The organism is Allolucifera butyrica (assembly GCF_900476375.1).
GTDB classification, from domain to species: Bacteria; Bacillota; Negativicutes; order Sporomusales; family UPPP01; genus Lucifera; species Lucifera butyrica.
In genome coordinates this window covers 1-57,671 of sequence record NZ_UPPP01000073.1, presented here as the reverse complement: position 1 = coordinate 57,671, position 57,671 = coordinate 1, and the positions used below count along the sequence as shown (strand labels likewise).

The following is a 57,671-nucleotide window of genomic DNA, read 5'->3' as shown; positions in this document are numbered from 1 at the left end:
TACCGGTCGATAAGTGCGATTTGGCGCAAACGGCGATTTTCCTTCGCCGTTAATATATCTTCCAAAATTACTTCCGTCACCCAACTATTCTCCTTTAATTTTATCCGCGAAGCTCAGGCAGCGGGTCCCGGAAACTTGCCTCACGTAAAGGCAAGGCATCAGAGCTCCCTTAAAACCCATGGCCTTGCAACCGTAAGGAAAAGACTTGTCCCAGGTTATATAATAGTATTTGCATTGCAAACACAAGACAGCCTGTTTAGCCATAGTCCTCCCCCCTATTTCAGTATAACGCATATTGAAGTATAAAAAAATGCCTGCAACGGCTTAATTTCGTCCGGTCTTTTACAGGAAAAATGTATATTTTCTTCCGGTCTTTGGCACATTATAACCGGGGCCGATATTGGAAATGAGGCGCCAGTTTCTACGCCTGGAATTAGCGAGGCATCGCCTTTTCGGACGTATTATCGGCCCGCGTATTAATGGACCGGTTCAATTCAGGATACAGAGGTGATTTTTTGGAGAAAACAACAGAGCAGCCTGAGTTAGCCGAAAAAGCCCCCGAACCTCATGCGAACATACTCCAAAATACGCAGAAAAATTGGGACGATGAGAAAATCCTGCAGTCCGCTATGATGTTTATGCGGGGCGAATAACCAAAAGCCTGCCTTCCTTTCCGGAAAGCAGGCTTTATCCATTTCCCGTCGGACAATGCAAGGCAGGATTTTGACGTTTCTACCCGAATAGATGTAGTATTTACAAAGATTACCGGATACCGGAAAATAACTTTTCCTGTAATACTTTTACCGTCTGCTCCATGTCTGTTTCCCTGATTAATACGGAGAATCCGGTGCAAGAACCAGCTATCTGCAAGACGTCGATATTCGACCCGGCCAATGCTTCCGCAATGCCGGACAAAACATAAGGCGTTTCATCACTCTGGCCGCCGGAAATCACTACTTGCGCACAATCCGGTATGGACTCAAAACGGTATCCCCACTTACGGATACGGGATTGCGTTTTGGCCGCCAGGGGATTATCGACGGTAAACACCACTTGTTGCGGATGCACGTTAACCAGGTCCATGCTAATCGATGAATCAGCCAGTTCTTTTAACAGACGACTAATTTCTCCGGCCCCCTGGCCGGGGTCAAAACTGATACTCATCCGGGTAATGCTGGGAATACAGCTTACATGAATTGGCAGCCGGTCTATCACATCATTATCATTTTCCGTTTCACTCCCTGGTCTTGCCATTATCATTAACGTCTCATCCTGCTTAGTCTTGCCGTTTTTTGACATCTTTTCCTGCCAAGCGGCCGGTGTTATAGGCCGCAGCCGTTCCTTTAATTTCTGTGCCTGGAATTGCACACCATTCCCTCCCAACTGTCCAGTTCGATGTCAACAAGACCTGAAGATCCCGAGTAATACCGCATGAAAGCCCCTTTGTAAAAAGGGGCCGCCATATAAGAAAGACCCAATGGGTCTTTAAATGGAAAGAAAGTATTTTACTTTTCGGGAATCCGAGAAGAATGTGTCATCTTAGAAATAACCAGAAAAGTTATACTTTCTGATCCCACAAGAACAACGTGAAACTTACTTTTATTATATTGATATTATCGCAACCGAAAAATGGTGTCATCCCCGCGAAATTTCTTTCACTAAATAAATCCAATCCAGGAGGTCCATCAATGAAACGGTTATTTCACATTTTGTCTCTTTTATTCCTTTTGTTATATTTGACAACATCCGGCCCGGCTGCTGCCTCCGCCGCGACCAATGATACCTATCCTGTAGTTCATATTAAAGGTGTAATCCGGTATATCACGTACCTGGGGACATACGGCATTTTAAGCGAAGATGGCAAGAAATACCAGCCTGTCCGTCTGTCCAGAGATTTTCGCAAAGACGGATTAGCTGTTGTTGCCGATGTCCGCCTGCGGGACGATCTGATGGGAACCCGAATGTGGGGAACGGCCGTGGAAATTCTTGCAATTGACGATGCCGGCCATTATATCGGTCCGGACGACAGGCAGGCTATAAAACTGCTGCTAGCCCGTATGAAAGCATTTAATTCCCGGGACCTTGCCCTGCTGCAAACGATTGACCCGGCAACGCTGTCCCTTTCCCAGGAACAACTGAATGCCTGGATTGGCGGCTATGGGCATTTTATACTGCGTTATGTGGAAATCCTGGATTCGAATGACACCACGCTTCGGGGATATGCTCTTTATAGCCGGGAATTATTAAACGGCATAGCTTTATCAGGCAATATTAACTATGCAGTCATCACCTTCACGCTGCGTAAAACCGGTGACACCTGGCAGTTTGCGGCGGTAAACAGCGCTCCGCCCGACCCGGCCCTTGCCTTTGACCAATATGTTCAGACTCTGGAGCAGCGTTCTAAAGAAAAGTATGGTACAACCAATCTTGCGGAATGGGAGCCATCGAAGAACCACTAGTATGTTTTTTCCGGGGCAAAAGGTGCTAAAAAAATTAAAGGGTTTTCAGGCTTGCCTGAAAACCCTTTTTTTGTTTACAACTGAAAATAGCTTACCGTATTTTGCAAATCGCCGGCCATTTGGGCCAGATTCTGACTGGCCGCGGCAATCTCCTGCATCGATGCGGATTGTTCTTCCGTTGCTGCCGAAACGCTTTCCGTATGACCGGCATTCTTCCGGCTAATTGACTCGATATTTTGCACTGTCTGGGTAATCTCCTGCATACCGACGGCCATTTGCTGTTCGGCTGCTGCGATCTCCCGGATTTGATTGGCCACGGCATTGACCTGTTTTTCAATTTGTTCAAAAACAATACCGGCCTGCTGGACCACATCCAGTCCCTTTTTCGTTTCTTCCGTTCCTGTTCTCATGGCCTCTACCGCTTGAACCGTATCCTCACAGATCTCATGGATTAGCCCGGCAATTTTGCCAGTTGCCATCTGCGACTGTTCAGCCAGTTTGCGGACTTCTTCCGCCACAACGGCAAATCCCCGCCCTTGCTCACCGGCCCGGGCCGCTTCAATGGCGGCGTTTAAGGCCAGCAAATTGGTTTGCCCGGCAATACCGGCAATCGTATCAACAATTTGTCCAATTTCCTGCGAACGTTCCCCCAGCTTGGTTATTACATGCGCCGACTGTGTCACCGTCTTTTCAATCACATCCATCTGCGAAGCAACCGTGCCAATTGATCGGCCGCCCTCTACCGCAGCCGCCGCTGTCGTCTCGGATGCCTGGACTGCTTTGCCGGCATTCGTCGCTGCCTTCTGCATCTCGGTCGCCGTTTCCTCTGCAATCAGGACCAGCGCACTCACATCGAGAAGCTGCTGTTGCGTCTCCTGAGCAAACTCCGTAATGGATGCGGCTACCTGCCCGGCGGCAACTGCCGACTGGTCGGCGTTAGCCGTCAATTCTTGAGCGGAAGCGGCCACTTGCTCCGCCGAGGACGAGACCTGGCCGATCAAGTCCCTCAGGCGCTGCGTCATGGAATTTAGCGCTCGGGCCAAATGGCCGATTTCATCCTGCGAGTCGACAGTAAGCTCCCGGCTCAGGTTGCCAGCCGCCACTTTTTCCGCATGACCTACCATGGTAACAATTGGCGCTGCTATCTTACGGCTCAGCCAAATGGCAATTCCTACTGCCAGCCCCAACACCAATAAGGTAATCAGCAGCGCCATCCCTATATCCTTCAGTAAACGTCCGTGCAATTCAGCTTCTTTCTTGGCTACCAGCTTATCAATATCATCCGTCCAGTTGCCTGTGCCAATCACCCAGTTGTATGGCTTAAACAGCAGCGAATAGCCGCGCTTTGGCTTTGGCTCTTTCTCGTTGGGTTTTGGGAACCAATAGTTGGTATAACCACCGCCATCTTGCATGCCGTTTTTGATAATTTTCTGGATGAACAAATCACCTTTGGCGTCTTTATCGTTAATGCGGCTCTTACCTTCCGTATTCCGCCCCAAAAGAACCACGTTAACCCCATCCACCGTATCGGCCCAAAAATAGCCGTCTTTATCATAACGAAGATTTCTTAAGATGGCCGCCGCCTGTTTCTTCGCCTGGTCTTCCGTCAATTGACCGTTCTTTTGCTGCTGGTAAATTTCATTAATCATACTGACAGCCGTTTCTACCTGCAGACGGATATTTCTGTCGAATTGATCCTGCAACAAGGTTCTATATCCCTGAATTGTCGCTCTCTCACTACTGTAAATGCTCCAAATATTATAGGCGGCAAGAACCCCAGCCAATAGGCACCCTACCGCAACGATAGCTACAATCAGTTTATGTTTAATCTTCGTCGTCAACGCCCCCCCTTTTTGCATTGTATCAGATTTTTCCGGCAATTCCGCTTTTACAGTTCGCTGCCAATGAACAATTGATTTTCGAATAAACTTTTAGACAGTTGCAACGAATGACCAACCACCCTGCGTATGATACGAGTAGAAAATCGTTGTTGAAAGAATCAGGGCGCAAAATGCGGGAACAATCTGTCTATTGCGTCAATTATAGCATATATACGACAAAAATAGTAAATTTTTTGTCTATTTTTGCATAAGAAACCCATTATTGCAACAGACAATACATATGCAAAAACAAGCCGATCGCTATGATAGCCAGCGCGGCAAGCCCATATATTATGTATTGAAGCATTGTCTTCCCCCTTTTTTTGTCGGTACATTCGGTACGATTCTATGGTATGCCCGCTAAAAACAGCCCATTCATACAAAAATAAAAATCCCGCCATTGCGGGATAGTAAGCGAAAAAATCTATATAAACGATCGGCTGTGTACCGGGTTATTTTTTCTTGTCAAAAAATATAAGTTCTTATAAAACCGGTACTATGCCGATCTGTTATGTTTTTATTATACGTGGCAAATGTGACAAAAATATGACAAGCATCTGCTTTTTTGTATCAAAAAATTTAATAGTGTATTACTTTCGGCAAAAAGTCCGTAAAAACCACTTTCTATTTTTGATACACATGTCGGAACAATTTTTGCTTCTATTTCGGTTAGTTTTTAAAATTAGTGTAAAATAATTCTAAGGAGGTGCCAAAATGGCTACATACAAAATGCTATGTTTAGACATGTAACAGATTCATTAGCGGAGGTAAACAGGTGAAAAGAATTGATAAAATCTACGAATATTTAGAAGAATATACACAGAAACTTTCCAAGGAAGACCTGCTGCAAAACAAGGGTTTTGACGCCAACGAATTAGCGGCGGACTTAAATATCTTGCGTAATAACGTTAGTAAAGAACTGAATGAATTGCTGCGAAGGAATCAGATAATAAAATTAAGAGGCAGACCGGTGAAGTTTCTGCACAAGGCCGCTATTGAAAAAACATTGAATATTCGGCTTACCGGCAAGTCTATAGAAGTGACTAGTATTCATGATTTTCTCCGCAGCCAGGAAGCGGAAGACCCATTCAGCCATTTAATCGGCGCGGAAAAAAGTTTAAAAAATCAGGTGGAACAAGCGAAAGCAGCCATTATTTACCCACCGGTCGGCTTACATACCCTAGTCGTTGGCCAAACGGGCGTAGGCAAAACGTTATTTGCCAGAATGATGTATAACTACGGAAAGCATATCCAGCGGTTTGTCAATACCGCTCCCTTTATTGTATTTAATTGTGCGGATTATTATAATAATCCGCAATTGTTACTGTCCCATATTTTCGGACATGCCAAAGGAGCCTTTACAGGGGCTGACAGTGAAAAAGGCGGCTTAGTGGAAAAAGCCAACGGCGGAATCCTTTTTTTGGATGAAATCCATCGCTTACCGCCGGAAGGCCAGGAAATGATATTTTATTTCATGGATACGGGTACCTATAATAAGCTGGGGGAAACCGAAAGAAAAAGGAAAGCCAGTGTGTTGATTCTGGGGGCGACAACCGAAGACCCGACTTCCTCCCTGTTAAAAACATTTATCCGGAGAATACCGATCATAATTAATATACCGTCACTCCAGGAAAGAACGGTTGAAGAAAAGATCGATATAATCAAATATTTATTTGCCAATGAAGCACACAGAATCAATAAACCGATAAAAATATCCTCCGAGGTTGTAAAAGCATTAATCGGCAGTGCTTCTTACGGTAATATCGGCCAGTTAAAATCCAATATTCAGCTCACGTGCGCCAAAGGATTTCTAACCAGCATCAAAAGTGAAAAAAATTATATAGAATTGGACTTCAAGGCACTCTCCGCCAATATTAAAGACGGATTTTTTGAACTCAGCAAAAACCGCCGGGAGTTTGAAAAATTGGGCGGCATTCTAAACGCCCCGTTATTAATAGAACCCGACGGCTATAAAGAGCTCCTTGAGGATTCCCATGAACTGCCCTTTAATTTATACCGGCTTATTGAAGACAAAGTAAGTTTATTAAAGGAAGAAGGTCTGGACGACAGCTATATTAACCGGTTTATTACCACCGATGTAAGCATCAATATAAAGAAGTTTTATAATAAGTTTAATAAAGACAGAAAGAACCGGGACCGGATTTTAAAAATAGTAGATAAGGAAATTCTGGAGTTCGCTGAAAAGATGAAAGACTTAGCGGAAACGGATTTGCTCAGAAAATACAGTGACCGGTTTGTATATGCCTTAAGCTTTCATTTAAGCGCTTTTTTTAAAAGATTGAAAGAAGAAAAATATAACGACCGGTTATATATCAGCCATTCAATCCAAAACGATGATGCTGAATTTAAGGTAGCTTTAAAAATAAAAGCAATGATAAGCCAAACCTTTCGGGTTGACGTCCCTGAGGTTGAAATTACTTATATTGCCATTTTATTAAAATCCGTGGAAGAGGAAAAACAGGGGCAGGTTGGCATCCTTGTTGCCGCTCATGGGAACAGTACGGCCAGCAGTATGGTCAGTGTCGCGCAAAAACTACTGGGTGATTCTTCCGCTTGTGCCGTCGATATGCCTTTGGACGTAAGTCCCCGGGAAATATTAGATATTATTATCAATAAAGTAAAAGCCATGGATAGCGGCAAGGGGGTCCTCTTACTTGTTGATATGGGATCTTTATTCAAATTTGAAGCAACCGTCATTGAACGGACAGGAACCCGGGTAAGAACCATCGATATGGTTTCCACGCCCTTAGTGCTGGAAGCCGTAAGAAAATCCAGCATTTTTAATATGGAACTGGATGATATCTACAGCTCGCTGAAAGAATTTAAAGGCTACAACAATGAGCCGAAAGAAAACACCTCTTTTAGTGATAATGTCATTATCACGGTGTGCACCTCCGGTAAAGGCACAGCGATTAAGCTAAAAGAAATTGTCGGCGAAATTGTTGCAGATTTGACGGCTGAGTCTTACACAATCATACCAGTCGGCGTAAAGGAACTTGACAAAAAAATTAATGATTTACAAAAAAATCATGCGGTCTTGGCTGTTGTTGGCGTGAAAAAGCCCAAAGCAAATATTCCCTTTATCCCTCTGGAAAAACTAATTGACGGCACCGGCGAAAAAGTATTAAAAGAAATTATTGCCGGTGGCCGTACTGTAGTCCGTTCCCAGGAACAGAGCATTGTTGTCAAAGATTTATGTGTGGATAATTTAAAACAATTTCTAACTTATTTAAATCCCCATAAAGTTATTGGACTCTTACTGGATTTCGTGAGCCGTCTGGAACGGGAGTTAGCTATTGAGTTTGATCATTCCTTAAAAATCCGGATTGTAATTCATGCGGGCTATGCCCTGGAGCGAATGATTACGAACGACGGTTTAACCTTGGCGGCTGAAAAAAGTCATTTCAGCGACGAGCTGATCCAGGCCGTAAACAACGCCTGTGAGATTTTCCAAAAATCCTTAAATATATCGCTGAGTGATGCGGAAAAATATTATATTTGTGAAATGTTAATTTAAATGTATCAAAAGAAAAAGTCTTTCTTTTGGCAGTGTATTAAAAAACGCACATCCGTATCAACAGCACAAAAACCGCATCTTATCAAAAACTCCGTACACCTAGACAAAGATTGCCACGTCACTTTACTCCTCGCAACGACAGAAAAATAAGCTGTCGTTGCGAACGAAACGGAGTGTAGCGTGGCGATCTTAGATTTTCTCGACAACCTGAATTCCGTACCTCTAAAGTAGTACGGAGTTTTTTTATGGGATCAGAAAGTATAACTTTTCGGGTTATTTCTAAATAATACATTCTTCTTAAGAAAGCCGAAAAGTAAAATACTTTCCTTCCACTTAAAGACCCTTTTGGTCTTTCTTGTTAAAAAATTCGGATACACAACTTGGCATAAAATTTGCTTTTAAAAATAGCGGTACCGCTACAAGGAGGTGAATTCATATGGTAGGGTTGATTATTTGCACCCATGGAAGATTTTCGGAAGAATTGGTACGAGCCTCGGAGATGATGTTCGGCAAACAAGAGAATATGCAATATTTAACGTTCGAAGCCGGTGAAAGTATTGACATTCTTATTGAAAAATATAAGACTGCAATAAAAAGTCTTCCCCCTAGGGAGAGCATCCTTTTTATGGTGGATTTATTCGGGGGCAGCCCCTATAACGCTGCCTGTAGAATCGCGGCTAATAACGAAAGAATGGATATTGTTACCGGCGTAAATTTACCAATGTTGCTGGAAGTTTATACGGCGAAAAATTCCGTGTCAATTTCCGAATTGGTGACGCTCGCGGCCAATGCCGGCAGTCAGGGGATAAAATCATTCCGGGCACTGTTCAATAATAACATGGGAGATGACTTGTAAATGAAAATTTGTTTGGCCAGAATTGACGACCGCTTAATTCATGGGCAGGTAGCGACCGTTTGGGTAAAAGCCGTCGGTTGTGACAAAATAATCGCCTGCAGTGACGAAGTCGCCGCCGATAAATTGAGAAAAACCTTATTGCTGCAAGTAACGCCGCCGGGAATAAAAGCCTATGTTCTACCGGTCGATAAGGCAATCGAGGCTTATAAAAATCCCAAGTACAGTGATTTTAAAACTTTATTTTTATTTACTAATCCGACCGATGTTCTAAGAATGGTCGAAGGGGGGGTGAATATCCAATCCGTAAACGTTGGCGGAATGTGCTTTAAAGAGGGAAAAACACTAATTACGGGTGCGGTCTCTGTAGGCAAAGAAGACATAGAAGCCTTTCGAAAATTACACGAAAGGGGGATTGAGCTGGAGTTAAGAAAGGTTGCCAGTGATAATAAGGAAGATCTTATGAGTAAGTTAAACAACTTGAAAGAAATGTAACGGGGAGGGAACTTATATGACTGAAATTCAAATGATTTTAGTTATCCTTGTCGCCGCCATCGCCGGTATGGAAAGTGTGCTTGACGAAGGGCAGGGACACAGACCGCTGATCGCCTGTACACTAATCGGACTGGTTTTAGGAGATTTAAAAACAGGCATTATTTTAGGGGGAACGCTGGAAATGATGGCCCTGGGCTGGATGAATATCGGCGCTTCTATGGCCCCGGATGCGGCTCTGGCCAGTGTAATCGCCGCCATATTGGTAATCGTCGGCAAACAATCGATCGGCGCCGGCATAGCCATTGCAATACCGCTCGCAGCAGCCGGCCAGGTTCTTACTATCTTTGTCAGAACAATCACCGTATTCTTCCAGCATCTTGCGGATAAGTATGCTGAGAAAGCTAATTTTCGCGGTATAGAAGTATGTCATTTCCTGGCTTTAGGATTGCAGGCAATTCGGGTCGCTGTTCCGGTGGCATTGGTAGCCGCCGTGGCCGGCACGGACGCGGTAAATGCCATGCTGGCGTCCATACCGGAGGTTGTAACCCGAGGGTTGCAGATTGCCGGCGGGTTCATCGTGGTAGTCGGTTATGCAATGGTAATAAACATGATGGAAGCCAAATATTTAATGCCCTTTTTCTTCCTTGGTTTTGTATTTGCCGCTTTTACCAATCTAAATCTGGTCGGCTTTGGTATTTTGGGGACCGTATTGGCCATCGTATATATTCAGCTAAACCCTAAATATAACAAAGTTGCTACAACGGCTGACGAATTAGACGACTTGGATGAGTTATAAGGAGGAAATAAAAATGAGTGAAGTGAAACTGACCAAAGGCGATCAAATCAATATGTTTATCCGCTCAAACTTCCTGCTGGGGTCTTTTAACTTTGAAAGAATGCAGTCAATTGGGTTTTGTGTTTCCCTGATTCCGGCGATTAAAAGATTGTACCGGGGAGACCGGCAAAAACAGAAAGAAGCCTTGAAACGGCATCTGGAGTTTTTTAACACCCAGCCCTTTATAGCGAATCCGATCATGGGCATCACGGCAGCGATGGAAGAACAAAAAGCAAATGGAGCTCCCATTGACGATTCCACAATCAGTGGCGTAAAGGTAGGTTTAATGGGGCCCCTCGCCGGTGTAGGCGACCCGATATTCTGGGGAACCTGGCGGCCGGTGACTGCCGCCCTGGGAGCATCTATCGCAATGAGCGGCAGCGTCCTGGGACCCATTCTCTTCTTTATCCTGTTTAATGCCCTAAGACTGGCCACCAAATGGTATGGCATAAAATATGGCTATGAAAAAGGAACCAGCGTAGTAGCCGATATGTCCGGCAACAGGTTGCAAAAATTGACGGAGGGTGCGTCGATTTTAGGCTTATTCGTCATGGGAGCTCTTGTTTCAAAATGGACCAGTATCAACGTACCGCTGGTGGTATCCACGGTTACCGGCGCGGACGGCAAGACGGTGGTTACAACGGTCCAAACCATTTTAGACCAGTTGCTGCCGGGACTGTTGCCCTTATTATTAACTTTCGCCTGCATGTATCTGTTGAAAAAGAAGGTAAATGCCGTACTGATTATCTTCGGCCTATTTGCAATCGGCATCGGGGGCTATGCGCTGGGCATACTGAAATAATAATCTGAAAGACCGCTTATGGCGGTCTTTCGGCCCGTAGCGCAAGGCTCAGGGCACAATAAAAAGGCTATTGGCTAAATGCCAATAGCCTTTTCCGGTTCGTTAAGCTCCTTTAAATATCAGGCGGCAGACGCCAGGCCGGCGGCTAAAATTTTTAGCCTGCCATCGCTGTGGAACTGGATCACCCTTGCCGCCTTAATCGCGTCAACCAGCGCATCCCGCACCGGCAGGAACGTATCGGCCAGATTTTTTCCCTCTTTAAACATGATATAACCGTCCCCGCCGGCGGCCATAAAATCATTGGTCGCCACCCTGTATACCTGATTCATGCCAAGGGGCGAGCCATCCGGCAGCGTGACCGACACTACCCTGTCGCCCGCAGGCCGGCCCGGATCATAAACAACGTTCACGCCGGAAAATTGCAGCATGCCAACCCTGGTATTCATGATACCGTATTCCAAAACCTGTTTGATTTGTTTTCCCGTCATATCCGCCGTATAAATCGTATTGTCGAAAGGCATCACTTCGTAAATCATGCCCATGGTAATTTCACCGGCCGGCAACCCCGTGCGCAGGCCGCCGCCGTTTTGAAAAGCAACATCGGCTTTGGCCCTCGTCCGCAGCACGTCTGTGGCCCACTGGCCCAGCGGTGATACCACCGGCTCTTCCCGGCTATGATCTAGCGGCGTCAGGGTCTTACCCAGAACCACATTTTTAACCGGTCCAATTTCAGCCTGTGCCTTTTGCACAATCCTGGCCACCGCCGGATCAGCCGCCAGTCCCGGGTAAGGCAAAGCAACCGTCTCCACGCTGGTATTGACGACTTTATGAGCCGCCTTGTCGTACAAAATTTCCACCTTGCCCACGGCCCGGCCGTTGTAATAAGCCTGCACCACCGGTACGCCATTCACTTTGCCGTATACGGTTTGATGCGAATGGCCGGAGATAACGGCTGTCAACCCTCTGGTCTCCCGGGCCAGCACAGCCGCGTCCCCGCTGATTTCACCGGTCTGGCGGTCCATATAACTGGCCAAATGGGATACTACTAAAATAATCTCCGCACCTTGCCGTTGCAATTCCGGCAGCAATTGGTTCACGGTCTGGACCGGGTCGGCAAAGGTATAGGCAGCTACGTATTTCGGACTGGCTTTATACGCCGTCTCCGGCGTTGCCAAACCGATCACGGCAATTTTCACTCCCTGCCGGCTGAGCAGGATATACGGCTTCACAAAGTCCGCCGGCTTCCCCGTCTTTTTATCGATAATATTGGCGGCGACATAGGGAAAAGCCGACTGGTTGATGCGTTTCTTAAGAATATCCACGCCCCAGTCAAATTCATGATTCCCTACCGTCATGGCGTCAAACCCGATCTGATTCATCACGTCCACTACGGTCTTGCCATATAAAAGATTGGAATCCGGCGTCCCCTGGAACATGTCGCCGGCGCTTACAATAATCGTTCCCGCCGGATTGACGGCTTTGGTCTCTTTTAAATATTGGGCCAGTTTGGCGGCACCGGGATTCTTGCCATTTTCAGGCAAGGCGCCATGAAAATCATTCACCGTTAGCACCTCGAAACTGACGACGTCCGCACTGCCCGCCGCCCAAACCGGGGCGGTTGTCATTACCGCGAATAAGAGAACGGCCAGTGTACACCGGGCGAATCCTCGCCACAAACAATTCATCCAAACTCCTCCTTTACCTGCTCATTCTATTTAGCGAACTTGGGATTATATACTTAACCTGCTGTCCCGGTATCTCTTGATCAAATCGGCCGGCACATCCACAATTCTCGGGGAACAAGCTTATACAACTGATTCTCGATTTCCACCCCAATTTCCTGTCAATCATCTCGTTACTGCCACCCCGAAACTCACATATCGCCGGAGCCTTCAATACTTCCGGGAACACAATAATTTTTTGGGGTTGCTTAAATATTAACCTCTGGAATGCTGTTTATATGGTATGCTAAATAGATGAAACAAAAAATGACAGTTTCCCAACCGATTTAAACAAAAGGAGACCATTACCATGTTGGAAGAACTCAAAAAACAAGTGTTCCAAATCGCCTTGCAGGCGGACCGCAGCGGTCTCTGCAAACACAAGTCCGGCAATTTCAGCATAAAAGACAAAAGTACCGGTTATGTGGCCGTAACCCCATCCGGTTTAGACCGGGAGGAGTTAACGTATCATGACATTTGCATCGTGGACCTGGATGCGGTTGTAATCGAAGCCGAAACCAGTGTCAAACCAACCAGTGAACTGCTCATGCATTTGCAGGCCTATAAAAACAGACCGGATATATTGGCCGTGGTCCATACCCATTCCCGGTTCGCCACTACCTTCGCAGTATTGAAAAAAGAAATTCCCGCCGTTGTTTATGAGGGAGCAACATTGGGTGGCGAATGCGGCATCATTCCTGTCGCCCCCTATGGCCGTCCCGGCACCTATGCCCTTGCCGCCAGTATTATTGAACCGCTAAAAAAGGCAGACGCCATCCTGCTCGAAAGTCACGGCGTGCTGACAGTGGATAAGAATCCGAAAGAGGCTCTGCTAAAGGCCCACTACGTGGAGGAAATTGCCGAAATTTATTACCGGGCCTTGCTATTAAACGGCGGCAAAGAGCCGAATGTCATTCCACCGGAAGAATTGAAGCAATGGCAATATCCGCCGGAAATTAAGCTGAAAGGGTAGCAGTTCTTGCCATTATCCCAAATTTTTGTTTTTTTCCGGCAAAAGGAAACTCTCCCCCAATGGCGAAGAGTTTATGATTAAACTTTGTATGCAACCTATGTGGAGGTGTCTTATGGTCTCCGATGCAATAAAAAAACAATTATGCGCTATTGTCGGCGCGGAGAACGTCCTTGACGCCGACCTTGACCGTTTCGGCTATTCTTACGATTCTTCCTTTGTCCCCCTCATCCCGCCCAATAAACCGGACCTGGTCGTACGGCCCATGACAACGGCAGAAGTCGCCGCCGTCATGGCTCTGGCCCATGCCAATACGATTCCCGTTACGCCCCGGGGCGCCGCCAGCGGCCGCACCGGCGGCTGCATTCCTCTCGCCGGCGGCATTTCGCTGGCGCTTGACCGCATGACCCGCATTCTTGAAATTGACGAGCAGAATATGCTGGTCACAGCCGAACCCGGCGTTCGCACTATCGATCTTTATAATGCCTGCGCCGCCAAGGACCTGTTTTATCCGCCCGATCCGGCAAGCTGGAAATTTTCCACTATCGGCGGCAATGTTGCCGAAAACGCCGGCGGGATGCGAGCTGTTAAATACGGCGTAACCAACAACTATGTCATGGGCCTGGAAGTGGTATTGGCCGACGGTACGGTCATCAATACCGGCGGTAAAGCCCTTAAAAATGTTACCGGCTACAATCTTACGGGACTGTTCACCGGCTCCGAAGGCACGCTCGGTGTCATCACCAAGGTGCTGCTCCGCCTGATTCCTATGCCGAAAATGCGCAACACCCTGCAGCTTATGTTTCCGGCTCTCGACAACGCCTGCCTGACAATTCATAAGATGCTGCAGTCCGGCGTCACGCCGGCTGCCGCTGAACTCATGGACCAGACCAGCATTCAGGCTGTGGCCCGTCACCGCCATCTCGTGATTGACCCGGCGATTGAAGCCTGCGTAGTCATTGAGATCGACGGGGAAGATACAGAGTCTCTGGAAAAACAGGCCCATCAAATTGAAGCCATTGCTCATAGTTTCGGTGTGGCGGAAGTACGCATCGCCGCTTCTGTCCAGGAAGCGGAAGACATCTGGTCCATTCGCCGCGGTCTCAGTTCAGCCATCGGCGCCATGGCTCCCAACCGCTTCGGCGAGGATATTTCCGTTCCGCGGAATGAATTTCCGGCCGTTATGCGCCGCATACGTGAAGTTGCGGCCAAATATAATCTTTGCATCGCTGTCTACGGTCACGCCGGGGACGGCAACCTGCATCCTTCCGTGCTGTGCGATCTTTCCCGGCCAGAAGAAGCCGAACGGGTTCACCAGGCTATCGACGAAATCTTTGCGGCCGCCCTGGATGCCGGCGGAACATTATCCGGCGAACACGGCATCGGCATCACCAAAAAGGGTTATATTGCAAACGCTCTCGGCAATGCCGGCGTTAACACCCTAAAAACCATTAAGCAGTCTCTTGATCCCAAAGGGATTCTCAACCCCGGGAAAATATGGTAAACGATTGCAAGGAGTCAATTATGAGTAATGCCAATACCAAGGATTTTTTGCCGGATGTCCATAGCATTGTCAGCCAGTGTGACCGCTGCGGCACCTGCCTGCCCGTATGTCCGCTGTTTGGAGTAAAGGATATTGAAGCTTCCAGCGCCCGCGGCAAAAACAATATAGCCCGCGCTCTTACCCAGGGCGGCCTGGAAATGACCCCCGACGTGCTGGCCGCCGTCAACTTTTGTCTCTTATGCCGGGCCTGCGTGGAGACCTGCCCGAATAAAATCCAGACCGATACGGCCATGATGGCTGTCCGGCAGCATTTCGCCGACCGGCAGGGAGTCAGCCTCAAGTATAAGGCCATGGGGAATCTCCTGAAACGGCGCTCTCTCGTTAAACTGGCGGCAGGCACATTGCGGGTGCTGCGCAAAACCGGACTGCACCGTCTGATTCCCGGCGGTCTGGTTCCGGGAGAAACAACCCGGGACCAATTTCTGACCGCTTTTGCCGGTCCCGCTTCCCTCGGAGCCCCTGCGTCCCCTTCGCCGGTTTCCGTATCACCGGCAAGCAAAGTTGCCTATTTCCACGGCTGCGGCATGCGCATGATGTTCCCCGAAGCGGTGAAAGAAACGCTAACCATCCTCCGCTCCATCAGCGAGCCTATCCTCGTGGATAATCTGTGCTGCGGCCTGCCCCATCTGGCCCACGGCCTGCGGGCCGATTACCTTGCTATGGCCAAAGAAAACATCCGCCTCTTTGAGACAGCCGATATTATCGTGAGTGACTGCGCCAGCTGCAGCGGCACTTTGAAGCATATGGCCGGTTATTTTGCCGGCGATCCGGATTGGAAAGACCGCGCCGAGGCTTTCAGCCGCAAAGTGATGGACTTATCCGAATATCTAATAAAAGCAGGCTATCAGCCGCGGCAGCGTACGGGCGTTACCGTTACCTTTCACGAACCCTGCCATCTGGGCCGCGGGCAGGGCATAAAAAGCCAGCCGCGGGAACTCTTAAAAGCGGCGGCGGAATACGTGGAAATGCCTGGCGCAGATACCTGCTGCGGCGGCGCCGGTTCCTTTTATGTCGATTACCCCGCCGTCGCAGAAGCCGTTCTGGAAAAAAAGCGTCAAAATATCGAGAAGACAGGGGCTCAGGTCGTCGCGACCTCCTGTCCGATCTGTCTGGTGCAAATGAACCGGGCGGCGCAAAAAAGCGGTAAATTCCGGGCGCTGCATATCAGTCAAATATTATAAGAAAAACCGCTGCGCGGTCTTTCGGCTCATGGCGCAGGGCTCGATGCGCAGGGAAACCATCTAAAGATCATTTCGGGCGAACAATCCAGGCAGAAGGATCGTCTTGTCATAAGCGGAGGTTAAGTGGCAACGGCGCAGCGTTGATAAGGCAATTCTTCTGCCGTTAACGGCTATCTATATAGTCCTTAAAACTTATACTTTCTTAATACAAGCTAATTGACGTATGCTCACGGAAAAAAAACCACACAAGAACACCAAACACCACAATCCAAAACCAAGGGTTGAAAGAACCGCATCCATACCTGCAACTGCTGCTGCAAGTAGAACTGGTATCACAGCCAAAGTTAAAATACACCGTTGATTCCCCCTTCCGCATCCGGTAATATCCTATGCTTTTCCGGCTGTTTTGCCATTCCTTTATAAGAAAGACCGCTAAAAGCGGTCTTTGGGTCCATGGCGCAGGGCTCAGGGCACGGGGAAACAAAAAATGGTTGACTTTTCCAGGATCCAGGAGTATAGTTAAATTAAAAGATAATATTTATTGATTGATAATAAATATTATAAAGGAGATGACTGGCATGGTAACGGAAGAAACCAAAGCAAACGCTGCCCGGGAAGAAGATTTTGATGATTGCTGCTGTTGCTGCTGTTGTTGTGAGGAAGAAGACGAGTAGTAATCATAGCGAAAAATCGTTTTACAAATTTCAGGCACTCATTCCCCTAAGGAGTGAGTGCCTTTTTGTATTAAAAAATTGTTTTTTCCGTATCCTTATCAAATAAATAAATTTTTTCCTGTTCCAGAACAACCGGAATGGTATTGCCCGGTCCGGCCTTTGTCCCGGGACTGACCCGGGCGATAAAATTACTGCCCTCCACCTTCATAAACAGGTAGGTTTCCGCCCCCATGTGTTCGGCAACTTCAACATAGGCGTTTACTACACTGCCGGGATTATTTACAACGGCGGCTTCGTCAACAGCAATATTCTCCGGTCGGATTCCCAGAATTACTTCCCGTCCCTGATACCCGTTAAGCACGGCAGGATTCCTTTCTCCCGCCGGCAACCGCACCCTGCTTCGGCCAAATACAAGCTCTGGGTTATTGTCCCCCTTCTCAAGCACTGCCTTGACAAAGTTCATTTGCGGACTGCCAATAAAGCCGGCCACAAACAGGTTGCAGGGATTGCTATACAGCCGCTGCGGCGTATCCACCTGCTGGACCAGTCCGTCTTTCATTACCACAATGCAGGTTCCCATAGTCATAGCTTCCCGCTGATCATGGGTTACATATACAAAGGTGGCCGCTAAATTCCGGTGCAGCTTGCTAATTTCCGCCCGCATCTGGTCCCGCAGTTTAGCATCTAAATTGGACAACGGTTCATCCAGCAAGAATACTTTGGGTTCCCGGACCATTGCCCGGCCCAGGGCCACCCGCTGCCGCTGCCCGCCTGAAAGCGCCCGGGGCTTGCGCTCGAGCAGATGTTCAATATCCAGGATTTTAGCCGCTTCCATGGCCCGCCGTTTCATTTCCTCCTTCGGTGTTTTGCGCATTTTCAGACCAAAGACCATATTTTCGTATACCGACATATGCGGATACAAGGCATAGTTCTGAAACACCATGGCAATGTCCCTGTCTTTGGGCGGCACCGCGTTGACCAGTTTGCCGTCAATGTATAGTTCTCCCGCCGAGATCTCCTCCAGCCCGGCAATCATTCGGAGAGTGGTGGACTTGCCACATCCCGACGGTCCGACCAGCACCACAAACTCCCGGTCCGGTATATCCAGATTCAGGTTATTTACGGCGGTAACATTGCCTGGGTATTTTTTGCAAATATTTTTTAATTGTAAACTTGCCATTGCGATTCCCTCCCCAAATTCAGGCATTTCTTTGGCATTTTTCTTTGTATTCGAGTGGTGTAATGCCTACAACCATCTTGAAAACTTTAAAGAAATACGTGTAGTTGTTAAATCCTACCTGACTGACAATTTCTTTCAGTTTGGTATCGGTACGTTCCATCAGATACTGCGCCTGTTTAACCCGTATATTATTTAAATATTCGGCAAATCCCGTGCCGCAGTCTTCCTTGAAAATCCGGCTTAAATAAGAACTATTCACGCCAATATGCTCTGCCGCCTGATTGAGGGATATAGCCCGCGCATAATTTTGCCAGATATAGGCTACCGCCTTTCTGGTGGGTTCCGTATAATTGGGGTTAATATCCGCTCCCGGCAGCAGTTGAATCAACCGTTCGTAAACGCCGCAAATCCATTCTTTGACGTCAATAATCGTTTCATGTTTCTTCATTTCTTCATAAGGTATGTCTTTGTTGCTGTAAATCTCCTGGATATCCAGGGAGGATTCCCGCGCAATCCGGTTGGCGACGCCGATGAGTTCCACACAAATCATTTGTATTGATTTATAACTGACTCCCAGCTCGGCGATCCGGTCAAAAATAACAGTAAGTTCTTGCGACACCCGGGTCATATCCCGGGCTTTGACCGCCAGCATGATTTGTTTTTCATCTTTCAAATCAAGATTAAAAAAATCAACCGTACTTTTAAGATTAGCCGGTTCCCGGAAAATCCGGTCCCTGCCCGCAATCATCTTTTCATTCAATTTTTCATTGGCTTCTTTATAAAACCGGTCCATATCACTAATTTTGTAAAACGAACGGCCCAGGCTGAAACAGGCTGTGATATTCAGATATCTTTTGATACTCGCCCGGATGCGGTTTACCGTTGTTCCCACATGATTATAAATATATAACTCACTGCGGATATTGCCAAAACTAAACAGAATAATAAACTTCCCGTCATCAACGAAGGACATTACGGCATGGCCCATATCCTGCAATATTTCTTCCGTCAGGTCCGCTAGCGACGCGATTAAGCCGCGCACCTCCGTCTCCGTAAACCGTTCCTTAATGAGACGGAAATCGTCAATAGCGACTACCGCCAACGATAAACTTCCATCCTCAACCGGCAATTCCAGCTCTTTTATTTTCGCCTTGATCCCAGTTTTATCCCGAATATTTCCCAGAACAAGCTGCCTGATCAAATCGTGCTGCAAAATCTCCCGGCTTCTTACCAGCTGTTCCATCAACCGGTGTTTCCGGTTAATCTGCTCGCTGGCCGACTTTAGAACTTCCAGCAGGGATGTGCTATCCAGCCTATGTTTTAACAGGTAATCCACGGCGCCGTTTTTCAGACTGTTTTTTACATAATCAAAATCGTCGTAGCCGCTAAGAGCGACGGTCTTCATATCCGGGTACGTTGCTGCGATATATTCAATCAGTTCCACGCCGTCCAAAAGGGGCATACTCATATCGGTAATAACAATATCGGGCAATTCGTCCTGGATCAGTTGAATCGCGGTCTGGCCGTTTGTTGCCTCGCCACAGAGTACAAACCCGTTTTGTTCCCAGTCAATCATGGTTTTGACATTGGTCCGGGCGGTAAAATCGTCATCCACAAGCAAGACCTTAAACATTATGCTTCCCTTCCTTGCCTGACGGCCGGCAATGTGACTTCAACCGTCGTATATAGGTCCGGAACGCTTTCAATGGACAACCCGTACTGCCTGCCAAAGTACAGCTTTATTCGCTCATTCACATTGGCAATTCCCATACCGTTCAGGCCCGTAGACCTTTTCTGCAAAATCGTCTCCAGCTTTTGGGGCGGAATACCGGTGCCATTGTCGGTTATGACAAATTTGATATCATTTTCATAGACAAAACCCTTAATTACGATTAATCCCTGTCCCTCCATAGGCCCGATGCCGTGCAGCAACGCATTTTCCACGACCGGCTGTAAAATAAGCCGGGGTATTTTATACCCCAGGATTTCCGGTTCCAGGCCGTAATTAATTTTAAATTTGTTCAGATAGCGATATTCCTGAATGTTTATATAGTTTTTGATATATTCAATTTCTTCCCGGATCGGAATCAGGTCATCCCCTTTGCCCATGGTCATATGGAAAAGCTGAATCAATGACGTAATAATGCTTTCAATATTTTGCGCTTTTTGCGCTTTGGCCAGGAACCTTACCGTATTCAGCGTATTGGACAAAAAATGGGGATTAATCTGAGCCTGTAACGCTTTTAGCTCGGCCAGCCTCTTTTGGTGTTCCGTATTCTTTACGTTTTCCAGCAGGTTATTAATCTCCGTCAGCATGTTATTGAAATGCTGAGTGATTTCACCGATTTCATCATTGGAGCCGTCGCTGACACTTACGGACAGATTACCCTGTTCCGCCTGATTCATGACTTTGCGCAGTCTTTTGAGTGGTGCGAGAATACTGGCGGAAAATAGATAAGCCAAAAATACGGCGGCAATAAAACAGCTTATACCGATATATATGGCGTCGGCATACATCTGTTGCGCATCGGAATGAAGATAGGAATAAGGAATTTTACCCACTACAAACCAGCCAACGCTTTGTATGGGCGCATAGGATACCAGGTATCGCTGGCCGTTGAATTCATAATTGAATACATAACTGCCGTTTTTGAAGTTGTCCCGGATGTTTTGAATTAAATTCCCGTCGGGATAACGGCTGGTCACCGGCACACGGGAACTACGGCTGGAAACCACAACACCGTTACGGTCTAAAACAAAAATGTCGGCGTCCTGCCCAATATCAATGTCTTTATAAATATTGGACAAATACCGTTCGTTCGTCCGGATCATAAGGTAACCGATAATATCCCCTTCGCTCAGGGACTTTACCGCCCGCCCCATTACTACGCCGTTACTTTTACTGAGCTGTTCGGCACTTGTGGCATACTTGACCAAATGCTCTTCGCTGTCCGTATTTACCGGTATCCAGACCACACCGCCCCCTTGCCGGTAGAGGCGGTCAAGATAAGGTTTTAAATATTCTTTTTTCAGATTGAATGAAATTCCGTAGTCACCATATGCATTTATCTTTTTTCGCTGCCGGGTATAAATCAGAACATCGGATACATCATGCAAAAAAGAAAACTTTTTAGCCAGGTTTTGACGCATGGTATATTGAGCATTCTCAATTTCCCAGGGGCTCATTTGGTTATAATGCAAAAGCGTTTGCTGTACCACATCGGAAAATTCAATTTCCACACTGTCGTTTTGCAGCCGGTCCAGTTCCCGCTTGATATTTTGACTTACCTGGCTCATGACCTGCACCGAATAGGTGCTGATTTTACTTTGCAGCGCATCACCGGTATCCTTATAAACGATAACTACCGTAACAATTAAAGGGAGTAACGCAAGAATAATAAAGAGCAAAACCAGCCGGGTCCTTATTTTGAAATTCCGAAACATCCTGCCTACAGAAAAAACAAAATCCTTTTTCCCGGAAATGATTCTCAGCAAATTTCAACACCCTTATCAAGCCGTTTCTCCTTATTATACCATTTTTAACCAGATCAAAGGTTAGAATTCCTGTCGCGGCGGTATCCGTACAAACTTCATAATTTCTCCTTGCCGGCTGTAGAAAATGTTACCGGCCAAAGCGAAACATATTCCAGGAAAGCTTCGGCAATATCGTTGTCACCTTGTTCCGGCCGGCAACGATACTTCCATTGCGGGGGGCCACCGTGTCCTGCGCCGCAAACGTATTCTGGGCAAATAAGTCGGGTCCGTCCATAATCCGGTGTTCCCGCATTGTTACGCTGCCAAAAGAACGCAGGTCCAGAACAAGCTCCGTATCTTCCTTCATATCACAGTTTAAGGCGAAGACGGTTATGCTGCCGTCTTCCCCGTTATATGTCGCTGCCGTCTGCACGGATGGCACATCACCATATAATGTGGTCGTAAATTTTTCCGCTTCGGTCAGTGTCTTCAGCGCCGTTCCCCGTCCATACAGCGATACTTGCTGAAAAGGATAATACGTTGCCTGTTTTAAAACCCGGCCGCCCTTCTCGGTAAAGATGGGCGCAATCACATTAACCAGTTGGGCCAGACAGGCCATTCTTACCCGGTCGCAATGATTCAAAAGAGTACACAGCATGCCGCCGAATACTAATGCATCCAGTAAGGAATACCGGTCCTCCAGTATAGCGGGCGCCTCAGTCCAGGGGATACGGGTTTGTTTTTTTATATACCATACATTCCACTCGTCAAAAGAAATCTTCATGGTCTTGGGACTGCGAGCCTTGGCTTTCACATAATCGGCAGTTGCAGCCACAGTCTTAATAAATTCATTCATATCGGCGAAAGAAGCCAGGAAGTTTTCGATACTGCCCTCATTTTCATAGTACCGGTGCATCGAGATATAGTCCGCCTGCTCATAGGTATGTTCCAACACCACCCGGTCCCATTCGGGATAGGTGGCCATGTGCGGTCCGGAGCTGCCGCATACTACTAATTCTATTGAAGGATCGACCCACTTCATGATTTTGGCCGTCTCCCGCGCCTTTTTCCCGTAATCGGCGGCGCTGAGGGCGCAGGTCTGCCAGGGACCGTCCATCTCGTTGCCAAGGCACCAAACCTTGATATTATGCGGCTCAGAGTGCCCGTTTTTAATCCGTAAATCACTCCAATACGTGCCGGCGGGATGATTGCAATATTCCAGCATGTAGCCGGCATCCTGAGGAGTGCCGGTACCGAGATTGACGGCGGCCATGACCGCTGCACCGGCTTTACGGCACCAGTCGGCAAATTCATCGATCCCCACTTGATTCGGCTCAATCGACTGCCAGGCATAATCAAGCCGGCGGGAACGGCCGGCCACCGGCCCGATTCCGTCGGTCCAACTATATCCCGATACAAAATTACCGCCCGGATAACGGACAATCGGCACCGCCAGCTCCCGTACCAGTTGCAGGACATCCTGGCGAAACCCCTGCTCATCCGCCGTCGGATGGGAGGGTTCGTAAATCCCGGAATAAATTGCCCGGCCCAGGTGTTCGATAAAGGAACCATACAGCTTAGGATCCACCTCGGCGATAACATAATCTTTATCGATAATACACTTTGCTCTTTTCATAATGCTACCTCCCGGATTTAGGTCTGTTCCGTTCTTCCCGCAATTAACCTTTGACTCCCCCGACAGTCAGTCCCGAAATAAACGCCTTTTGATTCATGATAAACACAAGCAGAATCGGGATAACCGACATTACAGCGCCGGGAAACAATAAATCATAATTATTGCCATAGGGAGTAATCAGGGACTGCAGGCCGATCGGCAGAGTAAGCATTTCATTGGAACGCAGTACGATCAGCGGCCAGACAAAACCGTTCCAACTGAACATAGCCTGTAAAATTCCCATAGCCCCAAATGCCGGCAGCATCAGCGGCACCATAATCTGAAAAAAGATTCTAAATTCACTGCAGCCGTCAATGCGGCCGGCGTCGATTAATTCCCTGGGCAAGGTAGCTGCATATTGCCGGAAAAAGAAGATCGACGTGGGCGCTACTACAAACGGCAGGATGACACCCAGATAGGTGTCAATTAAGTGAATGCCTATGGCCAGCTTATACAGCGGCAATATCAGGATCTCTACCGGAATCATCATGACCACCAGAACGATGGTGAATATCAGTTTTTTGCCTTTAAAATCGTATACTGCCAACGCGTAACCCACCATAGAAGTAAAAAATAAGGACACCAGGGTGTGCAGCGCCGTTATCGCCAAGCTGTTGAAATACCAGATGGGATAGATACCGTCTTTGCCGTCGATTAAAAGCCGGTAATTTGCAAAATTCAAAGCCTTAAAATCAATATGCAGGGAAATCCCGTTGCGGATCATCTCCACACCGGGACGCAGTGACGACAGCAGCAGAAAGAAAAACGGGGCAAGGCAGAATACGGCAAAAACCGATAAAATTATAAATACGGCCAGGGATACGAGCTTACTTGCCGGTTTTGAATTCATCAGGCCGCCTCCTTTCTGAAAAAGCCGCTGACCCAGAGCTGAATCAGATTTACGGTCATGACAATGGCAAACAGGGCAATTCCGATGGCTGAGCCAAACCCTAAATCGTTATTATTGAATCCTTCCTGATAGATGTAATTTACCATGGTCATCCCGATTTCCCCGGGAGAACGCGGGCCGTTCCAGAGAGCAAAGGATTCGGCGAACATGGAATAACCGCCGTAAACGCTGATAGTCACTACATAAATCACAACCGGTTTTAAACAAGGCAGCGTAATGTGCCAAAATTGCCGGAAGGGACCGGCTCCGTCAATGGCTGCCGATTCATAAAGCTCCTCCGGTATGCTTTGCAGGCCGGACAAAAAATAAATAATGTTAACTCCCAGCCATCGCCAGGTGCAAAGTAAAACCATGACCAGTATACCGGTGCTGGGATTTTGCAACCATACAACGGGCTTGACACCAAATATCCCCAAAATCGCGTTGACCAGGGTCGTTTCCTGTTCGCCAAAGGCAAGACGGAAAAACAGCCCGGCTATAATTACGGAGGTAAGTGCCGGCATAAAAAAGGCGGACCGGAAAAACGTTCTTCCCCAGGTCGTTTTTTGGTTTAAGAACACGGCCAGGATTAGCGGCAAAGGGATTAATACCAGAATCGTCCAGAATGTATAACGGGTAGTCACCCATACGGCGTTGAAGAAATGCGGGTTCAACAAATTCCTGTAATTTCGCAGCCCGATAAACGTTACATCCCCCGGCCCGTTAATCCGTTGAAAGCTCATCACCACAGTCGATACGACGGGATAAAGAAAAAACAATAAGAGCGATATAATAAACGGCAGAACAAAAAGATACGGCGCTGTTTGGGGTGAGGACAGCAATTTTCGCAGTTTATGCTGTCCAATGACTTGCCTGTCTGCCGCAGCAACTACCGGTTCCGGCATGTTATCTCCTCCTTTGCATGGAAACACCGCTAACGCGGTCTTTCGGCTCGTGGCGCAGGGCTCCGGACTACCTTGCTTTTAAATCATCCGCTGCTTCTTTCAGCGCTTGTTCCGGCGTTTGGCTCCGCTCCTTAAGCACTTTGAAACAGACATTTTTTTGCACCAGCGAAACTGCGTCAGGGAATTTAGGACCTACATTAATTGAGCCAATATCACTAACGACGGACTTCAACGTATTAAATATGTCCGTGCCAAAATAATCGGTATACTTATTCGGCGCAGCCATAGCGGGATCACTCCAGGCATCACTTCTTATGGGATCAAATCCCAGAATCGTCCAGGTCTTAATACTGCCTTCTTTGGAAAGTTTGGCTTCCGCTAAAAACTGTTTAGCCAGCTCTATATTTTTACACTGGGTCGTAATGGCCGTTCCGGTACCGCCCATACCGGCCGACTTTTTGCCTCCCGGGAATACAGGCATCGGGCGAATCACAATTTTCCCCTTCAAATCGGGCATATATTGTACAAACCGGCCCATATACCACATCGGCATCCACACGGAAGCAGCATTTCCTTTATCCATCCAGGCCCAGTACTCCTCGGAATGATGGTAGCCGCCGGGCGCCGGCACGGCAATTTTTTCCTTATAGAGCATATCCTGCAACATTTGCAATGTCTTGCGATTCGTCTCATTATCCAGTATGACATTGCCGTCTTTATCCAAAAAGTCCGACCCTTGCATAACAATCAGGGGATAATAAGACCAATGTTCGGTTGTTTCAATAGTGGTCATGGGCTTTCCTGTCTTCTCCACAACCTTTTTACCGGCGGCAATATAATCGTCCCAGGTGACGATATCATTCACATTGACTCCCGCCTGGTCAAGAATTTCTTTATTATAGTACATGACTTCGGCGCCGACATGGTAATCAATCCCATAATACTGGCCATTTTTCGCGTAGTTCTCTATACGGCCCATAATCAGCTTGTCTTTGACCGGATCGACAATATCATTCAGCGGCACCAGCCCCGGTTTGCTGCCTTTTAAGAAATTGGCAAATTTGCCAATTTCAATATCGGCCAAATCCGGAGCACCGGTTCCCGACTGAAGGGCAATCAAAAGTTTGTTATGCTGTTCGTCGTAAGGATACACATCGGTTTTCAGTACAATCGGCTTATCAGGATGCTTTTTATTCCAGGTTGCTACCGCATCATCCATGAATTGTTTATGCAGTTCCTGAAAAGTCCAGAAAGTCAGGGTTGTGGCTTTCGGTTCGCCGGCTTTCGTAGCGGCGTTTTTTTGCCCTTTACCGCAGCCTGCTAACACGACCGTTGCCAGTAATGCAACCGTAAGCAGAAGGGCCAGACTTTTTCTCAATACACTCTCCTCCTCTTTTGGCTTCATTGCACTTTTCTCTTAACATTTATTATACCGGCGGAAAAGACGGCCCGGCATTTAAATCTTTTTACATTTTACTCAATTATTTTTATATTTAGAATTTTCTTTCTCCGCTTTGCTCCCCCCGTAACCGGAGCAGGCCTGCCGGTAATACCGACAGGCCTGCTCTTGCTATTTAGAATTCGACGGATTCTCGCCGTACAGCAGTTCTCCCACGGCAGCTTCCACAGCCCGCGTCAGGAAACCGTCCTTGATCAGTTGATAAATGCTCTGAATGTCCGGCGCCGGAACCCGGTCTTCGTCGAGATGCGGTACCGCTTGCCGGATAGTGCGGCAAGCCGCACCGGTACCTTTTCCCGGTGCCAGGGGCGCCAGAAAATCAATTCCCTGCGCTGCGGACAGACATTCAATCGCCAGAATATGACGTACATTCTCCAGAATCTCCCGGGCCTGACGGGCAGCGATGGTTCCCATGCTCACATGGTCTTCCTGATTGGCGGAAGTCGGTATGGAATCAGCACTGGCCGGATGCACCAGCACTTTATTTTCCGACACCAGGGCCGCCGCCGTATATTGGGTAATCATCAGGCCCGAATCAATTCCCGGATAGGCCGTCAAAAACGGCGGCAGGTCGCTAAGATGAGAATCCAGCAGCCGGTTGATGCGCCGTTCGGATATATTGCCGATCTCCGCCAGAGCCAATTTTAAATAATCCATAACCAGCGCCACCGGCTGACCGTGAAAATTCCCTCCCGAAAGCACATCGCCGTCGTCGGGCATAATCAGCGGGTTGTCGGTAGCGGCATTAATTTCCACGGCCAGCGTTTCCCCCACCCGCCGGAGAGCATCCTTGGAGGCGCCATGCACCTGGGGTATGCACCGCAAGGAATAAGCGTCCTGTACTTTGGAGCAATGGACATGGGAAGATATAATCCCGCTATTTTCCGTCAGCCGCAGCATGTTATCCGCAGTAGCCATTTGGCCAATATGGGGACGCACCCGGCTGATGCGGGGGTCAAACGCGGTCCGGGTGCCTTTCAAAGCCTCCAGGGATAATGCGGCGGCAATATCGGCCACCTGCATTAGCTTAGCCGCATCATGCCAGACCAGACAGCCTACTGCCGTCATAATCTGGGTACCGTTAATCAGAGCCAGTCCTTCCTTGCCCCCCAGCGCAACCGGTTTCAGACCGGCCGCCGCCAGCGCCTCGGCGCCGGTGACCAGTTCCCCGTTCAGAAAAGCCTGTCCTTCACCAAGCATAACCAGCACCATATGCGATAAAGGCGCCAAATCTCCGCTGGCTCCGACCGATCCTTTCGCCGGCACGGCCGGGTAGACCCGCCGGTTAAGCATAGCCAGCAGCATTTCAACAGTTGACAGCCGGATACCGGAATATCCCTTGCACAATGAATTTGCTCTGAGCAGCATGGCAGCCCGCACTGCGTCCTCCGGCAAATAGTCGCCGACTCCCGCTGCATGGCTGAGGATTAAATTCTTTTGTAATTTCTCCCGTTTTTCCTTGGAAATAAAGACCCGGCTAAAATCGCCGAAACCAGTGGAAATTCCATATACAGGATTTTCTTCTTCCAATACCTTGTCTACAATCGCCCGGCTGGCAAGAATCTGCCTTATACCGCAGTCCTGCAGGCCAACCGTTTCATATTCGCGGGCTGCCTTTACCACTTCAGCCAGCGTCAGAGAATATCCGTCCAAATAAATCATTTCTTTCCTCCTCCATTAATTCCGGCTTTCATTATTACCGGCCTTTATTTTCCACTTAACTCTCACTATTACCCGCCGGCCTCCGTCCTATGCAATCGGGTCCGGCACGAGCGCATAACTCCAGGCGCGGGAAAATCCGGCGAGTCCCACTTGCGTTTCCCACAAAAAAAGGAAGCAAAACCCGTAAAGAGTCTTGCCCCCTTATATCTCGTACCTCTGGGCCGTTTATTTCTATGAGACTGCTTAAAAAGCGCATTAATCCCACTTTTCGCAGTCCTCTAACATTCGGCAATAATTGCGAAATGTGGGACCTAACGTTGTCGCGGCTGCGCGTTCTCACTCAACGTACGCCTGAGTACGCCTCGTTCGAATGCTCGCCGCGCCTAGTATCTGCATCTTTTTAAGCAATCTCTATTTGTATGTTATACCGGATTGATCCCCAATCCCAGTACTTCATGCTCAAATCCTTTAATCGGCGCTCCCATGCTGCCATATAATGCAATAGCGATCCATTCGCCGTCCGCCGCATCATTGGGAAGCCGCGGCCCCCGCACAATACTGAACAACAGCCCGGCACTGCGCATCACATTCCCCAGCCCGTCCTGTCCCCGGCAAATGCCATGATAGGCTTCCAGTATGGAATGATAAAGCGCATGTTCCTCCCGGTACCGGTCGTTAATCAGTCCTTCCCGCTTGGCGGCAGTCGTAATGGCGGCAAAGATTTTGGCGGAATCCATAGAGCCAACCTTCCCTTTGTATACTTTATAGCCGCAGGCGACACTCCGGTCCTGCAGCGCCGTTTCCGCCCCGCCGGTATGCAGCACCAGCAGAACGGCGGCCTTGCCGAGGCTGACGCCATCTTTTTCGAGATTGCCCATTCTTCCGCCTTTCTCCCATTGCAAATGGTCATCCGTTCTTCTTTCCTCCGCCGCGCAAGGCTGCGGAAGTCTCCTGTCTATAGACGGATGCTACCAAGACTTTATCATTATGATAGTGCAACCGGGCCGGAATGTCAATCATCTTAGGCATCCCGTTTTCTGTATCCCGTCAAAAATGTCAGCATGGCGTACAATGCCGTACGAACCGTAGCCCGGCGATAATCCTGCAGTGGATCCACACATACAATATCCAGTCCCCGGACCTTAGAATCCGTCCCCAATTGGAACAAAGCATCCAGCAACTGCCAGGACGTCATTCCCGCCGCGGCCATGGCCGGCACTCCCGGTGCGTAGGCCTGGTCAAGCACATCCATATCGACAGTGACGTAAATCGCTTCTGTTCCGTCGCCGGCAATCTGCATTGCCCTTTCCGCCAGTCGGTCAATCCCCTCCCGGGCCACCTGCCGGGCCGTAAATTGGGTAATTCCCTGGGCTGCGGCGTATTCGCGATAGAATTTGGAATTGGCAAAACTATGAATCCCGATTTGAACAATATGACGGCCCTCAACAGTGCCCGATTCCAGCAAACTGCGGACCGGCGTTCCGTTCGAGGGACCGCCGTCAAGTAAGTTGCGCACATCCATATGGGAATCAAACTGGATCAGCCCCACTTTGCCGGCAAAACGCCTTTTAAACGCCTTCACTGCCGGATAAGTGATTGAATGGTCACCGCCCGCAATCACCGGAAAAAGATTGGGCAAGGCCTGAAATAGGTTCGTCAGCCCCTGCTCGATATTGGCATGGCAGCGCGGCAAATCGGTCACATGCATTTCGATATCGCCCAGGTCACGGGCTCGCAGCTCCTGCAAATCAATATCGGCATCCATATTGTACGTAGTTATTTTCGGAAACAATTCCCTGAAGGCATTGGGCGTCAAAGACGCACCGGAAACACTGATTGATGTTTTGGAAAGAGGCACACCGATAAAACCGATATCGACCGCCTCCTTCCCGTCCCAGGGTATCAGCCATTGGGATACCTTGGTTTCATAGCGGTCCCGCCAATTGGCACGAAAAATCACTTCCGGCGGATTCAACAATTTAATATGCTGCATTTTAAACTCCCTTTTACCTAGCTGAAGATCCTTTAAAAAAACAAAAAAGCAAAACTCAAACTGAGTTTTGCCCCCTAATCGCTCTTATCTCTAGGCATTTAGTTGATATATTTTAACTTTAATTATTATAGTGGTTTATCCGGCAAAAGTCAACCTACCAGGTTTTCATTCCTTCGCCTGGGCGGTATACTTCTCCAGCAATTGAAACGGATAATAGGACTCTTTCGCTTTGCGCAGACCGGACATACCCATATCCTCTTCCCGGTTGATATAAAGTTTGTCGGGCCACTGCCGCCGGCAAAACTGCTGATTAATCAGCGGATAGAGCCCGCGGATATCCGGATTGGCCTTTTCGGCGTGAATAACCGCCGTAGTATCATTAATCGCCTCGCCCAGCGTCATGGCCTCAATCCTTCCGTTGATTTCAATAACGGCGCCCTGGATATCCAAGGAATCCAATTCTTCCATGATATCCAGAATTGCCTCCTTTTCTTTTTCCAAATACCGGTTCGCGTTATGGCTGCTAAACCAACGGTCAAGAAAAGTCAGGCATTCGGCCAAATTCCCCCGGCCTACCGGGCGATAGCAATAATTCCCGTGCATAGCCAAAAATGCATTGATATGATTCCGTTTTTTACTGTAGCGGCGACCCGTTAGCTCGCTGAGGTCCGCCCCCAGGTAAACATAGTCCCAGCTGTCGCGGTCCCGGGAAAAAGAAAACCGTTCCGGCAGCCGGCTCTGAAACAGTTCCAAAAATGGTTTGGTAATCCCCCGCATATAAAACGGTTTATGAACTGACTGAAAATACTCCTCCATTTTCTTTATGACCCCTGCAAAATTAGCTTCCGTAGCACCATAGGGCGGAAAGAAAAAAGGCTTTCCCATAAAGTCAAGCAGAATACAGAGGCAGTCGTCCACAAGGGCCCAGCGGATATTGCCTGCTTTACGCCACATATAGTAATAAGTAAATGTACATTCCGAATTATGGTGCTGTCCGGACCTAAAAAAACGGTCAAAAAACGGCTTATCTTCCAATCGAACGGTTTGAAATTGAATCCTGACCACTCCCCGTCACTCACCCGGCAGTTGTTTCAGCCTCCGGTTTATTTACTAGTTAACCTTACGCCTTTTCCAAACAGTATATACGCAATAAAGCAAAGGATACCTGCCGATTAATAAGAAAATGCTTTTTCGGTCCATGGCGCAGGGAAACCATTCTAAGGCACACGAAAAGTGCTTATACGTTTAATCCAAAGCTCAGGGCACGCAAAAATGCAGCCAAAAACAAAAAGTCGTCCCGCTGGGACGATTAAAAACAAAACTATCTTTTCTGGACTTTACGACATCTGGAATTAAAAGGCGCATTCGTCTTTAGCATTCTCTCAATGCCAAAGAGAAGAGCTTGGGGAGCTCTTTCACGCATCTTGCCGCTTATGATATTGAAAAATCAGCTTGTCCAAATCCTGGCTAATTTTTAACACTTCAGGATGCAAACATCCATAAAGTAAGGCTAAATTATTCAGAAGTTGTCGAGCCTCCTCGATCTTTTCCTTTAACTGGTCGTGCATTTTAAAACTTGCTTGCCCTTTCATCCTAAATCTACAACAGTTCTCATTATATCTGGTAAAAATTGTATTGTAAAGGTGTTTTATAAAAATCTTGTCAAAAGAAAAACCGCTGATGCGTTCTTTCGGCTCAGGACTCATAGCTCATTCTATTGTCAATCCCCGGATGGGGCTAAACGGCCAGGCACATTCCGGTTCAACAATAAATAGTCAGGCCAAAGAACCAATATCGCACCGGCCAAACCGGTCAGACCGGTTACCCAAAATCCCCAGTTGAGCCCAAACCGGCTGCTTACCGTACCGGCCAATACAGGTCCCAAAAACATCCCTAATCCATATACGGCTTGGAAAATACCCATTGCGGTCGATCGTTTTTCATCCGGAAAATACCGGATACTCATTCCCATCAACAGCGGCATAATCAACCCCAGACAAAAGCCGATGATCGCCTGACTCAAGTAAAGCAGCGGCAGCCACTGAAAGAAGGGAATGGCCAAACAGGCGGCGGCAAGAAAGAAAAAACCGCCGCCCAGGATACTCCGCTCACTAAAATACCGAATGAAAAAGGTGCCACTCAGCGCTGCGGAAACAATCGACGGAACAATACACAAGATTGAGAGCAAGCCCAGTTCGAAATTGCCGGCGCCGAGAGTCTTGGCTATCACAGGCGAAAAACCGAAAACGGTAACAAAAATGACAATCTGCAGCAAGATTCCCAATACGGATATCCGCAGCAAGTTACGGTCCCGCAACACCTCGGCCAGTGGTCCGGTACTAACCCGCTTAGGGGCCGTATATTTCTCCTTAACCCCCAAGGCAAGCACCGCCCCGGCTCCACCACCTATGGCCCCCAAAAGAAAAGTTGAAGTCAGTCCCGCATACTGGGCAACATAGCCGCCGGCCAGCATACCCGCTACCTGGCCCAATGCATTGGCGGCATTAATATAACCAATCGCTCTTGTCATATCTCCGGCCGGAAAGTAACTGACATACAACACTGTATAGTCAACCCAGGCTGAAGCGGCGATCCCCGAAACAGCCCGGAAAATAAGCAGGGCCGTGACCGAGGCAAACAGCCACATACCGAGGGCGCTAAAAATAGCCAGGCAAATGCCGCCGAAAACAAACAATCGCCGGCGGCCCCAAGCGTCTGATATTACGCCAATGGGTATACGCAGCAATAACTGCGTTAAACCGTACGAGCCGATAATAACGCCAACCATCCCGTAGGATGCTCCTAAGTGCCGGGCGTAAGGAGCCAATATCGGTACATAAGTATATAGGGAAAACCAATATAACGCCGTTACGCCAAATAAAAGAATTTTTGCCAAGTCGTCCTTTTGCATAGAAAACAATTCCCCATTCTGCAAATAATGCATACGCTTGCATTCTCATTATAGAATACTTGATTTGCCTTGTAAAGATTTGTCCCCCGAGTATAAATCCTTATCACAAAGAACCGGCACTTCCCTGCCTGGAAAATGCCGGTCCCGCTCTACCTGTCATTATGACTGTGGCTTAATTACCAGCAAAACCCCGCTGCAAATCAACAAGGTACCCAGCCAAAACGAAATTCCGACTTGCTCGCCCAGTAATAGCCACCCCAGTAAGGTTCCCGTTAAAGGCTGAAAAAAGAAGTAAATTCCTCCCCGCGCCGCATCAACAGTCTGTAGCCCTTTATTCCAAAAATAAAAAGCTCCCGCTGTTGACACAACCCCAATATACAGGATCCCTCCCCAGACGGCCGGCTCCAAAAACACCGGCAGCGGAATCCGGCAAATCGAATCAGCCACAAATGGCGTCATCACAACCGTCGCCGCCAAAATTGCATAAGTTGTAACTACCAGTTGGGAATAATCCCGGGGAACCTGTTTGACCAAAACAGACATAAGAGCCCAGGATAAAGCAGCCAGCCCCAGAATAGCTCCCCCCAGCCGGACGGAATCGCCAATCGCTCCTACTCCGACAATGAGCAGAACTCCCATTGTTGCCAGGCATACGGATACGCCTTTACGCAGGGTGATCTTTTCTTTGAGCAGTATACGTCCGAATAATACCATAAAGGCGGGCGTCGCTGAAGTAATCATCGCTCCCATTTGAGCCGACGAAAGCTTTGTGCCGGTAAATTGCGCCCAAATGGAAAGAAAATAACCAATTATGCCGATCCCTAAAACGAGCGGCACATCCTTTTTTTGTATGCGCCAGGACTGACGGGTGACTATACCGGTCAGCGCAAGCGCCGCCAAAGCAATCACGTAGCGGAGCCACACCAGTTCCAAAGGTGGAATTACCGTGAGCACCACTTTACTAACCACATACAGGCCTCCCCAAATACTGGCGGCCAGCGCCAGATAAACCTGTCCCCTATAGTTTTTCTGCATTGTTTTCCCTCCGTCTAATGTAATCGGCGTCTGCTCCAGACGGAAGGCAATCCGTTTCCCGCATTCCCATTCCGCTAGGAGTGGAATACTGCCGGAACATCATTTTCAAATAAAGGTTGGAAATACATTCCTATCGCCTCCAAAACAACAAATGTTTTTTATTTATATCATAATACAGTTGCATCCCGCTGCCCAGCTTTTTTTACTTTTCATCCGGCTACCCGTCCCGAAAAACAAAAGCCCCTACCGTAGTAAGGGCAAATAAATATAAAGGCCTCTATATGGAAGCCTTAAGGGGCTTAAGAATTAATTTATATTATAATCATAAATTGTGGCAACTATATGGCAAAAATAATACATCTGCCAAAATGGTTTTCCTAATATTTACAGCTATCAAAACTCTTTTTCCGGATATACTACAATAACGGAGGTGATACACTTGAAAACCGAAAACTGCAAGCAGTGTACTCAGAAAAATCTTGAGTTTTCTTGCGAGTTGAATAACATCAAGAAAGAACTTAGGAAGAAGAACGACTGCGCTACCTGCAATAAGTAAGTGCCAAGTATATCAATCTCCTTGCTGGGCGGCCGATTCGGCCGCCCATTTCAGATAAAAACATTGAGCCCGTGCTGAAAAGTAAATTATACATTATTTTTATTGTTAGTCTGATTCTCCGTTTTAGCTCCGCCTTCTGTATGGTTGCATTTCTTACATACCCATTTAAAATGATCGGTAATACTTGCAAAGTCAGGTACTTTAACCATTATTCCATCACAATTCGATTGGGAACACGGTTTAGTCGACTTAATATTCACTAGCACCCCTCCTAATTGTTAGAATATTAAGCATAGTCTGAAATATTCCTGCTAAATTCAGTGCAAATTATAAAAAAACAATTTTTTATCCAAACTAGTTTCCAAGGGGGTGATTTCTTTGCCAGATTCCATTCATGACAGTAAAAAGTTCAAACGGGAAATCCACGTCATTTCCAATTTACCATCTTACAATGACAAACGGTCTTCACCGGCACTCGAAAAAGACGTCTATGCCAAACAAGAAGAAGCTTCCGAGCAGGTATAGGCCGTATGTAGCAATCCCGCCAAATTCAGAATACTATATATTAGATAATATCCATTATCTAATATATGGAGGGATCAGCATGACTTTTTTGACCTGCTACGGCTTCATTTTCCTAGCCGCCACAATAATCGGCATACCGGCAGTGCTGAACCGTTCTGCCGGTTCCACTACTTCCCCGCGCAAACAATAGACCAGATTGTAAGCCAGATGATTTCATTCATCTGGCCTTTCTGTTACTTTTTGCCTCACCCTTCTAATTCTATTTCCGGGAAATAATTAAAGCCACGGACCCATTAATAAACCTCCGTTGCCTGATTTTATCCGAATCTGACAACAGAGGTTTGCTATTAATTAATCCTATAAATTGCGCATGCTACTTTACTTTTTAACTTTTGAGGCTTTTTCATTAATGATAGGAATATCCTCCGACCGGTCTAGAATAGCAGCCGGTCCTTCTTCTCCTGTCCTAATTCTGATAGCGTTATCAATATTATAAACAAAGATCTTACCATCGCCGATATTACCGGTCCGGCAAACCTTTTTTGCCGCCTCGAGTACTGCTTCAACGGGAACTTCGCAAACAACAATTTCAACTTTGATTTTTGGAAGCAAGTTTACCGAAACTTCCATTCCCCGGTATACTTCCGTATGGCCTTTCGATAAACCACAGCCATATACCTGACTGACAGTCATACCCGTAACCCTTATGGCATTCATGGCTTCTTTTAGATCTTCGAGCTTTTCAGGGCGGGTAATTATTTCTATCTTCGTTATTTTGGGCTCCATAAATCATTCCTCCATTGAATATTTTGCGCTTAAGAATTCCGTTGAATCCCCTTTTCGCAGTCCTCTGTCATTCAGTGTGCGAAATGTGGGTTGAATAAATTTTTTAATCTTTAATATTACGGCAAGGCTCCGCCAATTCCTGCAACCTCTTAAATGATAATTTAAATAATTTAGTCCGATTTGTTTTATATTTTTAGTTTAATTAGTAGCATTCATTATTAATTCATGTTATGCTAATGAAATAGATGGCAACGACGCCAAAAAAACAAGTCATAATCGGCTTGTTTTTTTGGCGTCGTTATTTTTATATCCAGTAAGGAGGAATGGGAATGGTAACAATCAGTTCAGTAGCTATCGGCTTAAACACCGTATGGGTGCTTTTGTGCGCAGCGCTGGTATTTTTAATGGAAGCAGGCTTTGCCGCGCTGGAAGCAGGTTTCATTCACAGCCGGAATTCATTAAATATTATTATGAAAGTGCTGATGGACTGCACGGTAGGAATTATAGGTTATTTTATTTGCGGCTTTGCTATTATGTATGGTGCTGATGAGGCTGGACTCATTGGCATTTCAGGATTCTTAGTGCAGGGAGACTTTTCCCATCTGAACCTAAGTGTACCAGTTTACGCATTTTGGTTGTTCCAGGCTGCCTTTGCAATTGCTATGGCAACGATCGTATCGGGCGCGGTAGCGGAACGGATGAAGTTCGCCCCCTACATAATCTTTTCATTGCTGGCAACCGTACTCATTTATCCCTTGGCCGGCCACTGGGTATGGAGCAGTGGTGGCTGGCTAAACAAAATGGGAATGCTTGATTTCGCCGGTTCGGCAGTAGTACATGCGCTGGGCGGTTGGGCCGCCTTGGCTGCCGTCACTGTTCTCGGCCCACGCACCGGCCGCTTTGGCAAGGACGGAGCGATTACCGTCATGCCCGGCCACAACTTACCGCTGGCAGCTTTAGGCGCCTTTATTCTCTGGTTTGGCTGGTTTGGGTTTAATCCGGGCAGCACCCTGTCCGGGCTGGATTTAAATATCGCTAAGATTGCCGTCAATACCAATTTGTCAGCTGCCATGGGAGGTACCATCGCAGCATTACTTACCTTATTTCGCTATGGCAAAGCCGACCCCAGCATGGTAATCAATGGCGCCCTGGGCGGCTTGGTCGCGATAACCGCCGGCTGTGCTTATGTGGAACCGGTCAGCGCTTTAATCATTGGTGCCTTTGCGGGAATACTAATCGTGATTGCGGTGCCCCTATTAGATAAGCTGCATTTCGACGACCCGGTCGGAGCCGTTGCCGTTCACGGTGTTTGCGGTACGTTTGGTACCATAGCAGTAGGTCTGTTTGCCGAAAAGAGCGGTCTGTTTTACGGCGGCGGGGTGCATTTGTTATTCGTGCAAACAATCGGCGTAATTGCTGTTTCCGCTTTAGGCTACAGTTTGACTTATGCCCTGTTCCGGGCGTTAAAAGCAACGGTCGGTATCCGGGTTACGGAAGAGGACGAGATTGTGGGACTTGATTTGAGCGAGCACGGAATTGCGGCTTATAATGATTTGGAATATTCCCCGCTAAAATCTCTCCAGCACTTTTCAATTCAAGAGCCGGCGAAAGTCAAAAATGAAGATATTTCGCCCGCCTAAAATTAAGACTCCGCCGACGTACGTAGTCTTTCAGCGATTTAAAAAAGCCCGGCTTTTGACCGGGCCCAACCTAGGGGTATATTTTAAATTATTTCCGCAACCTTCTCTATTTCAGTAGCTGAAGCTGCCAGCCCTTGCATAGAAGCAGATACTTGTTCGGTCGCCGCTGCCTGCCGCTCCCCAAGAAGGGTCGCATCATTCAGCGCATTGATAATAGATGTGAGTTCTCTTTGTATGGTACCCAAAATTTGCTTTATATCTTTTACTGAGTCCGCGCTATTTACGGCCATTTTACGAATCTCGTCCGCTACAACGGCAAATCCGCGGCCATGTTCACCGGCCCGCGCAGCTTCGATCGCCGCATTCAGCCCAAGTAAATTTGAATTTGCGGCAACTTCACTAACAAACTTGAGAATGTCATCCGTTTTCTTTATTTCTCCCTGAACCAAATGTCCGCTGGATTTTATGCTGTCCAGGTCTTGCGCCAATTGCGTTGCTGTTGCAGCCAGTTCTTGCGTGGTAGCAGTAATTTCTTCCGACGTAGCTGCAACTGTCTGAGCTGCCTCATGTAAAGTCTGCTGCGTTTCCAGGCTGATTCCGACCGCCGAGGCGCCTACCAGCCGGTCTTCTTCATAAATTGGTATACTTATGGACCGAATGGGAACACCATAGAGGTCTTTTCCCAGTTTTTTGTCTACTACTTTTCCAGACTTCAAACATTGATCAACTGATCCCCCAGTTGCCGCTTTGTTTCCAACCGCGGTATGCATATCGAATGTTTTCGCGGGAGCAAAAGCCAAAACAGCCCCTTCCGAGTCGGTAATCATAACAAAACAATCAATTGGAACTAATTGCTGAATCACCGGTGCCGAGTCAACTAACGAATTCAGTTTGACCATAAGACCCCTCCTCATAATAGAATAGCAATTGACATTATTCTACATTATTCTATCTGCGTATCAAAAACCCTGCCATTGATGAGCGGCAAAAAAGATATAGGGGTGAATACTAAGTCACATTTATAATAACCGATTAATATGTTAATAATGGGGAACGATTTATTAAATGTGTCTGAGGGCGCAAAAGAACACCTCCTTTTTTAATATAAAAAATCGTTCCCTCTCCAAGACAGAGAACTGCAAAAAATGAAATTACACGCAAACAGGCAGTAAGAATATCTTTCTTATTGCCTGTTTGCTTTATTAGCATCAATCATTTAAAAGCATTCCTGCCCGTATCCCTTGTAAAATGTCTGTGCTGTTGTATTCCCTGACAATTTCTATAACTGATTTCATACTGTCAGTTATATATTTATTTTTATAGTAGGCGATGTTAAATGACCTGTCCCAGTCATTATCTTTACTCTTGATGACATACATCCGGCCACTTTTTATTTCTTCCGCCACCAGCCTGATTGATATCGCCGCCAGGCAATTATTTTCCAATACGATATCCTTTATTACACCCGGACAAGTTACTTCCCAGCCGATTTTAAGTTCCACTCCACTTTGGTGCATGTAATTTTCAAATAGTTCTCTTGTACCGCTTCCCTCTTCCCGCATGACAAACAATTCATTTCTCAGCTCTTGCAGGGAGACCCGCTTACGTCCCGCAAGCCTATGATTTTTAGCACATACAATAACCAGATAATCCTTTACGGCCGGAGTATTGACTAAGTCATGGCTTTTGACCTGCCCTTCGATAATTCCAATATCCAGCTCCGCTTTCAAAATTTTATCTTCAATCGACCTTGTGTTATTTACATAGCAAAAGGGTTCCACCTGGGGCATCCGTTCCCTAAAACGGCTCAGAATGGAAGACAACATACAAGACCCTACCGTTACGGTTGCCCCAATCCGTATCTTTTCCGCATGGCCTTCTGCCAACATGTATTTATCCAGTTCGTCAAATTGTTTTACGGCCACTCTTGCATAATTAAGCAAATTTTTTCCTGCATCCGTTATATATAACTTTTTCGCAATCCGTTCAAATAATAACACTCCATAATGGGTCTCCAATTCTTTGATTGCCTGGCTGACGGACGGTTGAGAAATGAAATATTTTACTGCCGCTGAACTCATCTTCCCGGTTTCCGCCACAGCAATGAAGATTTTCAGATGTCTAATCGTCATTTTTTCTCCTTTAAGCATTTTAATCTTAATAGGTTTTACCTATGATTATCATAAGATAATAACATTTTTAATAAAGAGAAACAAGTGATATATTGTTATTATGTTACTTGATATAAATATGCAAATGCTTAAGCAAAGGATGTGGCGAACTTGAAAATCCTAGTTATCGGTGGAGTTGCAGCCGGAACAAAAGCAGCAGCAAAAATAAAACGAGAAAACAGAGCGGATGAGGTAACGCTCCTTACAAAGAGCAGGGATATTTCTTATGCCGGTTGTGGTCTTCCTTATTTTGTGGGCCATGTAATTGCAAATCGTGAACAGCTAATTGTCAATACGCCGGCCAGTTTTTCTGCTCTGACAGGGGTTATGGTCATCACGGAAACAGAAGTGACTAAAATTAACCGCAGTGCCAAAATGGTAGAAGCCCTGAATTTAAACACAAATCAAACTTCTACCTTTACCTACGATAAGCTGATCATCGCTACCGGCGCAGAACCGGTTAAACCGCCTATTGCCGGCATTGATCTAAACGGTGTGTACTTTATGCGTACACCGGATGACGCCGTCGCCTTAAAAGCTGCCGTGGATACAGGAAAAGTGAACCGGGCCGTAGTGGTCGGCGGCGGATTTATCGGTCTGGAAGTTGCTGAAAACCTGGCACAACAAAATGTAAAAGTTTCTGTTATCGATATGGCGGAACATATATTGCCGGGATTTGACCCGGAAATTGCTGAATATGTAGAAAACCATCTTGCCAGTAACGGCATCATGACGTTTACCGCTACAAAACTCGAGGCGATTTTAGGTGTCGACAAGGTTGAAAAGGTGCAAACCGGAAAACGCGCTATGAAAGCGGATGCTGTCATTCTCTCACTGGGTATCCGGCCAAATACCTCTTTTCTAAGAGATGCCGGGATTGAATTCATGCCAAATCACACGATTAAGGTAAACAACTATCTACAGACAAACGATAACGATATTTATGCCATCGGGGACTGCGCCTGTGTTGCAAATCGGATTACCACAGCTCCCGCCTGGTCGCCCATGGGATCTTCCGCCAATATCGAAGGAAGAATCGCCGCCAAAAACATTAACGGTAAACAAATTGCGTACCCCGGGGTACTTGGTACAGGGATTGCAAAATTACCAGAGTTAAATGTCGGCAGAACGGGTTTAACTGAAGCAGATGCTATAAAGAACGGCTACGATGCGATAAGCGTTATCACCGTAGTCGATGACAAAGCTCACTATTATCCGGGAGCTTCTTCCTTTATCATAAAAATGGTCGCCGACAAGACAACTAAAAATTTTTTAGGAATCCAAGTGCTAGGCAAAGGCGCCGTCGATAAAGTGGTCGACATTGCCGTAACCGCACTCACCCTGGGAGCTACCTTAGAGGCTTTGGAAAATATGGATTTAGCCTATGCTCCTCCATTTTCCACGGCGATTCATCCATTTTCTCATAGTGTAAACATATTATTAAATAAAATTAGCGGCGAATTCGAAACCATTACACCGACAGGTTACCGAAACGGGGCAGCCGCTGATTATAAAATGATTGATGCTTCCCTGCAGCCGTCGATTGCCGGAGCCACTTTTATTGATTTGACAGCAGTAAACGGCGAACTCCCCGAATTTCCGAAAGACGATAAATTGCTGTTAGTCTGCACGAAGGGAAAACGGGCCTATTTACTGCAAAATCGTCTAAAATACTTTGGTTATACTAACACGCTCGTCCTGGAAGGCGGAACAACATTTAATGAAATTGACAACTAACATTGGGAGGATCTAATTATGGCTACATTAACAATTAGCGCAGAAGATGAAAAGAAAGTAAAGGCACTGGGATTCTTAAGCAATAAAGGCACCGACAATTTTTCCGGACGGGTGATTACCGTAAATGGTGTGACTACTGCCGCCCAAATTAAATGTATCGCAGAAGCCGCCGAATTATTCGGCAATGGCATCATTGCCCTTACAACAAGGCTTACCGTGGAATGCCAGGGGATTCCCTACGAAAAGATTGCAGACTTCCGCTCTTACATTGCCAAAGAAGGGCTCGTAACCGGCGGTACCGGTTCGAAGGTGCGTCCTGTCGTCGCCTGCAAAGGTACAACCTGTCAGTATGGCCTTATAGATACCTTCGCTTTATCCGAAGAAATTCACGAACGGTTTTATAATGGCTATGCTGCCGTGAAATTGCCCCATAAACTGAAAATTGCCGTCGGTGGCTGTCCAAATAACTGTGTAAAGCCGGACTTAAACGATATCGGCATTATCGGCCAGCGAATTCCTAATTTTGATGAAGATAGCTGTAACGGCTGTAAAAAATGCTCGGTTGTGGATGCTTGTCCTATAAACGCCGCTGCTGTCACCGGCGGTATTTTGGAAATTAACCCGGACCAATGCAACAATTGTGGACAATGTATTGGAAAATGCCATTTTGATGCCATTCCAGATGGAAAACAAGGTTATAAGATCTACCTCGGCGGCCGATGGGGCAAACAGGTAGCCCAGGGTAAAACATTAAACAAAGTCTTTACCGATAAACAAGAAGCCTTGGCAGTAATTGAAAAAGCGATTCTCCTTTACCGGGAAAAAGGCAAAACCGGCGAGCGCTTTGCGCAGACCATCGAAAGACTTGGTTTTGAAAACGTGGAAGCGCAAGTGCTATCCGATGAAATCCTAACCAGAAAACAGGAAATTCTGGATGCCAAACTGCACTTAACCGGCGGGGCCACCTGCTAATTCTTAAAATTAAAGGCTCAGCTTGCAATAACTGCAAACTGAGCCTTTTTTGAACCTTTACACACCTGACATTTTTTTCAGGTCCCCTGGCACTGTTTAGAATCATATTTCACATCCTAAACTTATGGCCACAATAGGACTGCGAAAGGCGGGATTAAATGCTCTTTTCGGCTAATAATTTATATCTCGCCAGCCTTTCCCGCGCATCCTGTTCGGTCTTTTCAAACAGAGCATCCGCCATATCCGGAAATTGCTTTTTCAAAGCCGAATACCGCACTTCCCCCATAAGGAATTCCGTAAAGTCAGCGGTTGGTTCTTTCGAATCCATGATGAACGGATTTTGACCGGCTTTTTTTCTTTCCGGGTGATACCGGTACAGCCCCCAATAACCGCTTTCCACAGCCCGTTTGGCTTCCAGCTGGCTGCAGCCCATACCGGCCTTGAGGCCGTGATTAATGCAGGGAGCATAGGCAATAATCAAGGACGGTCCCGGATAAGCCTCCGCCTCCTGAAGGGCTTTCAAAGTCTGATTTTTGTCGGCGCCCATAGCAATTTGCGCTACATATACATAGCCATAGCTCATGGCGATCATTCCCAGATCTTTTTTCTTAGTCCGTTTCCCGCTTGAGGCAAATTTGGCGACAGCCGCCGTCGGCGTCGCTTTGGAAGACTGTCCGCCTGTATTCGAGTAGACTTCCGTATCAAAGACTAAAACATTCAGGTCCTCACCGGAAGCGAGCACATGGTCCAACCCGCCGAAGCCGATGTCGTAAGCCCATCCGTCGCCCCCAAAGATCCATTGGGACCTTTTTACCAGGAAGTCCCTATTTTGATAAATTTCATTCAGCAAGGGATCCTTTCCTTTAACCTTTTCCAAAGCCGTAATCAATTTATCCGCTCTTTCCCGGGTACCTTGCGCCTGCTCTTTATTAGCCAGCCATTCTTCGGCGGCCAGCGTGAACTCCTGGCCGAGATTAAGCGTAACGGCTTTTTCAATATCCAGCGCCAATTTATTTCTTACCTGTTTAGCCCCCATCAGCATACCCAGGCCGAATTCGGCATTATCTTCAAACAAAGAGTTGCCCCAGGCCGGGCCATGGCCGCGGTGATTTTTGGTATAAGGTACGGACGGAGCGCTGCCGGCCCAGACGGAAGAACAGCCGGTGGCATTCGCGACCATCATTCTGTCGCCAAATAATTGCGTTACCAGTTTCGCATACGGGCTTTCGCCACAGCCCGCACAGGCACCGGAAAACTCCAGAAGGGGCTGTTCAAACTGGCTTCCCTTAACGGTTTCCTTGTTCAGAGGATTTTCTTTAGGAGACAAATTCATGGCGTAATCCCAAAGCGCCGCCCGGCTTAATTGACTGTCAAGCGGCTTCATAATCAGCGCCTTTTCCTTGGCCGGACAAACTTGGGCGCAATTGCCGCAGCCGGTACAGTCAAGCGGTGACACAGCCAGGTGGAAGTGGAATTCTTTGGCTCCGGCAGCCGGTTTGGCCTTAAAGTCCGCCGGCGCATTTTGCCGCTCTGCTTCATTGACCAGCATAGGCCGGATGGCGGCATGGGGACACACATACGAGCATTGGTTGCACTGAATGCATTGATCCATTTGCCACTCCGGCACATTAATGGCAATGCCGCGCTTTTCGTAAGCCGCCGTGCCCAGGGGGAACGTGCCGTCTACCATCTCGGCAAAGGCGCTTACGGGCAGTTTATCGCCCTCCTGGCGATTAACAGGCATTAAAACATTTTTAATAAATGACGGAACTTGGCTGCCATGGTCCACTGCCTCCTGAGCTCTTCCCCAGGCATCCGGCACACAGACCTTGACGCAGGAATTTACCCCCGCGTCAATGGCGGCATGATTCATGGCAACCACTTTATCGCCTTTTTTACCGTAAGATTTTACGACAGCCTCTTTGAGATAATTGGCGGCCTCTTCCACCGGAATAATAGCAGCGATCTTAAAGAAAGCGGCCTGCATGATCATATTAATTCTGCCGCCAAGCCCGATCTTCTGGGCGATGCCCACCGCGTCGATTGTATAAAAGCTGATTTGATTTTCGAAAAGATAGCGTTTCATCGGGGCCGGCAGATTTGCATCCAGCTCCTCGGCATTCCAGGTGCAGTTTAAAAGGAAACTGCCGCCCTTCTTTAAGCCTTCCAGGACATTATATTTATCTATATAGGACTGGTTATGGCAGGCAATAAAATCCGCTTTGTTAATCAAATACGGCGCTTTGATCGGCTGCTTGCCGAACCGCAAGTGCGAGATGGTAACCCCGCCGGACTTTTTCGAGTCGTAGGCAAAGTAAGCCTGCGCATACATGTCGGTATGGTCGCCAATAATTTTGATCGCACTCTTATTGGCTCCCACTGTTCCATCCGAGCCCAGGCCCCAGAATTTACAGGCTTTCGTTGCTGCCGGCGTCGTGTCAATATCATCTCCCCAGGAGAGCGATGTATAGGTTACGTCATCCATAATGCCGACGGTAAAGTTATCTTTGGGCTGCTCCGCTTTAAGATTTTCATAAACCGCCAGAATATGCGCCGGCACTACATCCTTACCGCCAACCCCGCAGCGGCCGCCAACAATAACGGGATGCCGTTCACTGGTATAAAATGCCGCTTTTACGTCCAGATATAACGGTTCGGACAGCGAGCCCATTTCTTTGGTGCGGTCCAGCACCGCAATCTTTTTCACGGTTTTAGGGATATATTTAAAGAAGTGCTCAATTGAAAACGGTCTGTACAAATGAACGGTCAGGAGACCAACCTTTTCTCCTTGTTCATTCAAATGGTCGACCACTTCTTCAATGGCTTCACACATGGAACCCATGGCAACAATCATGCGGTCGGCATCTTTCGCTCCATAGTAGTTAAAGAGATGATATTCCCGTCCCGTAAGCCGGGTGATTTCCTGCATATAGTCTTCTACAATTTCCGGCAGGGTCTGGTAATATTGATTCGCTATTTCCCGCTGCTGGAAATGGATATCGGAATTCTGAACGGTTCCCCGCAAGACCGGATGATCGGGATTTAACCCTCTCCGTCTGAATTCATTCAGGGCCTCTTTATCGACTAAGGCGGCCAATTCGTCATATTCCAGCATTTCTATCTTCTGGATCTCGTGGGAAGTCCGGAAGCCGTCAAAAAAATTGAGGAACGGAACTCTTCCCTTGATGGCCGACAGATGCGCCACCGCGGCCAAATCCATAACTTGCTGCACGCTGCTTTCCGCCAGCAAAGCAAACCCGGTTTGTCTTGTGGCCATAACATCGGAATGATCGCCAAAAATACTGATGGCGTTGGCGCCAACCACCCGGGCGCTGACATGAAAGACTCCCGGCAGTAATTCGCCGGCAATTTTATACATGTTCGGAATCATTAACAAAAGCCCTTGCGAAGCGGTATAGGTAGTTGTCAATGCCCCTGCCTGCAAAGAACCGTGTACGGCTCCGGCGGCTCCGCCTTCTGACTGCATTTCCACAACCTCGACGGTCTGCCCGAAAATGTTTTTTCTGCCCTGTGCCGCCCACTCGTCAACACTTTCCGCCATATTGGACGACGGCGTAATCGGAAAAATGGCGGCCACATCTGTAAAAGCATAGGAAATATGCGCTGCCGCCGTATTTCCGTCCATTGTTTTCATTTTTCTCTTCATACTGCTCATAAAATCCTCCTCCAATGATCCGCAAATAGTCGCATAGTACTTGCCGGTTGAGTACTATGCGACCCTGTTAGAATGCTTTAATTATTTTTCCGCAAAAAGTTTGGCTTCAATTTCCTGGGCTGTTGGTGTTTTGGCCAGGCCCGCGTCGGACGTTTCCCGCAGGCTTGGCGGTAAAAGGCAGCCAATTTCATAGGAAGCCGCGATAACTTCATCCGGAGGAATTACGCTTTTTATGCCCGCCAGTGCCAGTTCAGCCGCGACCAGAGCCTGAACGGCCCCAAAGGCATTGCGTTTCACACAAGGCACTTCGACTAAACCGGCCACGGGATCACAGACAAGGCCCAGCATATTTTTCAGAGCCAGGGCCATGGCCTGTCCTGATTGATCCGGCGTCCCGCCGGCCATTTCCACAACTGCGGCCGCAGCCATGGCGGCCGCCGAACCGCATTCCGCCTGGCAGCCGCCGGCTGCGCCGGCCAGCGAGGCATGTTCGTTAATAATCAGCCCTACCCCGGCAGCGGTAAATAATCCGGCGACAATCTTCCCGCGCGGTGCATTCAGCACCTCGCCGGCAGCCAGCAGCGCCCCGGGCAAAATGCCGCAAGAACCGGCTGTGGGGCTGGCGACAATGCGCCCCATCAGGGCGTTCACTTCGCTGACAGCCAAAGCATACTGAATGGCTTTTTGCACAACTCCGCCCAAGAGACCATTTTCCCTGGTATATTCGCCAAACTGCCTGGCATCGCCGCCAACCATTCCGCTGACTGACTTTTCCTGACTGTTCTTCCCTTTTTCCACCGCTTTTTCCATTACGGTCAGGCACTGGTCCATTTGCTGCCAGACAGCTTCCCGGTCGGTCCGGCTTTTTTGCACTTCATACTCTATGATTACTTCCGATAACAATCTCTGCCCTTTATTCGCTAACATCATTAAATCCATAAATGTGGAAAACCGCTCCATATTCTTGCCTCCTAGCTAGGTAATACTAACATAGCTACCTCGACCGCGGGTATGTTAGCTACAACATCATAGGCTTGGCGGGAAATCGGCTCATCCGATTCTAAAATCATCAAGGCTTCGGCGCCACGTTCCTGCCGGGAAACACGCATAAAGGCCACATTTATTTTTTCCTGTGCCAATACTTGGGTTACATGCGACACGACTCCCGGTCGGTCCTCGTGGATGGTAATTAAGGTGGCGTACTCGCCGGTAAGTTCCACTTGATAGCCGTTGATCCGGGTAACAATAATATTGCCGCCGCCAACCGAACAGCCCATTACTGAAGCTTGCCGGCCCGACTTGCCAATCATTTCAATCACGGCGGTGTTGGGATGGGCATTGGCAAGATTTTTCCTGACAAACTCAATTTTCATACCCGCCGCCGCTGCAAGATTCAGCGCTTCGGGTATGCGCTCATCATCGGAAGAAAACCCAAGCAAGCCCGCAGCAATGGCTTTATCGGTCCCATGCCCGCGGCCGGTTTTGGCAAAAGAACCATGCAGCTTTACTAAAACCCGGGACGGTTCTTCCCCTAAAATTGCCCGGGCTATTTTACCAAGCCGGGTTGCCCCTGCCGTATGAGAGCTTGATGGCCCAATCATGACAGGACCAATGATATCAAATACGCCTTTCATAACTTCCTCCCAAGCCTCGTTAAGGCCATTCCCGCTTATTTAGCACGTTCTCCCTCTTCAAGGGCAGGACCCGGTTCTGCCACCTGTCTTTTGCTGATTCCGGAAACATAATAATATACCGAAACGATGGCGCAAAATACGGCGCCGGCGATTAACCCGCCCTGTGTATCCTGATTAAACCACATTCCGACTAATACAAAGGCTAAAAACAACAGCGTAATATAGTTACTAATGGGAAACAGTACGGATTTAAACGGATGAGAGCCCATTTCATTTTCCCATTTCTTTCTAAACTTGAGCTGACTGATACATAGCACGATCCAGGGAGCCATGCCGGGTAGAATGCTGGCGCTGTAAATATAGACAAATAATTTGGAGTTAGGATAAATATAGTTGAAAAATACACCCAAAAGCAGACAGCCAATGGTGATTTTAATACTATTGCTGGGAACACCGCTGTCGGAAACCCTGCCGAGGAATTTCGGCGCCTGTCCATTTTCCGCTAGTGTATAAAGCATTCTTCCCGCGCTGTATATGCCGCTGTTGCAGCCGGACATCGCTGCGGTAAGCACTACGAAATTGATAATACCCGCTGCTGCAGCAATGCCTACTTTAGCGAACGTCATAACAAACGGGCTGCCGATGGTACCGATTTGATTCCAGGGATAAATAGCTAAAATTACGAAGATAGCACCAACATAAAAGATTAAAATACGCCAAATAATATTTTTAATTGCTTTGCGTAAAGTATTTTTAGGATCTTCCGCTTCACCGGCAGTAATGCCGACCAGTTCTACGCCTTGATACGCTGCGGTTACCAGACACAGAGCAAATAGGAATCCTTCCCAGCCGCCGGCAAAAAAGCCGCCATGATTAAATAGATTGCCGATGCCCATTGGGTGGCCACCATTGCCGATTCCCAAAAAGATTACGCCCGCGCCAACTACGAGCATAGCCACAATGGTAGCTACTTTGATCAGAGCAAACCAAAACTCGAATTCTCCATAATATTTTACGGAAACTAAATTCGCCGTTGCAACCAGTGCAACGCCGAGCAGGGCCGGTATCCATTGCGCCAAATGAGGAAACCAATAATTCACATAAATTCCAATTGCCGTAACTTCCGACATTCCTACCGTAACCCATAAAAACCAATAACACCAAGCCGTCAGGTAGCCCGCCCAGGGACTAATGTACTTATGCGCGTAGGTGGCAAAAGAGCCGGTAACCGGTTCGAGATAAAGCATTTCCCCCATGATCCGCATAACAAAGAACATGACGATGCCGGCCAGGGCATACGCAAGCATTACCGAAGGACCCGCCCACTTAATGGTACTCGCCGAACCCATAAACAATCCGACACCAATTGTTCCGCCTAAAGCAATCAGCTCAATATGGCGCGCTTTCAGCCCACGGTTAAGTTCTCTTTCTTTCATTCTCTTCCCTCCTGAATATCATATAATATTTACAGAATACCCGTGTTCTTCCATAACCACTTGGATCGCATTAATTTGTTCCTGATCGGCTGTCTCCAATTCCAATTGAACCTTTGCATAACCTAATGCCACGCCGCGCGCCTCCCGGTTGTGGCTGATATCTAAGACATTGGCGCCTGTTTCTGCAGTCAGTTTTAACAACTGGCAAAGAAAACCCGGTTTGTCGGGAATCACCATATCAAAGACTACTTTGCGCCCCGATTTCGCCAGTCCCTGGTTAATAATACGGGACATCATATTGACATCGATATTGCCGCCGCTGAGCAAGGCAGCTATTTTACGGTCCTTGTAATACGGCAGCCGATTTAGCACCGCTGCGACGGAAACAGCGCCGGCTCCCTCGGCGATCGTTTTGACACGCTCCATCAGCAGTAAAATCGCGCTGGCAATTTCTTCTTCGTCTACTACTACCAGATCGTCAACATAACGCTCAACCATAGCAAAGGTAAAATCCCCCGGAGTCCGCACAGCAATTCCATCCGCCACAGTGGGAATACCGTTGCAGGTGCTCACCTTCTTTTGGGCTGCCGCTTCCACCATGGATGGCATATTTTTAGTCTGGACACCAATCACTTTTACGCTTGGCTTTACGTTTTTAACTGCCGCGGCGATGCCGGCAATCAGTCCGCCGCCGCCAACCGGTACAACGACAGCTTCCACGTCGGGCAAATCTTCTAAAATCTCCAGGGCAATTGTCCCTTGTCCAGCCGCAACCATCGGATCGTTAAAAGGATGAATAAACGTTAATTGCTGTTCCTGCTGCAGACGGCATGCCTCCTGATAGGCATCGTCATACACCTCGCCATGAAGTACAACCTTGGCGCCATAGCCTTTCGTCGCTTTTACCTTTGACAGCGGTGCACTTTTCGGCATAACAATGGTAGACTGAATCCCGAAAAGAGTGCCTGCCAGCGCCGTTCCCTGAGCATGATTGCCTGCCGATGAGGCAATGATTCCATTTTTTCTTTCTTCGCTCTTCAAATTGGCAATTTTATTGTAGGCGCCCCGCAATTTAAAAGATCCTGTCCGCTGCTGATTTTCCATCTTTAGATAGACCCGGTTTCCCGTCATTTCACTCAGCGTATTTGTGTAGGCCAGTTCGGTGCGGACAACCACCCCCTTTAGTGTTTCCTGGGCTTTTTTTATGTCCCCCAATGACAAATCCATTTCCGCCACTCCCCTTATGCGTGTTTGCAGGCAATCAATTCGATTTCCACTAACACTCCTTTCGGCAGACTTGCCACAGCGACACAAGAGCGGGCCGGCAATTTGTCGGTGAAATAGCTCCCGTAAATTTTATTTACAGCAGCAAAATTGCCCATGTCGGTAATAAAGACCGTAGTTTTTAGAACATCGTCAAAATTCATTTCTGCCGCCAGCAAAATTTGTTTGAGATTTTCCATTACCTGTTTGGCCTGTGCTTCAATTCCGCCGTCAACCACTTCCCCTGTTGCGGGATTAATCGGAATTTGACCGGAGCAAAACAGATAGCCTCCGGAAATTCTGCCTTGAGAATAAGGACCGATCGCTTGCGGGGCTAAGTCGGTTTTAATTACTTCTTTCATTTTTTCTCCTCCTAAATAAAAAATATTTGCTCCAACAATACTGACTTACTATTTAAAGGCAGTTAACTACCTAAAAATCAAAGTTAAACTAAAAAAATTATTTTTATAGTAAGAATTTTTTATCATTCAACCATAAAAAAATATGTTATTTTAAAGCACCGCCACTACGCTATTTAGACGACAAATATCTATAAATCGTGCTTTCTGATGTTTGCAGCACACTTGCCACCTTCGCTATGGCTCCTTTTATCTTGAAAATACCGTTGTTGTTCAGTCTTTGCACAAACGAAATTCTTTCATCGAGAGACATTCTTTCCACCGGCACGTCATATTGCTCGAGCACTTTTTTTATCGCCGACTCCACTACATTCTCGACCGATGTGTTTAACGACTCGACTATTTTTTCCTCTTCATTCACGGCCGAAGTTTCGGCCGCCTGATTTTCAAACAAAATTCGCATAAGCTTCGTTGTTAAATCTTTCGCAATCTGATTATCTTGCGAAATAAGAATATTTACACATAACATACCAAGTAATTCGTTATTTTCATCTTTAATAAAATAAGTAGAGGATCTTAATTTCTCTCCGTTGGCTGTGCAGCTTAAATAATTAATCAGCGCATTTTGATGTAAGTACGCCTTATTTTCCAACAGTTCAATACCCAAATCGGTCAGGGGACAGCCTAAAGTTCGTCCGCTTATGTATCCATTGCGAATGGCCATTACCGACTCTTGCACATCAACAATATCATGCAGCAAAACTTCACAATGGGGACCAATAAGATCAGCAATAAAGTTGACTAACGGAATATAGGTTTCAAGCAATCGTTTCGATTTCATCTCGATTCTCCCGGAAAGAATTTTTAGATTTTAATTATATATTCTGTAAATAATAAAAAATCCCTTTTATAATAATAAAAAATTATTAAAATAATTAAAAAATTAATAGCGAATAAACAAGTAAGCACTTTTGTATTCTCACAAAATACATTTGTTAATTTTGAATAAGGTTTTACTAAATTAGTTTACATTTCTTTTTTGAGTTTATTTCTTTATAAATCCCAGAATACAGAATCAATGCCAATAAAAATAAGCCATTTGGCAATCCCCAAAAGACTAGCTTTTTACTGGAGCCGACAACGGGATTTACCTCATCAGTCCACAATTTAAAGCACAACTGTTTTTTTGCTATAGCCACTATATGCTGACCATAATTTTCCGGCGTTCTGGCAAATTGACCACTTTTTACCGTTTTTGCACCCCCTTGAGTGCTATTCGCCAATCCCAGCTATAGTTCCACCGGCAGTACACCGGCGTTTTACTTCACCCCCAAATGATTAAATTGCTCAATATACCTCCCTACGGTCACAGCGTATGTGATGGCCGTCCCAGCTATGGCCGCCAACCCGGAAATAGCCGGTATAATCCACATTAGCATCCTTCGCCCTCCTTTCGCCTGGTTTGCATCGGTTTCCAGGGCATATACGCGATTTTCCAGGGTCGATTCCGTACTGATGTGCGTATCCAGCTTGGCTTCAATCCGGGCTTGTCCCTCAATAATCTTTAAAAATACATCCATTGGTACAGCAATTTGGTTTTCCCCCATATTCTCACCTCGCTACCCCTTTACCTTATATATTCAAATTCCAAGAATTTTTTAACGGCATAAAAAAAAATGACGCCTATGCGTCATTAAAATATAAAGCTCTTTAGCTTCACCTACTGTTTCATTCTTCTCATAGTCTTTTATTATCTTTATTTTGTTTCATCTGCTTCTTTTAGTTTTTGATAAATTGTAGCGACACCGTCAAAAATAAATGTCGGCTTAACATCCGATTCTTCAACATCTTTCATCGCCGCTTCGCCAGATAATACTAAAATCGAAGTAATATCGGCGCACACACCCGCTTTTATATCAGTATACAGACGGTCACCAACCATGGCAAACTCTTCCAGTTTATATTGTGGTCTTTTCCGAAAGGCGCTTTTAATAATTAGGTCATTCGGTTTGCCAATTATTTTCGGTAATTTTCCCGTGGAAGCTTTAATTAATTCAATCATTGAACCACAGTCGGGGATATATCCAGTTTCCGTCGGACAATTAAAATCAGGATGTGTTGCAATATAAGTAACTCCCTTTCGGATTAAGTCACAACCAATTACAAGTTTTTCATACGTTAATGTCATATCAAATCCAAGCACGACATAATCAGGGTTTTCCGCAGTTAACGTAAAACCCCAATTAATAAATTCCTCTTCCAGATCCGGAGTTCCTATCAGATATATCTTCGCTTTTGGTTTTAGGCTATTCAGATAATTCGCTGTAGCTTCCCCAGAAGTCAACACATTGTTACTGCTACAATCAATTCCTAAATTTCGCATCTTTTGTACATAATGCCGGCCATTTTTGGAAGAGTTATTTGTAACAAAGATAAAATCCCTGCCACTTTCTTTTAAATAATTTATAAAATCACCTGAACCAGACAATAACTTTGCTCCCAAGTTAATTGTACCGTCCATATCAAGTAAAAAACATTTAATTTTACCCAAGTTTTCCATGGAGTTCTCCTATTTTTATGTGAATTTTATTAACTATCCCGCATTTATATCAAAATTATTCAATACAAATTATATTTCCTACTTGTAATTCAGGTACTTTATCTCCCTTTAATGCAATTTGTCCAGGTAAGTCAACCACATCAGCACCGTCGAATCTAAACGTGCAATGTCCCAATTCTTTCAACGTATGCAAGGCTTCTTCACCAATAGCGGTAATTTGATATATAAAGCTACCTAATGTCACCCTATCTCCTACTTCGATTGCGCCTTTAATTTCCCCCCTGGTATGCATCACGGAAATCTCCATCAACGCTTCATTTGGGCATTTATCAAATATAACTAAATTTCCGTCAGCCAACAACTCTTTTGACAATGGTCCAATATTAATAATCTCAACTTCATATTTCATACATACCGCTCTCCTTACTAGCAATGACTGAATGCGAGACTTAAGAAAATAATCCAATACCAACAAAATAAGCAACCACTACCCCTATCGGTCCAGTAACTGCACGTGAAATTAATATTGCCGGTACCCCCGTTTCAATAGTTTCCGGTTTTGCTTCCATCAAGCTTAATCCAACCGGCATAAAATCGCAGCCTACTTGTGCATCAATAGCAAAAAGTGCCGGCAATGCATATTGAGGCGGAATATGTCCGGCACCAATTTCGACCCCAATCAATACACCAACAACTTGTGCAATAACCGCACCAGGTCCGAGCAAGGGTGATAATACCGGCAAAGCACAAATTACCGAAATAGCGAACAGACCTGGCAAACTGCCGGCATAAGGAGAAATGAATTTAGCGATAATATCTCCCAAACCAGACTGCAGAATAATACCAATAATCATGCTGACAAACGCCATAAACGGCAATATACTTGCAATAACCATATTAATGGTATCGCGGCCAGCCTGAAAGAAAATCGATACTATACTACCGGCAGCTTTACCAAATCTGGCCAAAATATTGCCTTTCTGTTCCGGCTCTTCCACAGCGGGTACTGTTGAAATCTCCGTTGGAACACTCTCTGTCGCTATATAAGCACTCTCGCCTTCTATTAAATAAATGGTTGATTCTTTTACATCTGATACATAGATATTTTCTTGAATATATTGCGCTAAAGGTCCTGATTTTCCAACTGATGTGATATTAACCGTCGGTACTCCTTTTTTGGGGTACACTCCACACCGCAGCGTTCCGCCGCAGTCTACGATCGCTACTGCAATCTCCTCATCAGGCACCCCTGTCTTAAATCCATTTACAAGTTCAGCACCTAATAACTTGGCAATTTTCACGGCAACAGGATGCAAACTTCCTCCGGTAATACAAACAACCTTTTTTCTTTGTTCTGTTAATTTTATGATTAAAGGTCCACCCCATCCATTGGATCCTCTTTCAATTTTAATCGCATTACTCATAACTACTTTTTCCTCCCTTGAATAATGTCAAAGACTACGTGATTCATCAGACATCATTAAATATCTTATCTTTTACATCTTATTAGTTAGGGCTTACGCCGAAAAATTCTCTCCCAGGAGTTTGCTTTTTGATTTTCTTAACATATATAGCGTAATTTTTTCAGTCAAAACACCACGGATAAAAATAACAATAACACCTGCAATGAAATACCGCACAGCTAATTCAGCGGTGGATAGTCCCAATTGCGTAATTCCATTGGCAATTCCCAGCCATACGAACAATTCTGCCGGATTGGCATGTGGAAATAACCCTGTAATTGGGTGACAAAAAGTTATTGCAGAGTCCATAAACGCCGGTTTATATTTTTCCGGTAAAAACCTGCCAAAACTATACGCTATCGGATTCCCTAAAAAAAACATTGCAAGAATTGGGAAAATTGAATATCTTAAGATAATATTTTTTGTTGTTAAACGGGCAAATCTATCTACCCGCTCTGCACCAATAATATTAATCAATGCGTTTACCGCCGTAATGAGCACAATCAATGTAGGAAGCATCGTCGTGACCATACCTACAAAACTTTCTCCGCCTTTATGAAACAACGCAATAAACCCTGCTGCTAAAACGCCTAATGTTTCCATTGAAATCCTCCTAATATATTAATATTAGACAAGTCAATAAAATCTGTTCCCGTATTCTCCAACTACGGTCTCCCCCTTCGGACATCAATCTTGGTTTAAGAGTGCGCCCCCAACTTTGCGAACTTTTTTAGTACCATCTCCCCTGCTTATAAAAATCAAACTTATACCGGCCCATCTCCTTCCGTCCAAAAAAAGGCTGTAATTTATACTCATGTATAAATTCGCCGTGAAAAACATCAAAACGAGAGGTTCAAAATTATATAAGCTGCGCTTCCAGCTGATTTAAAGCATCTACCAACGCCGGATCTTTTTCGTTTAATGTCTGTTTCCGTAATTCATGTAAGGATAGTCCTCGAATATTTTCTATCTTTTTAAATCTGGCAAATACGCTGACGCCTCGCATGGTCCAAGCTTCCACAATATCACCGGATTGATCACTAACTAAAATAACAATATTTCCTGCCATCAATTTTCGCTTCTTTGCGCCTATACCAACTATACCTTTTGCGCGGAGTTCCCTGACGATCTTTTTAAAATGTGCCATCTGTAAATAAGCCATCAACGATTGAATAACATACGCTGCAAATAATGCCAACAAAAAACTTTCCATTTTGATGTCCTCTCTATTTAAATGAATTGCTCTATTGAATAAAGCAATTCATTTGTTCTGCATATTTTTCCAACAGCCCCAAATCCGACAGCAAATTTAAAATCGTATACCTCTGGCGTACCTCTTTTGCCATCACTATACTGTTATAAACTATTTTCTCATCAATGCCCACTTCTCCCGGCCGTAGCGGAGCATTGGCCTTTTTCATTAGATTTTTGATAAAATCAACCGACTTTGCTGTTTTTGCAAGTGCAATAATCTCCGGAAAATGCTCCTGTATAATCTGAACTCTTTTTAACCGTTTTTCAATAAAATTACGTTGGTCTTTTTGAGCATTCGCAATAATTCCTGTTGCTGCTTTCCCATAAAATTTCTTTATATCTTCCGTCCATTGTTTTTCATCAAACATCTTGATTTTACGTATTGCTTCATCAAAATCAACGTTCTCTTTCGCAAGCAATTCATACATTCTGGCAATAATGATACTGGCCAAACCCACTTTTGTTCCATGAAGCAAGGCTTCTTTGCCAGCAAATAAAAACATCATTTCCCAATAATGCGACATATGATGTTCGGAACCTGATGCAGGACGTGAATTGCCGACATAACTCATAGCAATCCCGGTGCGTATTAATCCTTCCATAATATTTTGAATTGCTAAATCATCCCGCTTATCTATGCCGTTAATATGATCCACACACTTCTTTATGGCATCAGCAGATATCTTCGCTGTAACCTGGCAATAATACTCACCATTAATCAAACGGCTTAATTGCCAATCAATCAGAGCAGAGTACTTACCGATCATATCGCCTAAACCAGCCAGAATCATACGCTTCGGTGCTTGTTTTAAAATATTCACATCGCCGATGATGACTTTTGGCAAACTACACTTCACGCTAGTTTTCAAATTATCAATAATCAAAGCAGAAGTATCTGAAACAAAACCATCCATCGATGGCGCCGTGGCTACAATAATGGAAGGAATCTTAGTTCTTTCGCTGACAAACTTCACCAAATCATTTAATACTCCCGACCCCACCGTTATCAAAAGGTCCGTATCCCCTTCAACCTGCAACAACAAATTACCAATTGCCTCTTCATTGGGTACTAAATCATGAGTCACATTATAAACAAACAGTTTATACTTCAACTCATTCGCTTTAAGAATTTCCGTCACTTGTTTACCTGCAACTTCATATGTATGAGAATCAGCAACAATTAACGCCTTTTGTGAACAATACTCTTTTACAACATCCGCTACTTTTTCAATAGCACCTTTTTCGATAATAACTTTGTCAACATTCATATAATGAATTTTCCCACACCTACAGGCAATCTTTTCACCTAAAAATTGATTAATTTCTAATTGGCCAACATTATCCATTGTCAATTCCATTTTTTCACGTCCTTTAATTTATTTAACAAACATAAAATTAAATTACCTTTATCATCTATATATTTTCTATATATTTTTGTTTTTAGTATTTTTTATTTTCATAATTATTAATTTACTTTTTTTATT

50 protein-coding genes (1 of these 50 running past the window's edge) are annotated in these 57,671 nt (G+C 46.4%); 14 read left to right on the top strand and 36 right to left on the bottom strand.

Annotation, left to right across the window (positions count from 1 at the left end; genetic code table 11):
* Nucleotides 1-80, bottom strand: the start of a protein-coding gene (citX, locus tag LUCIF_RS12970; RefSeq protein ID WP_122628327.1) for a citrate lyase holo-[acyl-carrier protein] synthase. It extends 1,312 nt beyond the left edge of the window; 80 of the gene's 1,392 nt are visible here — the first part of the coding sequence; the start codon lies at nt 78-80; the stop codon falls past the left edge of the window.
* A gap of 435 nt (nt 81-515) precedes the next feature.
* On the opposite strand from citX, the gene LUCIF_RS26100 reads away from it, so the two are divergent.
* Complete coding sequence (locus LUCIF_RS26100) at nt 516-653, top strand: hypothetical protein (RefSeq protein WP_165865994.1); 138 nt, start codon at nt 516-518, stop codon at nt 651-653.
* A 109-nt stretch (nt 654-762) separates the two neighbouring features.
* On the opposite strand, the gene LUCIF_RS12960 is transcribed toward LUCIF_RS26100, so the two are convergent.
* Nucleotides 763-1,368, bottom strand: a complete 606-nt coding sequence (locus tag LUCIF_RS12960; RefSeq protein ID WP_122628325.1) for an ACT domain-containing protein — start codon at nt 1,366-1,368, stop codon at nt 763-765.
* Nucleotides 1,369-1,688: 320 nt separating this feature from the next.
* On the opposite strand from LUCIF_RS12960, the gene LUCIF_RS12955 reads away from it, so the two are divergent.
* Nucleotides 1,689-2,459 (top strand): hypothetical protein, encoded by a 771-nt coding sequence (locus LUCIF_RS12955; RefSeq protein ID WP_122628324.1) that lies wholly within the window; start codon nt 1,689-1,691, stop codon nt 2,457-2,459.
* A gap of 74 nt (nt 2,460-2,533) precedes the next feature.
* On the opposite strand, the gene LUCIF_RS12950 is transcribed toward LUCIF_RS12955, so the two are convergent.
* Nucleotides 2,534-4,318: a methyl-accepting chemotaxis protein gene (locus tag LUCIF_RS12950; protein ID WP_122628323.1), complete on the bottom strand. Its 1,785-nt coding sequence runs from the start codon at nt 4,316-4,318 to the stop codon at nt 2,534-2,536.
* Between the two features lie 796 nt (nt 4,319-5,114).
* Here LUCIF_RS12950 and LUCIF_RS12945 point away from each other — a divergent pair.
* The 5 genes from LUCIF_RS12945 (at nt 5,115) to manZ (ending at nt 10,862) form a co-directional block, all read left to right on the top strand.
* Nucleotides 5,115-7,877, top strand: a complete 2,763-nt coding sequence (locus tag LUCIF_RS12945; protein ID WP_122628322.1) for a sigma-54-dependent transcriptional regulator — start codon at nt 5,115-5,117, stop codon at nt 7,875-7,877.
* Between the two features lie 436 nt (nt 7,878-8,313).
* On the top strand, nt 8,314-8,733 hold the full coding sequence (locus tag LUCIF_RS12940; protein ID WP_122628321.1) for a PTS sugar transporter subunit IIA: 420 nt from the start codon (nt 8,314-8,316) through the stop codon (nt 8,731-8,733).
* Nucleotides 8,734-9,225, top strand: a complete 492-nt coding sequence (locus LUCIF_RS12935; RefSeq protein WP_122628320.1) for a mannose/fructose/sorbose PTS transporter subunit IIB — start codon at nt 8,734-8,736, stop codon at nt 9,223-9,225.
* 16 nt (nt 9,226-9,241) lie between these two features.
* On the top strand, nt 9,242-10,021 hold the full coding sequence (locus LUCIF_RS12930) for a PTS mannose/fructose/sorbose transporter subunit IIC (protein WP_122628319.1): 780 nt from the start codon (nt 9,242-9,244) through the stop codon (nt 10,019-10,021).
* Between the two features lie 13 nt (nt 10,022-10,034).
* The gene (gene manZ, locus LUCIF_RS12925; protein WP_122628318.1) at nt 10,035-10,862 is read left to right on the top strand and encodes a PTS mannose transporter subunit IID; all 828 of its coding nucleotides are present in this window, start codon (nt 10,035-10,037) and stop codon (nt 10,860-10,862) included.
* Between the two features lie 119 nt (nt 10,863-10,981).
* On the opposite strand, the gene LUCIF_RS12920 is transcribed toward manZ, so the two are convergent.
* Complete coding sequence (locus LUCIF_RS12920) at nt 10,982-12,547, bottom strand: bifunctional metallophosphatase/5'-nucleotidase (RefSeq protein WP_122628317.1); 1,566 nt, start codon at nt 12,545-12,547, stop codon at nt 10,982-10,984.
* Between the two features lie 346 nt (nt 12,548-12,893).
* Here LUCIF_RS12920 and LUCIF_RS12915 point away from each other — a divergent pair, with 346 nt between their 5' ends.
* From LUCIF_RS12915 to LUCIF_RS12905, 3 genes are all read left to right on the top strand, one after another.
* A complete protein-coding gene (locus tag LUCIF_RS12915) occupies nt 12,894-13,556 on the top strand; it encodes a class II aldolase/adducin family protein (protein ID WP_122628316.1) in 663 nt (220 codons plus the stop codon).
* 112 nt (nt 13,557-13,668) lie between these two features.
* Entirely contained in the window at nt 13,669-15,057 is a 1,389-nt protein-coding gene (locus LUCIF_RS12910; protein WP_122628315.1) for an FAD-binding oxidoreductase, read from the top strand.
* 20 nt (nt 15,058-15,077) lie between these two features.
* A complete protein-coding gene (locus LUCIF_RS12905; RefSeq protein ID WP_122628314.1) occupies nt 15,078-16,298 on the top strand; it encodes a (Fe-S)-binding protein in 1,221 nt (406 codons plus the stop codon).
* 744 nt (nt 16,299-17,042) lie between these two features.
* Here the strand turns inward: LUCIF_RS12905 and LUCIF_RS12900 are convergent.
* From LUCIF_RS12900 to LUCIF_RS12835, 14 genes are all read right to left on the bottom strand, one after another.
* The gene (locus LUCIF_RS12900; protein ID WP_122628313.1) at nt 17,043-18,152 is read right to left on the bottom strand and encodes an ABC transporter ATP-binding protein; all 1,110 of its coding nucleotides are present in this window, start codon (nt 18,150-18,152) and stop codon (nt 17,043-17,045) included.
* Between the two features lie 19 nt (nt 18,153-18,171).
* A complete protein-coding gene (locus LUCIF_RS12895) occupies nt 18,172-19,785 on the bottom strand; it encodes a response regulator transcription factor (RefSeq protein ID WP_122628312.1) in 1,614 nt (537 codons plus the stop codon).
* Complete coding sequence (locus LUCIF_RS12890; RefSeq protein WP_122628341.1) at nt 19,785-21,596, bottom strand: cache domain-containing sensor histidine kinase; 1,812 nt, start codon at nt 21,594-21,596, stop codon at nt 19,785-19,787. The genes LUCIF_RS12895 and LUCIF_RS12890 overlap by 1 nt, the downstream gene beginning before the upstream one ends.
* Nucleotides 21,597-21,774: 178 nt before the next feature.
* Nucleotides 21,775-23,262: an arabinosylfuranosidase ArfA gene (gene arfA, locus LUCIF_RS12885; RefSeq protein ID WP_122628311.1), complete on the bottom strand. Its 1,488-nt coding sequence runs from the start codon at nt 23,260-23,262 to the stop codon at nt 21,775-21,777.
* Between the two features lie 43 nt (nt 23,263-23,305).
* Nucleotides 23,306-24,151, bottom strand: a complete 846-nt coding sequence (locus tag LUCIF_RS12880; protein WP_122628310.1) for a carbohydrate ABC transporter permease — start codon at nt 24,149-24,151, stop codon at nt 23,306-23,308.
* Nucleotides 24,151-25,095: a carbohydrate ABC transporter permease gene (locus LUCIF_RS12875; protein WP_122628309.1), complete on the bottom strand. Its 945-nt coding sequence runs from the start codon at nt 25,093-25,095 to the stop codon at nt 24,151-24,153. Before LUCIF_RS12875 ends, LUCIF_RS12880 begins: the two co-directional genes overlap by 1 nt.
* A 67-nt stretch (nt 25,096-25,162) precedes the next feature.
* The gene (locus LUCIF_RS12870; RefSeq protein ID WP_207857615.1) at nt 25,163-26,473 is read right to left on the bottom strand and encodes an ABC transporter substrate-binding protein; all 1,311 of its coding nucleotides are present in this window, start codon (nt 26,471-26,473) and stop codon (nt 25,163-25,165) included.
* A gap of 192 nt (nt 26,474-26,665) precedes the next feature.
* Nucleotides 26,666-28,216, bottom strand: a complete 1,551-nt coding sequence (gene hutH / locus LUCIF_RS12865) for a histidine ammonia-lyase (protein ID WP_122628307.1) — start codon at nt 28,214-28,216, stop codon at nt 26,666-26,668.
* Nucleotides 28,217-28,638: 422 nt separating this feature from the next.
* A complete protein-coding gene (gene hutP / locus LUCIF_RS12860; protein WP_122628306.1) occupies nt 28,639-29,094 on the bottom strand; it encodes a histidine utilization transcription antiterminator HutP in 456 nt (151 codons plus the stop codon).
* Nucleotides 29,095-29,237: 143 nt separating this feature from the next.
* Entirely contained in the window at nt 29,238-30,209 is a 972-nt protein-coding gene (locus tag LUCIF_RS12855; RefSeq protein ID WP_122628305.1) for an agmatinase family protein, read from the bottom strand.
* 165 nt (nt 30,210-30,374) lie between these two features.
* Nucleotides 30,375-31,274, bottom strand: a complete 900-nt coding sequence (locus tag LUCIF_RS12850; protein ID WP_122628304.1) for a DUF2156 domain-containing protein — start codon at nt 31,272-31,274, stop codon at nt 30,375-30,377.
* A 350-nt stretch (nt 31,275-31,624) separates the two neighbouring features.
* Entirely contained in the window at nt 31,625-31,801 is a 177-nt protein-coding gene (locus LUCIF_RS12845; protein ID WP_207857604.1) for an aspartyl-phosphate phosphatase Spo0E family protein, read from the bottom strand.
* A gap of 128 nt (nt 31,802-31,929) precedes the next feature.
* Nucleotides 31,930-33,153 carry an MFS transporter gene (locus LUCIF_RS12840; protein WP_122628303.1) on the bottom strand — a complete coding sequence of 408 codons (1,224 nt, stop codon included), beginning with the start codon at nt 33,151-33,153 and terminating at the stop codon, nt 31,930-31,932.
* A 126-nt stretch (nt 33,154-33,279) separates the two neighbouring features.
* Nucleotides 33,280-34,155, bottom strand: a complete 876-nt coding sequence (locus LUCIF_RS12835; RefSeq protein WP_122628302.1) for a DMT family transporter — start codon at nt 34,153-34,155, stop codon at nt 33,280-33,282.
* A 934-nt stretch (nt 34,156-35,089) separates the two neighbouring features.
* Between LUCIF_RS12835 and LUCIF_RS26095 the strand changes: the two genes are divergently transcribed.
* Nucleotides 35,090-35,236 (top strand): hypothetical protein, encoded by a 147-nt coding sequence (locus tag LUCIF_RS26095; protein WP_165865993.1) that lies wholly within the window; start codon nt 35,090-35,092, stop codon nt 35,234-35,236.
* A 378-nt stretch (nt 35,237-35,614) separates the two neighbouring features.
* Here LUCIF_RS26095 and LUCIF_RS12830 read toward each other — a convergent pair whose 3' ends face one another.
* On the bottom strand, nt 35,615-36,022 hold the full coding sequence (locus LUCIF_RS12830; RefSeq protein WP_122628301.1) for a P-II family nitrogen regulator: 408 nt from the start codon (nt 36,020-36,022) through the stop codon (nt 35,615-35,617).
* Nucleotides 36,023-36,351: 329 nt separating this feature from the next.
* Here LUCIF_RS12830 and LUCIF_RS12825 point away from each other — a divergent pair, with 329 nt between their 5' ends.
* Nucleotides 36,352-37,662, top strand: a complete 1,311-nt coding sequence (locus LUCIF_RS12825; protein ID WP_122628300.1) for an ammonium transporter — start codon at nt 36,352-36,354, stop codon at nt 37,660-37,662.
* Between the two features lie 83 nt (nt 37,663-37,745).
* Here LUCIF_RS12825 and LUCIF_RS12820 read toward each other — a convergent pair whose 3' ends face one another.
* Together LUCIF_RS12820 and LUCIF_RS12815 are read right to left on the bottom strand one after the other, a co-directional pair.
* The gene (locus LUCIF_RS12820; protein WP_165865992.1) at nt 37,746-38,561 is read right to left on the bottom strand and encodes a methyl-accepting chemotaxis protein; all 816 of its coding nucleotides are present in this window, start codon (nt 38,559-38,561) and stop codon (nt 37,746-37,748) included.
* A 309-nt stretch (nt 38,562-38,870) separates the two neighbouring features.
* Nucleotides 38,871-39,794: a LysR family transcriptional regulator gene (locus tag LUCIF_RS12815; protein ID WP_122628298.1), complete on the bottom strand. Its 924-nt coding sequence runs from the start codon at nt 39,792-39,794 to the stop codon at nt 38,871-38,873.
* 150 nt (nt 39,795-39,944) lie between these two features.
* On the opposite strand from LUCIF_RS12815, the gene LUCIF_RS12810 reads away from it, so the two are divergent.
* Complete coding sequence (locus LUCIF_RS12810; RefSeq protein ID WP_122628297.1) at nt 39,945-41,570, top strand: FAD-dependent oxidoreductase; 1,626 nt, start codon at nt 39,945-39,947, stop codon at nt 41,568-41,570.
* A gap of 18 nt (nt 41,571-41,588) precedes the next feature.
* Nucleotides 41,589-42,542, top strand: a complete 954-nt coding sequence (locus LUCIF_RS12805) for a ferredoxin-like domain-containing protein (RefSeq protein ID WP_122628296.1) — start codon at nt 41,589-41,591, stop codon at nt 42,540-42,542.
* Between the two features lie 154 nt (nt 42,543-42,696).
* Here LUCIF_RS12805 and nifJ read toward each other — a convergent pair whose 3' ends face one another.
* The 15 genes from nifJ to LUCIF_RS12730 all read right to left on the bottom strand — a co-directional run bounded on the left by nifJ (nt 42,697) and on the right by LUCIF_RS12730 (nt 57,545).
* The gene (gene nifJ, locus LUCIF_RS12800; RefSeq protein ID WP_122628339.1) at nt 42,697-46,209 is read right to left on the bottom strand and encodes a pyruvate:ferredoxin (flavodoxin) oxidoreductase; all 3,513 of its coding nucleotides are present in this window, start codon (nt 46,207-46,209) and stop codon (nt 42,697-42,699) included.
* A gap of 90 nt (nt 46,210-46,299) precedes the next feature.
* Nucleotides 46,300-47,178 carry an L-serine ammonia-lyase, iron-sulfur-dependent, subunit alpha gene (gene sdaAA, locus LUCIF_RS12795; RefSeq protein WP_122628295.1) on the bottom strand — a complete coding sequence of 293 codons (879 nt, stop codon included), beginning with the start codon at nt 47,176-47,178 and terminating at the stop codon, nt 46,300-46,302.
* A gap of 11 nt (nt 47,179-47,189) precedes the next feature.
* Nucleotides 47,190-47,852, bottom strand: coding sequence for an L-serine ammonia-lyase, iron-sulfur-dependent subunit beta (gene sdaAB / locus LUCIF_RS12790; protein WP_122628294.1), 663 nt, complete (start codon nt 47,850-47,852; stop codon nt 47,190-47,192).
* A 35-nt stretch (nt 47,853-47,887) separates the two neighbouring features.
* Nucleotides 47,888-49,288, bottom strand: coding sequence for an amino acid permease (locus tag LUCIF_RS12785; protein WP_122628293.1), 1,401 nt, complete (start codon nt 49,286-49,288; stop codon nt 47,888-47,890).
* Nucleotides 49,289-49,306: 18 nt separating this feature from the next.
* On the bottom strand, nt 49,307-50,515 hold the full coding sequence (gene ilvA / locus LUCIF_RS12780) for a threonine ammonia-lyase (RefSeq protein ID WP_122628292.1): 1,209 nt from the start codon (nt 50,513-50,515) through the stop codon (nt 49,307-49,309).
* Nucleotides 50,516-50,529: 14 nt separating this feature from the next.
* On the bottom strand, nt 50,530-50,913 hold the full coding sequence (locus LUCIF_RS12775) for a RidA family protein (protein WP_122628291.1): 384 nt from the start codon (nt 50,911-50,913) through the stop codon (nt 50,530-50,532).
* A 169-nt stretch (nt 50,914-51,082) separates the two neighbouring features.
* On the bottom strand, nt 51,083-51,751 hold the full coding sequence (locus LUCIF_RS12770) for a helix-turn-helix transcriptional regulator (protein ID WP_122628290.1): 669 nt from the start codon (nt 51,749-51,751) through the stop codon (nt 51,083-51,085).
* A gap of 175 nt (nt 51,752-51,926) precedes the next feature.
* Entirely contained in the window at nt 51,927-52,193 is a 267-nt protein-coding gene (locus tag LUCIF_RS12765; RefSeq protein WP_122628289.1) for a hypothetical protein, read from the bottom strand.
* 36 nt (nt 52,194-52,229) lie between these two features.
* Nucleotides 52,230-52,517 (bottom strand): hypothetical protein, encoded by a 288-nt coding sequence (locus tag LUCIF_RS12760; RefSeq protein ID WP_122628288.1) that lies wholly within the window; start codon nt 52,515-52,517, stop codon nt 52,230-52,232.
* Nucleotides 52,518-52,666: 149 nt separating this feature from the next.
* Nucleotides 52,667-53,470, bottom strand: coding sequence for an HAD-IIA family hydrolase (locus LUCIF_RS12755; RefSeq protein ID WP_122628287.1), 804 nt, complete (start codon nt 53,468-53,470; stop codon nt 52,667-52,669).
* A 55-nt stretch (nt 53,471-53,525) separates the two neighbouring features.
* Nucleotides 53,526-53,879: a PTS glucitol/sorbitol transporter subunit IIA gene (locus tag LUCIF_RS12750; RefSeq protein ID WP_122628286.1), complete on the bottom strand. Its 354-nt coding sequence runs from the start codon at nt 53,877-53,879 to the stop codon at nt 53,526-53,528.
* Nucleotides 53,880-53,919: 40 nt separating this feature from the next.
* The gene (gene srlE, locus LUCIF_RS12745; protein ID WP_122628285.1) at nt 53,920-54,894 is read right to left on the bottom strand and encodes a PTS glucitol/sorbitol transporter subunit IIB; all 975 of its coding nucleotides are present in this window, start codon (nt 54,892-54,894) and stop codon (nt 53,920-53,922) included.
* 93 nt (nt 54,895-54,987) lie between these two features.
* Entirely contained in the window at nt 54,988-55,536 is a 549-nt protein-coding gene (gene srlA, locus LUCIF_RS12740) for a PTS glucitol/sorbitol transporter subunit IIC (protein ID WP_122628284.1), read from the bottom strand.
* 256 nt (nt 55,537-55,792) lie between these two features.
* Nucleotides 55,793-56,146, bottom strand: coding sequence for a transcriptional regulator GutM (locus LUCIF_RS12735; RefSeq protein ID WP_122628283.1), 354 nt, complete (start codon nt 56,144-56,146; stop codon nt 55,793-55,795).
* 31 nt (nt 56,147-56,177) lie between these two features.
* Complete coding sequence (locus tag LUCIF_RS12730; RefSeq protein WP_122628282.1) at nt 56,178-57,545, bottom strand: sn-glycerol-1-phosphate dehydrogenase; 1,368 nt, start codon at nt 57,543-57,545, stop codon at nt 56,178-56,180.
* Nucleotides 57,546-57,671 lie beyond the last annotated feature (126 nt).

Excerpts from the sequence above, each read along its gene's own strand:
- arfA (WP_122628311.1), bottom strand. The coding sequence starts at position 23,262 with ATGAAAAGAGCAAAGTGTATTATCGATAAAGATTATGTTATCGCCGAG.
- LUCIF_RS12775 (WP_122628291.1), bottom strand. The coding sequence starts at position 50,913 with ATGAAAGAAGTAATTAAAACCGACTTAGCCCCGCAAGCGATCGGTCCT.
- LUCIF_RS12955 (WP_122628324.1), top strand. The coding sequence starts at position 1,689 with ATGAAACGGTTATTTCACATTTTGTCTCTTTTATTCCTTTTGTTATAT.
- manZ (WP_122628318.1), top strand. The coding sequence starts at position 10,035 with ATGAGTGAAGTGAAACTGACCAAAGGCGATCAAATCAATATGTTTATC.
- hutP (WP_122628306.1), bottom strand. The coding sequence starts at position 29,094 with ATGGGCAATCTCGAAAAAGATGGCGTCAGCCTCGGCAAGGCCGCCGTT.
- LUCIF_RS12750 (WP_122628286.1), bottom strand. The coding sequence starts at position 53,879 with ATGAAATATGAAGTTGAGATTATTAATATTGGACCATTGTCAAAAGAG.
- LUCIF_RS12845 (WP_207857604.1), bottom strand. The coding sequence starts at position 31,801 with ATGAAAGGGCAAGCAAGTTTTAAAATGCACGACCAGTTAAAGGAAAAG.
- sdaAA (WP_122628295.1), bottom strand. The coding sequence starts at position 47,178 with ATGGAGCGGTTTTCCACATTTATGGATTTAATGATGTTAGCGAATAAA.
- LUCIF_RS12815 (WP_122628298.1), bottom strand. The coding sequence starts at position 39,794 with ATGACGATTAGACATCTGAAAATCTTCATTGCTGTGGCGGAAACCGGG.
- LUCIF_RS12930 (WP_122628319.1), top strand. The coding sequence starts at position 9,242 with ATGACTGAAATTCAAATGATTTTAGTTATCCTTGTCGCCGCCATCGCC.
- LUCIF_RS12805 (WP_122628296.1), top strand. The coding sequence starts at position 41,589 with ATGGCTACATTAACAATTAGCGCAGAAGATGAAAAGAAAGTAAAGGCA.
- LUCIF_RS12895 (WP_122628312.1), bottom strand. The coding sequence starts at position 19,785 with ATGTTTAAGGTCTTGCTTGTGGATGACGATTTTACCGCCCGGACCAAT.
- LUCIF_RS12730 (WP_122628282.1), bottom strand. The coding sequence starts at position 57,545 with ATGGAATTGACAATGGATAATGTTGGCCAATTAGAAATTAATCAATTT.
- LUCIF_RS12770 (WP_122628290.1), bottom strand. The coding sequence starts at position 51,751 with ATGAAATCGAAACGATTGCTTGAAACCTATATTCCGTTAGTCAACTTT.
- ilvA (WP_122628292.1), bottom strand. The coding sequence starts at position 50,515 with ATGGATTTGTCATTGGGGGACATAAAAAAAGCCCAGGAAACACTAAAG.
- LUCIF_RS12890 (WP_122628341.1), bottom strand. The coding sequence starts at position 21,596 with ATGTTTCGGAATTTCAAAATAAGGACCCGGCTGGTTTTGCTCTTTATT.
- LUCIF_RS12825 (WP_122628300.1), top strand. The coding sequence starts at position 36,352 with ATGGTAACAATCAGTTCAGTAGCTATCGGCTTAAACACCGTATGGGTG.
- LUCIF_RS12910 (WP_122628315.1), top strand. The coding sequence starts at position 13,669 with ATGGTCTCCGATGCAATAAAAAAACAATTATGCGCTATTGTCGGCGCG.
- LUCIF_RS12760 (WP_122628288.1), bottom strand. The coding sequence starts at position 52,517 with ATGGGGGAAAACCAAATTGCTGTACCAATGGATGTATTTTTAAAGATT.
- srlA (WP_122628284.1), bottom strand. The coding sequence starts at position 55,536 with ATGGAAACATTAGGCGTTTTAGCAGCAGGGTTTATTGCGTTGTTTCAT.
- LUCIF_RS12820 (WP_165865992.1), bottom strand. The coding sequence starts at position 38,561 with ATGGTCAAACTGAATTCGTTAGTTGACTCGGCACCGGTGATTCAGCAA.
- LUCIF_RS12835 (WP_122628302.1), bottom strand. The coding sequence starts at position 34,155 with ATGCAGAAAAACTATAGGGGACAGGTTTATCTGGCGCTGGCCGCCAGT.
- LUCIF_RS12900 (WP_122628313.1), bottom strand. The coding sequence starts at position 18,152 with ATGGCAAGTTTACAATTAAAAAATATTTGCAAAAAATACCCAGGCAAT.
- LUCIF_RS12940 (WP_122628321.1), top strand. The coding sequence starts at position 8,314 with ATGGTAGGGTTGATTATTTGCACCCATGGAAGATTTTCGGAAGAATTG.
- LUCIF_RS12920 (WP_122628317.1), bottom strand. The coding sequence starts at position 12,547 with ATGAATTGTTTGTGGCGAGGATTCGCCCGGTGTACACTGGCCGTTCTC.
- nifJ (WP_122628339.1), bottom strand. The coding sequence starts at position 46,209 with ATGAAGAGAAAAATGAAAACAATGGACGGAAATACGGCGGCAGCGCAT.
- LUCIF_RS12950 (WP_122628323.1), bottom strand. The coding sequence starts at position 4,318 with ATGCAAAAAGGGGGGGCGTTGACGACGAAGATTAAACATAAACTGATT.
- LUCIF_RS12855 (WP_122628305.1), bottom strand. The coding sequence starts at position 30,209 with ATGCAGCATATTAAATTGTTGAATCCGCCGGAAGTGATTTTTCGTGCC.
- LUCIF_RS12935 (WP_122628320.1), top strand. The coding sequence starts at position 8,734 with ATGAAAATTTGTTTGGCCAGAATTGACGACCGCTTAATTCATGGGCAG.
- LUCIF_RS12735 (WP_122628283.1), bottom strand. The coding sequence starts at position 56,146 with ATGGAAAGTTTTTTGTTGGCATTATTTGCAGCGTATGTTATTCAATCG.
- LUCIF_RS12875 (WP_122628309.1), bottom strand. The coding sequence starts at position 25,095 with ATGCCGGAACCGGTAGTTGCTGCGGCAGACAGGCAAGTCATTGGACAG.
- LUCIF_RS12840 (WP_122628303.1), bottom strand. The coding sequence starts at position 33,153 with ATGCATTATTTGCAGAATGGGGAATTGTTTTCTATGCAAAAGGACGAC.
- LUCIF_RS12880 (WP_122628310.1), bottom strand. The coding sequence starts at position 24,151 with ATGAATTCAAAACCGGCAAGTAAGCTCGTATCCCTGGCCGTATTTATA.
- LUCIF_RS12830 (WP_122628301.1), bottom strand. The coding sequence starts at position 36,022 with ATGGAGCCCAAAATAACGAAGATAGAAATAATTACCCGCCCTGAAAAG.
- LUCIF_RS12905 (WP_122628314.1), top strand. The coding sequence starts at position 15,078 with ATGAGTAATGCCAATACCAAGGATTTTTTGCCGGATGTCCATAGCATT.
- hutH (WP_122628307.1), bottom strand. The coding sequence starts at position 28,216 with ATGATTTATTTGGACGGATATTCTCTGACGCTGGCTGAAGTGGTAAAG.
- sdaAB (WP_122628294.1), bottom strand. The coding sequence starts at position 47,852 with ATGAAAGGCGTATTTGATATCATTGGTCCTGTCATGATTGGGCCATCA.
- LUCIF_RS12915 (WP_122628316.1), top strand. The coding sequence starts at position 12,894 with ATGTTGGAAGAACTCAAAAAACAAGTGTTCCAAATCGCCTTGCAGGCG.
- LUCIF_RS12755 (WP_122628287.1), bottom strand. The coding sequence starts at position 53,470 with ATGGAAAACTTGGGTAAAATTAAATGTTTTTTACTTGATATGGACGGT.
- srlE (WP_122628285.1), bottom strand. The coding sequence starts at position 54,894 with ATGAGTAATGCGATTAAAATTGAAAGAGGATCCAATGGATGGGGTGGA.
- LUCIF_RS12785 (WP_122628293.1), bottom strand. The coding sequence starts at position 49,288 with ATGAAAGAAAGAGAACTTAACCGTGGGCTGAAAGCGCGCCATATTGAG.